This is a genomic window from Streptosporangium sp. NPDC049248 (genome assembly GCF_040678965.1).
Classification (GTDB): Bacteria; Actinomycetota; Actinomycetes; order Streptosporangiales; family Streptosporangiaceae; genus Streptosporangium; species Streptosporangium fukuiense.
In genome coordinates, this window is sequence record NZ_JBFAQY010000013.1 from 57,672 (window position 1) to 114,094 (window position 56,423).

At 70.4% G+C, this 56,423-nt stretch carries 51 protein-coding genes (2 of these 51 cut by a window edge); 24 read left to right on the top strand and 27 right to left on the bottom strand.

The window, feature by feature from the left end:
* Positions 1-591, top strand: partial view of a class I SAM-dependent RNA methyltransferase gene (locus tag AB0K21_RS23625; RefSeq protein WP_364153166.1) — the final stretch only. Its footprint begins 657 nt before the window's first position; only the last 591 of its 1,248 coding nucleotides appear in the window; the start codon falls outside the window, past its left edge; its stop codon occupies positions 589-591.
* 884 nt (positions 592-1,475) lie between these two features.
* Positions 1,476-1,769, top strand: a complete 294-nt coding sequence (locus tag AB0K21_RS23630) for a hypothetical protein (RefSeq protein ID WP_343967574.1) — start codon at positions 1,476-1,478, stop codon at positions 1,767-1,769.
* Positions 1,770-1,848: 79 nt separating this feature from the next.
* Here AB0K21_RS23630 and AB0K21_RS23635 read toward each other — a convergent pair whose 3' ends face one another.
* The 3 genes from AB0K21_RS23635 to AB0K21_RS23645 all read right to left on the bottom strand — a co-directional run bounded on the left by AB0K21_RS23635 (position 1,849) and on the right by AB0K21_RS23645 (position 3,885).
* A complete protein-coding gene (locus tag AB0K21_RS23635; RefSeq protein WP_364153170.1) occupies positions 1,849-1,983 on the bottom strand; it encodes a hypothetical protein in 135 nt (44 codons plus the stop codon).
* Between the two features lie 3 nt (positions 1,984-1,986).
* The gene (locus tag AB0K21_RS23640) at positions 1,987-2,754 is read right to left on the bottom strand and encodes a Clp protease N-terminal domain-containing protein (RefSeq protein ID WP_343967570.1); all 768 of its coding nucleotides are present in this window, start codon (positions 2,752-2,754) and stop codon (positions 1,987-1,989) included.
* Positions 2,755-2,820: 66 nt separating this feature from the next.
* On the bottom strand, positions 2,821-3,885 hold the full coding sequence (locus AB0K21_RS23645; RefSeq protein ID WP_343967568.1) for a hypothetical protein: 1,065 nt from the start codon (positions 3,883-3,885) through the stop codon (positions 2,821-2,823).
* A gap of 148 nt (positions 3,886-4,033) precedes the next feature.
* On the opposite strand from AB0K21_RS23645, the gene AB0K21_RS23650 reads away from it, so the two are divergent.
* From AB0K21_RS23650 to AB0K21_RS23660, 3 genes are all read left to right on the top strand, one after another.
* A complete protein-coding gene (locus tag AB0K21_RS23650; protein WP_364153175.1) occupies positions 4,034-4,957 on the top strand; it encodes an LLM class F420-dependent oxidoreductase in 924 nt (307 codons plus the stop codon).
* Between the two features lie 250 nt (positions 4,958-5,207).
* On the top strand, positions 5,208-6,617 hold the full coding sequence (locus AB0K21_RS23655) for a sugar porter family MFS transporter (RefSeq protein WP_343967564.1): 1,410 nt from the start codon (positions 5,208-5,210) through the stop codon (positions 6,615-6,617).
* Positions 6,618-6,773: 156 nt separating this feature from the next.
* Positions 6,774-7,187 (top strand): SRPBCC family protein, encoded by a 414-nt coding sequence (locus tag AB0K21_RS23660; RefSeq protein ID WP_364153178.1) that lies wholly within the window; start codon positions 6,774-6,776, stop codon positions 7,185-7,187.
* Here the strand turns inward: AB0K21_RS23660 and AB0K21_RS23665 are convergent.
* Positions 7,165-7,695: a DUF1707 domain-containing protein gene (locus tag AB0K21_RS23665; protein WP_364153181.1), complete on the bottom strand. Its 531-nt coding sequence runs from the start codon at positions 7,693-7,695 to the stop codon at positions 7,165-7,167. The genes AB0K21_RS23660 and AB0K21_RS23665 overlap by 23 nt on opposite strands.
* Before the next feature lie 7 nt (positions 7,696-7,702).
* The gene (locus AB0K21_RS23670) at positions 7,703-8,464 is read right to left on the bottom strand and encodes a PadR family transcriptional regulator (RefSeq protein WP_343967557.1); all 762 of its coding nucleotides are present in this window, start codon (positions 8,462-8,464) and stop codon (positions 7,703-7,705) included.
* Between the two features lie 698 nt (positions 8,465-9,162).
* Between AB0K21_RS23670 and AB0K21_RS23675 the strand changes: the two genes are divergently transcribed.
* The 6 genes from AB0K21_RS23675 (at position 9,163) to AB0K21_RS23700 (ending at position 17,792) form a co-directional block, all read left to right on the top strand.
* On the top strand, positions 9,163-9,891 hold the full coding sequence (locus AB0K21_RS23675; protein WP_343967555.1) for a metal-dependent hydrolase: 729 nt from the start codon (positions 9,163-9,165) through the stop codon (positions 9,889-9,891).
* A 190-nt stretch (positions 9,892-10,081) separates the two neighbouring features.
* Positions 10,082-12,853 (top strand): aconitate hydratase AcnA, encoded by a 2,772-nt coding sequence (gene acnA, locus AB0K21_RS23680; RefSeq protein WP_343967553.1) that lies wholly within the window; start codon positions 10,082-10,084, stop codon positions 12,851-12,853.
* A 378-nt stretch (positions 12,854-13,231) separates the two neighbouring features.
* Entirely contained in the window at positions 13,232-14,350 is a 1,119-nt protein-coding gene (locus AB0K21_RS23685; protein WP_343967551.1) for a substrate-binding domain-containing protein, read from the top strand.
* Positions 14,351-14,539: 189 nt separating this feature from the next.
* Positions 14,540-15,304 (top strand): ATP-binding cassette domain-containing protein, encoded by a 765-nt coding sequence (locus AB0K21_RS23690; protein ID WP_030914731.1) that lies wholly within the window; start codon positions 14,540-14,542, stop codon positions 15,302-15,304.
* Positions 15,301-16,548, top strand: coding sequence for an ABC transporter permease (locus AB0K21_RS23695; protein ID WP_343967547.1), 1,248 nt, complete (start codon positions 15,301-15,303; stop codon positions 16,546-16,548). Before AB0K21_RS23690 ends, AB0K21_RS23695 begins: the two co-directional genes overlap by 4 nt.
* Positions 16,549-16,583: 35 nt before the next feature.
* The gene (locus AB0K21_RS23700; protein WP_343967545.1) at positions 16,584-17,792 is read left to right on the top strand and encodes an ROK family transcriptional regulator; all 1,209 of its coding nucleotides are present in this window, start codon (positions 16,584-16,586) and stop codon (positions 17,790-17,792) included.
* Positions 17,793-17,978: 186 nt separating this feature from the next.
* Here the strand turns inward: AB0K21_RS23700 and AB0K21_RS23705 are convergent, their stop codons facing one another.
* The 3 genes from AB0K21_RS23705 to AB0K21_RS23715 all read right to left on the bottom strand — a co-directional run bounded on the left by AB0K21_RS23705 (position 17,979) and on the right by AB0K21_RS23715 (position 20,425).
* The gene (locus AB0K21_RS23705) at positions 17,979-18,431 is read right to left on the bottom strand and encodes a hypothetical protein (protein WP_343967543.1); all 453 of its coding nucleotides are present in this window, start codon (positions 18,429-18,431) and stop codon (positions 17,979-17,981) included.
* A gap of 270 nt (positions 18,432-18,701) precedes the next feature.
* Positions 18,702-19,481, bottom strand: a complete 780-nt coding sequence (locus tag AB0K21_RS23710) for a neutral zinc metallopeptidase (protein WP_343967541.1) — start codon at positions 19,479-19,481, stop codon at positions 18,702-18,704.
* A 125-nt stretch (positions 19,482-19,606) separates the two neighbouring features.
* A complete protein-coding gene (locus AB0K21_RS23715) occupies positions 19,607-20,425 on the bottom strand; it encodes a neutral zinc metallopeptidase (protein ID WP_364153190.1) in 819 nt (272 codons plus the stop codon).
* 191 nt (positions 20,426-20,616) lie between these two features.
* On the opposite strand from AB0K21_RS23715, the gene dxs reads away from it, so the two are divergent.
* Together dxs and AB0K21_RS23725 are read left to right on the top strand one after the other, a co-directional pair.
* Positions 20,617-22,536 (top strand): 1-deoxy-D-xylulose-5-phosphate synthase, encoded by a 1,920-nt coding sequence (gene dxs, locus AB0K21_RS23720; RefSeq protein ID WP_364153193.1) that lies wholly within the window; start codon positions 20,617-20,619, stop codon positions 22,534-22,536.
* A gap of 105 nt (positions 22,537-22,641) precedes the next feature.
* Complete coding sequence (locus AB0K21_RS23725) at positions 22,642-24,114, top strand: amino acid permease (protein ID WP_364153196.1); 1,473 nt, start codon at positions 22,642-22,644, stop codon at positions 24,112-24,114.
* A 59-nt stretch (positions 24,115-24,173) separates the two neighbouring features.
* Here AB0K21_RS23725 and AB0K21_RS23730 read toward each other — a convergent pair whose 3' ends face one another.
* Both AB0K21_RS23730 and AB0K21_RS23735 read right to left on the bottom strand, forming a co-directional pair.
* Complete coding sequence (locus tag AB0K21_RS23730) at positions 24,174-26,246, bottom strand: 3-hydroxyacyl-CoA dehydrogenase NAD-binding domain-containing protein (protein ID WP_364153198.1); 2,073 nt, start codon at positions 26,244-26,246, stop codon at positions 24,174-24,176.
* Complete coding sequence (locus AB0K21_RS23735; RefSeq protein WP_343967528.1) at positions 26,243-27,442, bottom strand: thiolase family protein; 1,200 nt, start codon at positions 27,440-27,442, stop codon at positions 26,243-26,245. Before AB0K21_RS23735 ends, AB0K21_RS23730 begins: the two co-directional genes overlap by 4 nt.
* A gap of 189 nt (positions 27,443-27,631) precedes the next feature.
* Between AB0K21_RS23735 and AB0K21_RS23740 the strand changes: the two genes are divergently transcribed.
* The gene (locus AB0K21_RS23740) at positions 27,632-28,624 is read left to right on the top strand and encodes a LacI family DNA-binding transcriptional regulator (RefSeq protein ID WP_343967526.1); all 993 of its coding nucleotides are present in this window, start codon (positions 27,632-27,634) and stop codon (positions 28,622-28,624) included.
* Positions 28,625-28,752: 128 nt separating this feature from the next.
* On the opposite strand, the gene AB0K21_RS23745 is transcribed toward AB0K21_RS23740, so the two are convergent.
* The 4 genes from AB0K21_RS23745 to AB0K21_RS23760 all read right to left on the bottom strand — a co-directional run bounded on the left by AB0K21_RS23745 (position 28,753) and on the right by AB0K21_RS23760 (position 32,751).
* Positions 28,753-29,499 (bottom strand): hypothetical protein, encoded by a 747-nt coding sequence (locus AB0K21_RS23745; RefSeq protein ID WP_364153203.1) that lies wholly within the window; start codon positions 29,497-29,499, stop codon positions 28,753-28,755.
* Positions 29,500-29,624: 125 nt separating this feature from the next.
* Positions 29,625-30,473, bottom strand: a complete 849-nt coding sequence (locus tag AB0K21_RS23750; protein ID WP_364153206.1) for a sugar phosphate isomerase/epimerase — start codon at positions 30,471-30,473, stop codon at positions 29,625-29,627.
* Positions 30,474-30,478: 5 nt separating this feature from the next.
* Entirely contained in the window at positions 30,479-31,609 is a 1,131-nt protein-coding gene (locus tag AB0K21_RS23755) for a dihydrodipicolinate synthase family protein (protein WP_364153209.1), read from the bottom strand.
* On the bottom strand, positions 31,609-32,751 hold the full coding sequence (locus AB0K21_RS23760) for a Gfo/Idh/MocA family oxidoreductase (protein WP_343967518.1): 1,143 nt from the start codon (positions 32,749-32,751) through the stop codon (positions 31,609-31,611). Before AB0K21_RS23760 ends, AB0K21_RS23755 begins: the two co-directional genes overlap by 1 nt.
* A gap of 395 nt (positions 32,752-33,146) precedes the next feature.
* Here AB0K21_RS23760 and AB0K21_RS23765 point away from each other — a divergent pair, with 395 nt between their 5' ends.
* Positions 33,147-33,779: an HNH endonuclease family protein gene (locus AB0K21_RS23765; protein WP_343967516.1), complete on the top strand. Its 633-nt coding sequence runs from the start codon at positions 33,147-33,149 to the stop codon at positions 33,777-33,779.
* Positions 33,780-33,868: 89 nt separating this feature from the next.
* On the opposite strand, the gene AB0K21_RS23770 is transcribed toward AB0K21_RS23765, so the two are convergent.
* Positions 33,869-35,095 carry a ribonuclease D gene (locus tag AB0K21_RS23770; protein ID WP_364153212.1) on the bottom strand — a complete coding sequence of 409 codons (1,227 nt, stop codon included), beginning with the start codon at positions 35,093-35,095 and terminating at the stop codon, positions 33,869-33,871.
* Positions 35,092-35,688: a DUF3000 domain-containing protein gene (locus AB0K21_RS23775; protein ID WP_343967512.1), complete on the bottom strand. Its 597-nt coding sequence runs from the start codon at positions 35,686-35,688 to the stop codon at positions 35,092-35,094. Before AB0K21_RS23775 ends, AB0K21_RS23770 begins: the two co-directional genes overlap by 4 nt.
* A 138-nt stretch (positions 35,689-35,826) precedes the next feature.
* Between AB0K21_RS23775 and AB0K21_RS23780 the strand changes: the two genes are divergently transcribed.
* Both AB0K21_RS23780 and hemE read left to right on the top strand, forming a co-directional pair.
* Complete coding sequence (locus tag AB0K21_RS23780) at positions 35,827-35,952, top strand: hypothetical protein (protein WP_343967510.1); 126 nt, start codon at positions 35,827-35,829, stop codon at positions 35,950-35,952.
* A gap of 420 nt (positions 35,953-36,372) precedes the next feature.
* Positions 36,373-37,410: a uroporphyrinogen decarboxylase gene (hemE, locus tag AB0K21_RS23785; protein ID WP_343967508.1), complete on the top strand. Its 1,038-nt coding sequence runs from the start codon at positions 36,373-36,375 to the stop codon at positions 37,408-37,410.
* Positions 37,411-37,450: 40 nt separating this feature from the next.
* Here the strand turns inward: hemE and AB0K21_RS23790 are convergent, their stop codons facing one another.
* Positions 37,451-38,461, bottom strand: a complete 1,011-nt coding sequence (locus AB0K21_RS23790) for a DUF4349 domain-containing protein (protein WP_343967506.1) — start codon at positions 38,459-38,461, stop codon at positions 37,451-37,453.
* A gap of 147 nt (positions 38,462-38,608) precedes the next feature.
* On the opposite strand from AB0K21_RS23790, the gene hemG reads away from it, so the two are divergent.
* From hemG to AB0K21_RS23805, 3 genes are all read left to right on the top strand, one after another.
* Entirely contained in the window at positions 38,609-40,051 is a 1,443-nt protein-coding gene (gene hemG, locus AB0K21_RS23795; protein ID WP_364153218.1) for a protoporphyrinogen oxidase, read from the top strand.
* 62 nt (positions 40,052-40,113) lie between these two features.
* Positions 40,114-40,755 (top strand): hydrogen peroxide-dependent heme synthase, encoded by a 642-nt coding sequence (gene hemQ, locus AB0K21_RS23800; protein WP_245651655.1) that lies wholly within the window; start codon positions 40,114-40,116, stop codon positions 40,753-40,755.
* A 265-nt stretch (positions 40,756-41,020) separates the two neighbouring features.
* Positions 41,021-41,581, top strand: coding sequence for a hypothetical protein (locus tag AB0K21_RS23805; RefSeq protein WP_364153221.1), 561 nt, complete (start codon positions 41,021-41,023; stop codon positions 41,579-41,581).
* On the opposite strand, the gene AB0K21_RS23810 is transcribed toward AB0K21_RS23805, so the two are convergent.
* The 6 genes from AB0K21_RS23810 to AB0K21_RS23835 form a co-directional block, all read right to left on the bottom strand.
* Positions 41,560-41,697, bottom strand: a complete 138-nt coding sequence (locus AB0K21_RS23810; RefSeq protein ID WP_343967500.1) for a hypothetical protein — start codon at positions 41,695-41,697, stop codon at positions 41,560-41,562. The genes AB0K21_RS23805 and AB0K21_RS23810 overlap by 22 nt on opposite strands.
* Positions 41,698-41,845: 148 nt before the next feature.
* The gene (msrB, locus tag AB0K21_RS23815; protein WP_343967498.1) at positions 41,846-42,247 is read right to left on the bottom strand and encodes a peptide-methionine (R)-S-oxide reductase MsrB; all 402 of its coding nucleotides are present in this window, start codon (positions 42,245-42,247) and stop codon (positions 41,846-41,848) included.
* A 344-nt stretch (positions 42,248-42,591) separates the two neighbouring features.
* Complete coding sequence (locus AB0K21_RS23820) at positions 42,592-44,739, bottom strand: acyl-CoA dehydrogenase (protein ID WP_364153226.1); 2,148 nt, start codon at positions 44,737-44,739, stop codon at positions 42,592-42,594.
* 53 nt (positions 44,740-44,792) lie between these two features.
* Positions 44,793-46,232 (bottom strand): aldehyde dehydrogenase family protein, encoded by a 1,440-nt coding sequence (locus AB0K21_RS23825; RefSeq protein ID WP_364153229.1) that lies wholly within the window; start codon positions 46,230-46,232, stop codon positions 44,793-44,795.
* A gap of 83 nt (positions 46,233-46,315) precedes the next feature.
* A complete protein-coding gene (locus AB0K21_RS23830) occupies positions 46,316-46,681 on the bottom strand; it encodes a hypothetical protein (RefSeq protein ID WP_343967492.1) in 366 nt (121 codons plus the stop codon).
* A 66-nt stretch (positions 46,682-46,747) separates the two neighbouring features.
* Positions 46,748-47,485 carry a pyrimidine reductase family protein gene (locus tag AB0K21_RS23835; protein WP_343967489.1) on the bottom strand — a complete coding sequence of 246 codons (738 nt, stop codon included), beginning with the start codon at positions 47,483-47,485 and terminating at the stop codon, positions 46,748-46,750.
* 126 nt (positions 47,486-47,611) lie between these two features.
* Here AB0K21_RS23835 and AB0K21_RS23840 point away from each other — a divergent pair, with 126 nt between their 5' ends.
* On the top strand, positions 47,612-48,016 hold the full coding sequence (locus AB0K21_RS23840) for a hypothetical protein (protein ID WP_364153234.1): 405 nt from the start codon (positions 47,612-47,614) through the stop codon (positions 48,014-48,016).
* A 19-nt stretch (positions 48,017-48,035) separates the two neighbouring features.
* Here AB0K21_RS23840 and glgX read toward each other — a convergent pair whose 3' ends face one another.
* The 4 genes from glgX to AB0K21_RS23860 form a co-directional block, all read right to left on the bottom strand.
* On the bottom strand, positions 48,036-50,156 hold the full coding sequence (glgX, locus tag AB0K21_RS23845) for a glycogen debranching protein GlgX (protein WP_364153237.1): 2,121 nt from the start codon (positions 50,154-50,156) through the stop codon (positions 48,036-48,038).
* Between the two features lie 278 nt (positions 50,157-50,434).
* Positions 50,435-50,863 carry an OsmC family protein gene (locus AB0K21_RS23850; protein WP_364153240.1) on the bottom strand — a complete coding sequence of 143 codons (429 nt, stop codon included), beginning with the start codon at positions 50,861-50,863 and terminating at the stop codon, positions 50,435-50,437.
* 101 nt (positions 50,864-50,964) lie between these two features.
* Positions 50,965-52,584 carry an isovaleryl-CoA dehydrogenase gene (locus AB0K21_RS23855; RefSeq protein WP_364153243.1) on the bottom strand — a complete coding sequence of 540 codons (1,620 nt, stop codon included), beginning with the start codon at positions 52,582-52,584 and terminating at the stop codon, positions 50,965-50,967.
* Between the two features lie 205 nt (positions 52,585-52,789).
* Positions 52,790-54,238, bottom strand: a complete 1,449-nt coding sequence (locus tag AB0K21_RS23860) for an ankyrin repeat domain-containing protein (protein ID WP_343967479.1) — start codon at positions 54,236-54,238, stop codon at positions 52,790-52,792.
* A 187-nt stretch (positions 54,239-54,425) separates the two neighbouring features.
* On the opposite strand from AB0K21_RS23860, the gene AB0K21_RS23865 reads away from it, so the two are divergent.
* The 3 genes from AB0K21_RS23865 to AB0K21_RS23875 form a co-directional block, all read left to right on the top strand.
* Positions 54,426-55,160, top strand: coding sequence for a DUF1707 domain-containing protein (locus AB0K21_RS23865; protein WP_343967477.1), 735 nt, complete (start codon positions 54,426-54,428; stop codon positions 55,158-55,160).
* A gap of 329 nt (positions 55,161-55,489) precedes the next feature.
* Positions 55,490-55,987: a SigE family RNA polymerase sigma factor gene (locus AB0K21_RS23870; protein ID WP_343967475.1), complete on the top strand. Its 498-nt coding sequence runs from the start codon at positions 55,490-55,492 to the stop codon at positions 55,985-55,987.
* Position 55,988: 1 nt separating this feature from the next.
* Positions 55,989-56,423: the 5' portion of a hypothetical protein gene (locus AB0K21_RS23875; protein ID WP_364153248.1), read on the top strand. The gene runs 375 nt beyond the window's last position; only the first 435 of its 810 coding nucleotides appear in the window; the start codon lies at positions 55,989-55,991; the stop codon falls past the right edge of the window.

Here is a 56,423-nt window from a genome sequence, read left to right on the forward strand (position 1 = left end):
CGGGTCGTCCACGGCCGCAACCATCTCGTCGAGCGCGTCGGTGAGCGCGACTTCCAGGTCACCGGCAGCGGTTTCTGGCAGGTCCACCCCGGCGCCGCCGCCACCCTGCTCGACGCGGTCCTGAAGTTCGCCGCACCGCGGCCCGGCGAGTGGGCCCTCGACCTCTACTGCGGCGTCGGCCTGTTCGCCGCCGGACTCGCCGAGGCGGTCGGCCCCGAGGGGGCCGTGTTCGGCGTCGAGTCCGAGTCCGTCGCCGTCCGCGACGCGGAGCGTAACCTCCGTGACCTCCCCCAGGCGCGCTTCGCCAGGGGACGGGTGGAGAACGCCCTCGACCGCTTCGGCATCGAGCGCGCGGACCTGGTCGTCGTCGACCCGCCCCGGGCGGGTCTGGGCCGCGACGTCGTCGACCGGGTGACCACGCTTGAGGCCACTCGGATCGTGTACGTCTCCTGTGACCCGGCCACCCTGGCCCGCGACCTCGCCTGGTTCGCCGAGAGCGGCTACCGCCTCGCCGACCTGCGCGCCTTCGACGCCTTCCCGATGACCCACCACGTGGAGTGTGTGGCGCTGCTGGTCAGCGGGTCGATCTAGGCTCTGACCCGCTGTTATGCAACACGTCATGGTTCAGTGGGGGTCAGCGTTTTCCAAGATCATGACGCATGTGTGACGCATGATCTTGGAACGTCTCGCCGCTACGGCAAGTAGACAAGAGACCCGGACCGATACAGGCCAGGGGGTGGACCGCAACGGCGACACCCGGTAGGTCCCCGTACGGCCGTGCAGGGGGTCGCCCTAGCCTCGCGGCCGGGCAGAGGCCCCCGCTCCACCGCGGGGGCCTCTCGTCGTTCCAGCTGGATCTCCGCCGCGTCCCCAGGAAGCACCTCAACGCCTCCGTCGGCCCGCTCGGCCACTAGGGAACCCCACACCCGCACCGAGGTCCGGCTCCGCCCTCTCGGCGGCCGTGGGGGCCGCGTGAAGATGCCTGTCCTCCGCTCCATCGCCACCACCGTCGGTCCCGCACGTGCGAGAGCCCCGGTCCGCCTTGGGTTCACGTGGCTGCGGACAGGCACGGTCAGGGCAACGTACGGCCGGTCCGTGGCCTACTCCTCGGAGTCGACCCATCGCTCCGAATGCGAACGCACGCTCGTTACCAAGCACAGACACGGAGGAGGACGTATACGTGCACGTCTCATGATCCTAGGTGTGATCACCTTGGGGTCGATGGTCGGGCGGGCCGGAACCGCGCTTGCCTGGGCCGGCCCAACGTGATCATCTCAGCCTGGCTGAGGACACATGAAAGAGCGCCCCGCCTGCCCTCCGCGAGGAGGAGCGAGGCGCTCGCGTGTTCAGGCCGGGCGAAATAGCCTCGACGAACGCACCATCCGGCCGAAATATGGAGAACCGGTATCTCCTCAGGCCCGGTAGCCGGTGCTCATCTGAAGGTGTTCTCCTTCCCGGATGTGAGGGGTCCCACGATGAAGATCCGCCGGTTACATTCCGTTGTACTCGCCGTGGCGCTGGGCGCCGGTGTCCTGGCCGGTACCGCACCCGCCTTCGCCGCCACCCAGACCGGTGCGGCCGTGACCGCCGGGGGCTGGCCGACACCGGACTGGTACCGGCAGGGCCCCTACCAGACCCTGGCCGCCTGCGAGCTCGCCTTCGATGACGCCGCGCAGAGCGGTCTGTACACCGGGCTCGTCGGCTGTTACTGGGTCAGCAGGAGTGGCCCTTATCTGGCGGGCTTCTACTACGAGGTGTACATCCCCTGAGCTTCGACAGGTGTGACGGGCGAGCCCCAGGCCGCACACTCAGGCCTTGGCGGCTTTCCACAGGCGCATCCACGCCGCGTCACAACCTGCCGGCGACCACACCTGTGACCACACCCGTGACCGCATCCGAGCCCATGCCCACGAGTACGCCGACGAGGACGCCCACGGCCAGGCGTGTGATCACAGCTGCGACCACGTGCACGGCCGCGCTCACCGGCTACGCCTCGTCCGGGAGGCCGAGGTGCTCCTCCAGCCGTTCGAGCCTGCGCAGGACGGGACGGAGCTCCTCGCGTACGGCCGCCGACAGTGCGCTCGCCGCGTCGGCGGGCGGGGCCGGGACGGCGGAGGCGGCCTGGGTCTGCGCGCGCAGGTGGACATAGCCGGCGAGGGCCGCCGAGACCGCGCGGCGGGTCAGCCGGTGCTCGGCGCCCAGCTCCCGCAGGACATGCCCGGCAGCTCCCTCCGGTTCGGCGATCAGCCCGAGAAGCAGGTGTTCGCAGCCGATGTAGTTGTGGCCGAGCGAGGTGGCCTCGGTGACGGTCATCTCCAGGGCCGCCGCCGCGGGTGCCCCGAAGGCGAGTTCGGCCTCGCCGCCGGTCGCGGCCGGGGCATCGACGCCCGGCCGGTCCAGCCGGCGCCGCACCTCCTCGGGGTCGATCTCCAGGGCGCCCAGGACCTGGAGCGCTAGGTTGCCCCCCTCGGCGAGCATGCCGCCGAGCAGGTGCTCGGTGCCGACCTCGGCCGCGCCCAGGGCCCGGGCCTGCTCCACCGACAGCTTGATCACGGACCGGGCCCGCGGGGTGAAGTGGGGGAAGCGCGCCGCCAGGTCGTCGAGGTCGGGGGCGCTGAGCGCCGTCTCGCGGATGGAGGTGACCCGCCGTACGGCCTGTTCCAGTGCCCGTTGGCACACGGCGGAGACCGGCACACCGGCTTTCCTGACCGCCTCGGCCAGTTCGTCCGGCAGGTAGACGTTGATCTTCGGCATCGCATCTTCCTCTGGGGGTTATGGAAGGGTTATAACCCATAGATAACCCCAGAGGGGGGTGATTGTCTAGCGTGCCGCGCCGGTGAGGAACCGGGTGATGCCGGGAGCGAGGGCCGCACCCCTGGCGGAGAGCCAGGCCAGGTTGTTGCGGCTGGTGAAGGCGGCGAGCCTGCGGGCGTCGAGCCGGGTGAGGTCGCCGGACCTGGCCAGCACGGGGGTCAGGGCGATCCGGTTCCAGGCGGCGCTCTCCCCCAGGGAGCGGGCTATCTGCGGGTGCGCGGCGCGGACGGCGGAGGCGATCGGGTGCAGGCGGCTCCCGGAACCGGGGGAGGTGCCAACGGGGGCGAGCAGGTTGACGGTGGCGATCTCGACACCTTCCGCCCGGGTGGCCCGGAGCAACTCCTGGTCGCCGAGGGTCAGGCCGGTCCCGGTGACCGGGAGGGTGAAGCTGACCGTGAGGGGGCGGCCCTCGTGGGCGGCCTGCCGCTGCAGGGTCGCGATCGCCCTGGCGCGCCGCCGCACGGCGGCGTCACCGGCCGGGGCGTGGACCTCGAAGTCGATGTACCTGGCGTCGAAGGCGTCGATCGCCCGGCGGTAGGCGGCGGTGAGCCGGCCGAGGTCCGCGCAGGCGGTGGCGAGTTCGCGTCCGGCGGGGCCACCGAAGGCGAGGCCCGCGTCCCCGCCGGCGGCGCGCAGGGGGCCGAGCCGGTTGGCGACCGGATTGCGTCTCTGCCCCTGGAGTCCGCCCCACCTGGGGACGCAGCCGCTGCGCCCGGCCGTGAGGTGGCCGAGCGTGAACCAGCGCACGCGGCTCTTCCTGGCCGCCTTGGAGAGGTTGAAGCGCGGTTCGTGGACCGCGTCCACGAACGCCACGAAGCCCGACGGGCGGACGACGGCCGGTGTGGGCGCCGGCTCGGCCGCGGGCCGGGGGGCGGTCCCCGAGGGCGGCGCGCCCGCCCCGGCACGCCTGCCGACGACGGCCCACTCGCCCTGTGCCCTGGGGGGCAGCAACCAGATCGCGCCACCGGTTCCCGCGGCGAGCGCGATGGAGGCGAGCACCACGAGAGGCCGGGGCGGGGTGCCGGGCTCGCGGGCCCGGCGAGTGTCCGGACGGTCGGTCGCCACGGGCATGTGATCCCCCTTCCTCAACGACAGGGGTGATCACTTTGAGTGTCGGACCCGCTACCCGTTGCGTCGAAGGGCAGAACGTTAGCAAGCGTTCCGGCTGCGGCGTGGGCTTTCTGCGGATGCCGTCCGGAGTGCCCGGATAATGGTCGTCATGAAGTTGAGGATCTTCACAGAACCGCAGCAGGGTGCCACCTACGACGAGCTGCTGATGGTCACGCTGGCCGCGGAGCGGCTGGGGTTCGACGCCTTCTTCCGTTCCGACCACTACATGCGGATCGGGGCGGGCGACCCCGGCGTCGGCTCCACCGATGCCTGGACGACCCTGGCGGGCCTGGCCAGGGACACCTCCACGATTCGCCTGGGCACCCTGGTCACCCCGGCCACCTTTCGGCTGCCGGGGCCGCTGGCGATCAGCGTGGCCCAGGTCGACCAGATGAGCGGCGGCCGGGTCGAGCTGGGCCTGGGCACCGGCTGGTTCGACGCCGAGCACGTCGCGTACGGCATCCCCTTCCCGCCGGTCGGCGAGCGGTTCGGCCGCTTCGAGGAGCAGCTGGAGATCCTGATCGGGCTCTGGACCACACCGGCGGGCGAGACGTTCTCCTTTGAAGGCGCCCACTACCGGTTGGCGGACTCGCCCGCGCTGCCCAAGCCCGCGCAGAGCCCCCGGCCGCCGATCATCATCGGCGGCGTCGGCGCCACGCGCACCCCGCGCCTGGTCGCCAGGTTCGCCGACGAGTACAACGTGCCGTTTCGTACCCTGGACGACACCGCGAAGGCCTTTGACCGGGTCGGCAGGGCATGCGAGGCGGAGGGCAGGGAGCCGGTCGTGCTCTCGGTCGCGCAGACCGTCTGTGTCGGCTCCGACGACGCGGAGATCGCGCGGCGGGCCGGGGTCGTCGAGCAGGACCTCGGCGTGCTGCGCGCGACGGGTCTGGCGGGCACCCCCGCCGAGGTGACCGAGAAGATCGGCCGCTTCGCCGAACTGGGCGTCGAGCGGATCTACCTGCAGGTGCTTGACCTGGCCGACCTGGACCATCTGAACCTCATCGCCGAGGAGGTCCTGCCTCACGTGTAGGCCGGGCACCGCGCCCCTCCTCGGGGCGCGGGCGTCGGCGCGCCGCGAGTGCCCCGCGCGAGCGCGAGACGGTTCTCGCCGCTCCGGCACGTCGATTTCCATCTGTGATTTTTCGACAAAGCCCGATGAAGAAGGAGGACATTCTCCGGGTCGCGGCGACCGGTGTCTCCCTCCCGGTCCCTAGTCTTCGAAGACCTGGCGACCGGGCACTGTGGGACGCCGTGCTGCCCGGTTGGGTGAAGGGACCCTCATGACCGGCACCACCCCTTCGGGGGGCCCCGGTGAGAACATCGGGCACGTCGTCTTCATCGCGGCGGCGGCGGCGGTGGGCGGTTTCCTCTTCGGGTACGACAGCGCCGTCGTCAACGGGGCCGTGACCGGAATCCAGCGGTACTTCGAGGTCGGCCCGGTCCAGATCGGTCTCGTCGTGGCGGTCGCGCTGCTGGGTTCGGCGGTGGGGGCGTGGCTCGCCGGAGGGCTGGCCGACCGCTGGGGGCGGACCAGGACGATGCAGGTGGCCGCGAGCCTGTTCGCGGCAAGTTCCGTCGGGCAGGCCCTGCCGCTGGCGATCTGGGACCTGGGCTTCTGGCGGGTGCTCGCCGGAGTCGGCATCGGCATGGCCTCGGTGATCGGCCCCGCCTACATCGCGGAGGTCGCGCCGCCCGCCTACCGGGGACGCCTGGGCTCCTTCCAGCAGCTCGCCATCGTGCTGGGCATCGCCGTCTCCCAGCTGGTCAACTACGTGATCGCGGAGCGGGCCGGGGGCAACGTCAACAACAGGCTGCTCGGGTTGGAGGCATGGCAGTGGATGCTCGGCGCCTGCGTGCTCCCCGCCCTGCTCTACCTGCTCTTCGCGACGATCATTCCCGAGTCGCCGCGTTTCCTCATCGCGGTCGGAAAGTCGGCCGCGGCGCGCGAGGTGCTCGCGGAGGTCGAGGGCGAGGAGGGCGACCTGGACGCCCGGATCGCGGAGATCCGGGTCCTGTTGCGCGGCGAGCACCGGCCCCGCCTGCGTGACCTGCGCGGTCCCCGGCTCGGGTTGCTGCCGATCGTCTGGGTCGGCATCCTGCTCTCCGTCTTCCAGCAGTTCGTCGGTATCAACGTCATCTTCTACTACTCGGCGTCGCTGTGGCAGTCGGTCGGCATCAACCAGAGCGACTCGCTGCTGATCAGTTTCTCCACCTCGATCATCAACATCGTCGGCACGTTCGTCGCCATCGCGCTGGTCGACAGGATCGGCCGCAGGCCGCTGTTGCTGATCGGCTCGGCGGGCATGGCGATGGCGCTCGCGACCGCCGCGTGGGCGTTCGGCGCGGGGCTCCAGAGCGGTGGCGCCGTCAGGCTGCCCGCGGCACAGGGGGCGATCGCGCTGGTCGCCGCGAACGTCTTCGTGCTGTTCTACGCGCTGTCGTGGGGTGTGGTGGTCTGGGTGCTGCTGGGGGAGATCTTCCCCAACCGGATCAGGGCGATCGCGCTCTCGGTGGCCGCCGCCGCCCAGTGGCTGGCCAACTGGCTGATCACCGTCTCCTTCCCCGCGCTGTCCGCGTGGAACCTGTCGGGGGCCTACATGGGGTATGCCTGCTTCGCCGCGCTCTCCTTCGTCTTCGTGCTGTTCAAGGTGAGGGAGAGCAAGGGGCGCAGGCTCGAGGAGATGGGTTAGCCCCGCGCCGCCCCGGGAGGGCGGGCGGTGCGGTGGCTTCGGAACCCCCGCCCGGCGAACTGATTTTAGCCTAGCGCTTGCTCAAGCCACCTGGTGCGTGCACGCTGATGGCGAGCGACGGGAGGGGCGGAGATGCCACAGGTGACGATCAGTACGGTGATCAACGCATCGGCCGACGACGTGTGGGCGCTGATCAGGGACTTCGAGCACATGGACGGCTGGTTCGACGGGATACCCCCGGCCGTCATCGAGGACGGCCGGGCCTCCACCGAGGTGGGCTGCGTCCGGCGGATCGAGGTCGACGGCCAGGTCATGGTCCGTGAGCGGCTCGTCGCCCTGGACGATGCCGCGCGCAGGCAGGTCTACGCCATCCTCGAGTCCGTCTTCGGCCTGAAGGACTACATCGGGACGATCACCGTGACGCCCGTCACCGACGGGAACCGGGCCTTCGTCGAGTGGACGGGCGTCTTCGAGGCGGACGCGGCCGAGGCTGAGGCGAGCATCGCGATGCTCCGCGACTCCGTCTACCTGCCCGGCCTCCAGGGGCTCAGAAAGCGCCTGGAGGGCTGAACCGGCGGGCCCGTGCCCGGGAGTGCCACCGCCTGTGGCGGAGCAGGCCCGACACGGCCACCGCCAGCCAGGCGAGAAGGAGGAACTTCAGCACCCCGGCCCCGGCCATCGCCACTCCCGCCACCAGCAGCAGGATCACCGCGGGAGCGAACAGAGGCCCGCCCCGGCGTCCCGGGTGGTGGTGACTCCAGGCCGCGCGGTGACGGAACCGGGGTCCGGGCCGGAACCCGGGACGATGGACGCCCCAGGCGTGCGCGTGCCACCCGCGGTCTCCCGGGTTCCCGGTGTCCTCGAACCTCTCCGGCCCGGGGTCGCGCGGGCCGGGCAGACCGGGCAGGTCCGCGCACACCACGGCGAGGTCGCCGCCCGTCCGAGCGGACAGGGTCAGCTCGAGGCGCTCGTCGAGCTCCTCGCGGGTCAGGCGGCCCTCGGCGTAGTGCTCGCGCAGGGCCTCCATCGCCACGTCACGTTCGGCGTCTCCGATGCGGAGGTCGTCTCGGGGCGTCATCGTCGGGTCACTCCTCGCCGGTGTCGCCGTCGGCCAGGATCTGGTAGAGCTTGCGGCGCGTCTCGGCCAGCGTCTGCTTCGCCTGCCGGATCTGCGACTCGCTGCCGGTCTGCAGGATCTGGAGCATGGCGAACCCCGACTGGCGGGCGGTGTCCATCAGCTCCCAGGTGCTGTCGTCGATGTCGGGCGTCATCTCCTCCCACGGCGCGCGCACCTCCTCGGAGTGCTCGGCCACGTAGGCGCGGCCTGCCTCGGTGAGCTCGAAGGTCTTGCGTCCCTCGTTCTCCTCGGCCAGGACCAGGCCCTCATCGGTGAGCTGCTGCAACGCCGGGTAGACCGCTCCCGGGCTGGGCTTCCAGCCACCCTCGCTGCGCCGCTCGATCTCCTGGATGATCTGGTAACCGTTCCGCGGGGACTCGGTGAGCAGGGCGAGGATCGCCGCGCGGACGTCGCCGCGCTTGGCCTTGCGCCCGCGCCCGAACGGCGGCCCTCCACCGAATGGGCCTCTGCCCCCCCGGCCGCCGCCTCGACCGCCTCTGCCGAAGTCCCAGGGGAACCCGCCGCCGGGGAAGGGGCCGCGGTGCCCGCGATGCCGGTGCTCGTGCGGTCCGCCCTCGTGGTGCTGGTGCGGCCCGTGCTGCGGCCCGCCCTCGTGCCATCCGGCGGCCAGCTGCCGCCGTGCCTCCCTGGCCACGCGCTTCATCTCGCGCCTGACCTCCTGGGGGCCGAAGCCGGCCCAGGGGCCACTCGCCGCGTTCGCTGCCGTCATGTCGTACCTCCATATCGCGATCGTCCTTTGATCGCTCTTGATGGCTCAAAGATATATCGAGAACATTCTGATAGCAACTCTTGTCATGAAATATGCCTCTGCTCTTGGATGGCGGCCCACGGTCACCACGCGAGTGCTCAGCGTGTAAGTGAGGCAGATCACGTAATTCTTGCCGGATTCTGGAACAAGTACTGAGACCTGCACGTTACAAAGGACGTAGACGGGATTCGTTCCGCGCCGGAAGGGCTGGGGGGTGCTTTCGGCGCGGAACGGTCCCGTCTGTCGTTTCCGCAGGCCGCCGTCTGCTCATCGATCTTTCCCCGCCCGTCTCCGGCCTCCGTGGAGGCGATCCGGAGGGTGCTCGGCGAAGATCCCGGGGTGAGGTCGTCAGGGTGAAGGCGATCTTCCCGGGTGGGTGCTCCGATAGGCCGTCCCCGGCACCGATCGGCGGTTCCATCCGTTCCTCATTCGTAGGAAGATGCCGATGGCAGGCACTTCTCGTGAAGGGACGGGGAGATCGAAGCGGACGAGCGTCGCCCTCGAATGATCCTGGAAGCGGGTGGAGGCGACCGGTGCTCACGTGCCGGGATCCTCTCGCCCACGCGACACGCCGATCGCGCAAAATGGCACGGTCCTCCACCTGGAGGGGTCTTTGCCGTACAGTCTCCCGGCGTGATCTTGATGGTGGTGTCTGAGCGATGATGGGGCATACGCACGCGTTGACGGGCGCGATCGCCTGGCTGGGGGTGGCGCCCGGACTGGCCGCGCTGCCCCTGCTGACCGAGACGTCGAAGTTCATGGAGACCGGCGTCATGGTCAACGCGCTCAACCCGGCCGAGTTCGTCGCCGGGGCCATCATCTGTGCCGGTGCCGCGATGCTGCCCGACCTCGACCACCCGAGTGCGACGATCGCGCAGACGTTCGGGCCGGTCACCTGGGGCCTGAGCAAGGCGGTGTCATGGCTCGCCGGCGGGCACCGCAACGCCACCCACTCGCTCGTGTTCGCGGCCGCCATGGGCTTCGGCGCGCACTACCTGGCCGGCGCCTATCCGATCGGCCGCGACATCCTGGTGGTCCTGCTCATCGGCCTGGCGCTGCGGGCGATCGGGATCGGCATCCCGGGCAAGAAGTTCGCCTCGGCGATGCTCAACGTCGGCATGACGGCGGGGCTGTTCGTGGTGTTCCGCAGCGACGGTGTGGGCTACGCCTGGCTGGGGCTGGCGGTCGCGATCGGATGCCTGACCCACGTCGTGGGTGACTGCTGCACCGAGAAGGGCTGTCCCGTGCTCTGGCCGATGCGGCAGAAATGGCTGCTGCCGTGGAAGATCGGCATCAAGACGGGCCGTGCTTTCGAGCAGAAGTTTCTCGCCCCGGTACTTTCCGTCATCGTTCTCGGACTGTTGTACCTCCGCCTCGTCCCGCAGTGATCATACTGGGGGGTAATTTGATGTCGAGATACCCGGAGGGATATCTTGATGTCGAGACACTCGTTGCAGTCCGCGGGCGGCTCAGAGGTTAGGTGTACCTAACAGTCCGGGGTGCTCCGGCGGTGCGGCAGGATTCAATCGCGCCTATGTGCCGGCGCGACAGACATCAGGGTGATGAGGGAGGCGAACCGTGTCCTCGAACAGCTTCGGCAGCCGTGACACGCTCCGCGTCGGTGACGCGGGATATGAGATCTACCGGCTTGACGCCGTGGAGGGGTCGGGGCGTCTCCCGTACAGCCTGAAGATCCTTCTTGAGAACCTGCTCCGCACGGAGGACGGCGCGAACATCACCGCCGACCACATCCGCGCGGTCGGCCAGTGGGACCCGTCCGCCGCGCCGAACGTGGAGATCCAGTTCACGCCGGCTCGCGTGATCATGCAGGACTTCACCGGCGTCCCGTGCGTCGTCGACCTGGCGACCATGCGCGAGGCCGTCCGCGACCTCGGCGGCGACCCCGCCAGGATCAACCCGCTCGCTCCGGCCGAGATGGTCATCGACCACTCGGTCATCGTCGACTTCTTCGGCGGGCCCGAATCCTTCCAGCGCAACGTCGAGCGGGAGTACGAGCGCAACCGCGAGCGCTACCAGTTCCTGCGCTGGGGGCAGACCGCCTTCGACGAGTTCAAGGTCGTCCCGCCGGGCACCGGCATCGTGCACCAGGTCAACATCGAGCACCTGGCCCGGGTGGTGATGGTCCGCGACGGCAAGGCATACCCTGACACCTGCGTCGGCACCGACTCCCACACCACGATGGAGAACGGCATCGGCGTCCTGGGCTGGGGCGTCGGCGGCATCGAGGCCGAGGCCGCGATGCTCGGCCAGCCGATCTCGATGCTGATCCCGCGGGTGGTCGGTTTCAAGCTGACCGGCAAGCTCCCGGCCGGTGCCACCGCCACCGACCTGGTGCTCACGATCACCGAGATGCTCCGCAAGCACGGCGTCGTCGGCAAGTTCGTGGAGTTCTACGGCGAGGGCGTTTCCAGTGTGCCGCTGGCCAACCGGGCCACGATCGGCAACATGAGCCCCGAGTTCGGCTCGACCTGCGCGATCTTCCCGATCGACGGCCAGACGATCGACTACCTCACGCTGACCGGCCGCCCCGCCGAGCAGGTCGCCCTGGTCGAGGCCTACGCCAAGGCCCAGGGGCTGTGGCTCGACCCGGAGGCCGAGGAGCCGATCTTCTCCGAGTACATCGAACTGGACCTGGCCACGGTCGTCCCGTCGATCGCGGGTCCCAAGCGTCCCCAGGACCGCATCGCGCTGTCCGACGCCAAGAGCGCCTGGCGCGCGTCCGTCAAGGACTACGTGTCGAGCATCCAGGGCCCGCTCGACGAGGCGTCCGACGAGTCGTTCCCCGCCTCGGACTCCCCGGCGATCTCCCACGACGGCAGCGGTGACAAGCCGCACGCCGCCGGTCACAACGGCAGGCGCCCGCACAGGGTCGTGCCGGTCACCCTGGCGGACGGCACCTCTTTCGAGATCGATCACGGCGTGGTGACCATCGCCGCGATCACCAGCTGTACCAACACCTCCAACCCGTACGTCATGATGGGCGCCGCGCTGCTCGCCAGGAACGCGGTGGAGAAGGGCCTGACCCGCAAGCCGTGGGTCAAGACCTCCCTGGCCCCCGGCTCGCAGGTCGTCACCGGCTACTTCGAGCGCTCGGGCCTGCAGCCCTACCTCGACAAGATCGGCTTCAACCTGGTCGGCTACGGCTGCACCACCTGCATCGGCAACTCGGGCCCGCTGCAGGAGGAGATCTCCGCCGCGATCCAGGAGAACGACCTCGCGGTCACCGCGGTGCTGTCCGGCAACCGTAACTTCGAGGGCCGGATCAACCCCGACGTCAAGATGAACTACCTGGCCTCGCCGCCGCTGGTGGTCGCCTACGCCCTCGCGGGCACCATGGACATCGACCTGAACACCGAGCCGCTGGGCACCGGCACGGACGGTGAGCCGGTCTTCCTCGCCGACATCTGGCCGGCGCCCGAGGAGATCGCGGCGGTCGTCGCCTCCTCGATCGACCAGGAGATGTTCCTGCACGACTACGCCGACGTGTTCAAGGGCGACGAGACCTGGCGCTCGCTGCCGATCCCGACCGGTAACACCTTCGAGTGGGACCCGGACTCGACCTACGTCCGCAAGGCCCCCTACTTCGAGGGCATGCCGCCCGAGCCGGAGCCGGTGACCGACATCTCCGGGGCCAGGGTGCTCGCGAAGCTGGGCGACTCGGTCACCACCGACCACATCTCCCCGGCGGGCGCGATCAAGGTCGGCACCCCGGCGGCCGACTACCTCAAGGGGCACGGTGTCGCGGTCAAGGACTTCAACTCCTACGGCTCGCGCCGGGGCAACCACGAGGTCATGATCCGCGGCACTTTCGCCAACATCCGGCTGAAGAACCTGCTGCTCGACGGCGTGGAGGGTGGGTACACCCGCGACTTCACCGTTCCGGGCGGGCCGCAGGCCTTCATCTACGACGCCTCCGCGAACTACCAGGCCGCGGGGATCCCGCTCGTCGTGCTGGCCGGTAAGGAGTACGGCTCGGGTTCCTCGCGTGACTGGGCGGCCAAGGGCACCGCGCTGCTCGGCGTCCGCGTCGTCATCGCCGAGTCCTACGAGCGCATCCACCGTTCCAACCTGATCGGCATGGGCGTGCTGCCGCTGCAGTTCCCCGAGGGGGAGACGGCGCAGTCGCTGGGCCTGACCGGTGAGGAGACCTTCGAGGTCGTCGGTGTCGAGGCCCTCAACGGGGGCGGCATCCCGCGGACCGTGACGGTCAGGGCCGACGACAAGGAATTCCAGGCCGTCGTACGCATCGACACTCCCGGAGAGGCCGACTACTACCGGCACGGGGGCATCATGCAGTACGTCTTGCGCTCCCTGCTCGCCAAGAGCTGAGCAGGAGGGGCGGGGCCGCACGCAGGCCCCGCTCACATCGGGGGACACCCCAGACAGGAACCGCCCGGCGGGACATCATCCCGCCGGGCGGTTTTTTCGTTCTCCCGGTCACCGCCCAGAAGCGGCAGGTGGGGGGCGTGATCCCAGGCGAGGTGGCCGGGCGGGGCCACGGGGGTTAATGACGCGTTTCTGGATTGTTACCGGCCACAACAAACTTTACCCATAGAAGGTCTGGCGCTCCTGGCCGGTGGCGGAATACGTTGCCGCAAACAACATTCAACGGAACGGCAAGCCGAGACCCGGTGGAGCCGTACCCGCGAATTCGGCATGCCGCACCTCCGTCGTACCCCCCACTTTCGAAGAAAGGACCCGTGCACCATGCGCAAGGGGATCCTCAGCCTTACCGCCGCCGCCGCGGCGATGACCCTTGGCCTCGCCGCTTGCGGGAGCGAAGACGCCGACACCAGCGCGTCGAGCGGCGCGTCCCCCGCGGAGAGTTCGGCTGCCGTGGCGGGCAAGGTCGGCGTCATCCTCCCCGACAGCAAGTCCTCCGCCCGCTGGGAGACCGCGGACCGCAAGTACCTGGAGGAGGCGTTCAAGGCCGCGGGCGTCGCCTACGACATCCAGAACGCCCAGGGTGACAAGACCCAGTTCCAGACCATCGCCGACCAGATGATCACCAACGGCGCCACGGTTCTGATGATCGTCAACCTTGACAGCGGCACCGGCAAGGCCGTACTCGACAAGGCCAAGGCGCAGGGTGTGGCCACCATCGACTACGACCGCCTCACTCTCAACGGCGGCGCGTCCTACTACGTCAGCTTCGACAACACCAAGGTCGGCACCCTGCAGGGCGAGGGCCTGGTGAAGTGCCTGTCAGATAAGCAGGCCAAGAAGCCCATCATCGCCGAGCTCAACGGCTCGCCCACCGACAACAACGCCACGCTGTTCAAGAACGGCTACGACGGCGTGCTCAAGGCCAAGTACGACTCGGGGGACTACGTCAAGGGCCCCGACCAGTCGGTTCCCGACTGGGACAACACCCAGGCGGGCACGATCTTCGAGCAGATGCTCACCGAGCAGCCGAAGATCGCCGGCGTCCTGGCCGCCAACGACGGCCTCGGCAACGCGGCCATCTCGGTCCTGAAGAAGAACAGCCTGAACGGCAAGGTCCCGGTCACCGGTCAGGACGCCACGGTGCAGGGCCTGCAGAACATTCTCGCCGGTGACCAGTGCATGACGGTCTACAAGGCGATCAAGAAGGAGGCAGACGCGGCGTCCGCGCTGGCCATCGGCCTGGCCAAGGGCGAGAAGCCCGCGGCGACCGGTACGGTCAAGGACACCGAGAGCGGCGCCGACGTGCCGGCCGTTCTCCTCGACCCGCAGCCGATCTTCTTCGACAGCGTCAAGGACGTCGTCGCCGACGGCTTCGTGACCAAGGACGAGCTGTGCACCGGCGAGTTCGCCGACAAGTGCACCGAGGCCGGAATCCAGTAGGGCGTGCGGGGGACGGACGGCCGCCCCGGCCGTCCGTCCCCCGCGCTCCATCGCGGCGTATTCGCACTGTGACGCCGGAGGGACGCGGCAGGTGAGTCGTCCATTCCGGCTATGGGGCAGGACACCGCCCGCAGGCGCCCGAGCCGCGCGAGCTTCACCGCGCGAAATGAACACAGGGAGCACAACCCCATGACCCCCGCACTGGAACTCCGCGGGATCGACAAGAGCTTCGGTCCCGTACAGGTCCTGCACGACGTCGCCTTCTCCGCCTACGCGGGAGAGGTGACCGCGCTGGTCGGCGACAACGGCGCAGGCAAGTCCACACTCGTCAAGTGCGTCGGCGGCATCCATCCGATCGACTCCGGCGAGTACTTCTTCGACGGCAGGCCCGTCCGGATCGGCAGCCCGCGCGACGCGGCCGAGCTGGGCATCGAGATCGTCTACCAGGACCTCGCGCTCTGCGACAACCTCGACATCGTCCAGAACATGTTCCTGGGCCGTGAACACCGGCGCGGCATCGTCCTCGACGAGGACACGATGGAGGCGATGGCCGCCAAGACCCTGGAGAGCCTGTCGGTCAGGACCGTCAAGTCCATCCGCCAGCTCGTCGCCAGCCTCTCCGGCGGCCAGCGCCAGACGGTGGCCATCGCCAAGGCCGTGCTGTGGAACAGCAAGGTGGTCATCCTCGACGAGCCGACCGCGGCGCTCGGCGTCGCCCAGACCGCGCAGGTGCTCGAACTGGTCCGGCGCCTGGCCGACCAGGGCCTGGCCGTCGTGCTGATCTCGCACAACATGAACGACGTGTTCGCCGTGTCGGACCGGATCGCCACCCTCTACCTGGGCCGGATGGCGGCCCAGGTCAAGACCTCGGACGTGACACACGCGCAGGTCGTCGAACTGATCACCTCCGGCCGCAGCGGGGACCTCGGCCTCACCAACGGAGCCACCGTATGACCGCCACGATTTCCCCGAAGCGCGTACCCGAGGCCCCTTCGATCAGGAGCAACGTTCGCGGCTACGCCGAGCGGGTCCGCGGCGGCGACATGGGTGCGCTGCCGGCGGTGTTCGGTCTCGTGGTGCTCTGCACCATCTTCGCCATCCTCCGGCCGTCCTTCCTGACCGCTGGGAACTTCGCCAACCTGTTCACCCAGGGCGCCGCGGTCACGGTGATCGCCATGGGCCTGGTCTTCGTGCTGCTCCTCGGCGAGATCGACCTGTCGGCGGGCTTCGCCAGCGGTGTCTGCGCCGCGGTGCTCGCGATCCTGCTCAGCAGCCAGGGACTGCCCTGGTACGTGGCGGTGGGCGCGGCCATCCTCACCGGCGTGGTGATCGGCACCGGAATCGGCTCCATCGTCGCGAAACTCGGCATCCCCTCGTTCGTGGTGACGCTCGCCGCCTTCCTGGCCTTCCAGGGGCTCGTGCTGCTGCTGGTCAAGGGCGGCACCATCATCGCCATCCGGGACGAGACCATCCTGGCGATCGCCAACAAGAACCTCCCGCCCGCGCTGGGCTGGATCCTGCTGGCCGTGGGGGTCGCCGGATACGCCGGCCTCCAGCTGCTGCGTGCCCGCAAGCGCGCCGCCCGGGAGCTGACCGCCGATCCGGTCTCGCTGATCGCGGTCCGGGTGGGCGCCCTCGCGCTGCTCGGCGGGCTCGCCGTCTACTTCCTCAACATCGAGCGGAGCCGCAACGCGGCGGTCGTCTCGCTGGCGGGCGTGCCGCTCGTGGTGCCCATCATCGTGGTGCTGCTGCTGGTCCTGACGTTCGTGCTGCGCCGCACGGCGTACGGACGTCACCTGTACGCGGTCGGCGGCAACGTCGAGGCCGCACGCCGGGCGGGCATCAACGTCGACCGGATGAAGATCAGCGCTTTCGTGATCTGTTCCTCCATGGCCGCGATCGGCGGCGTCATCGCCGCCTCCAGGGCCAGTTCCGTCGACCCCAACACCGGTGGCAGCAACGTGCTGCTGTACGCGGTCGGTGCCGCGGTCATCGGCGGCACCAGCCTGTTCGGCGGCAAGGGCCGGGTGCTCGACGCCATTCTCGGCGGTGCGGTGGTCGCGGTCATCGAGAACGGCATGGGTCTGATGGGCTACAGCTCCGGAGTCAAGTTCATCGTCACCGGATCGGTCCTGCTGCTGGCCGCCGTGGTGGACGCGCTCTCCCGCAAGCGGGCGGCCGCCACTGGTCTAAGGTGATCAGCGACTCCGATCCACCGAAGGAACCCCTAGTCATGCGGGCAGGCCCCTCCCAAGAGGAGATCAGGCGCCATAACCTTGGTGCCCTGCTCCGCCACGTCCATCTGAGCGGCCCCACCTCGCGGGCGGAGCTCACCAACCGGATGGGCCTGAACCGCAGCACCATCATGGCCCTCACCGCCGACCTGACCGCCGCCGGCCTGGTCAGGGAGGAACTTCCCAGGGAGACCGGCCGGGCCGGGCGCCCCTCCCTGGTGGTCCGTCCAGAGTCGGCGCGGGTCTACGTGTTCGCCTTCGACGTGGGCGTCGACCGGATGGTCGCCGCCCGCGTCGGCCTGGGCGGCACGATCCTCGACCGCCGCGAGACGGTACGGAGGCGCGGAGCCTTCTCGCTGGAGGAGATCGTCGGCCCGCTCGCCGCCTTCGCCCGGCAGATGCACCGCAGGACCCGGCCCGACACGGTGTGCGTCGGGGTGGCGGCGGCCTTCTCGGGCGGCGTGGGCCGCGATGACGGGGGCATCAGGTTCGGGCCCAACATGGCCACCGTGGAGGACGTGCCGTTCGCCGAGGAGATGACCCGCCGGCTGGCCTTCGGCCTGCCGATCACGGTCGGCAACGACGCCAACCTCGCCGCCCTCGCCGAGCAGACCCGGGGCGTCGGCGTTGGCTGCCGGGACCTCGTCTACCTCCACGGCGACGTCGGCATCGGCGGCGGCGTGATCGCCAACGGCCAGTTGCTCGGCGGCCACCTGGGCTTCGGCGGCGAGGTCGGGCACATGATCGTCAACCCCGACAAGGGCCGTCTCTGCGGGTGCGGCTCGCTCGGCTGCCTGGAGGCGGAGGTCGGCGAGCGCGCCCTCCTTGAGGCCGCGGGCCGCTTCGGCCCCCAGGTCGGCAGGGACGCGGTTCGCGCCGTGGTCGACGCCGCAGACCGGGGCGACGTCGTCGCGCAGGCCGCGCTGAGCCGCGTCGGTGACTGGCTCGGCCTGGGCGTCGCCAACCTCGTCAACATCTTCAACCCCGAGATGGTGGTGTTCGGGGGCATGCTCAGGGAGATCTACCTCGGCTCCGCCGCCCAGGTCCGCAGCCGTCTCGCCCTCGACGCCCTGCCTCCGTCCCGCGAGCACCTGCGCCTGCGCACCTCGGCCCTCGGCGATGACGCCACCTTGGTCGGCGCCGCCGAACTGGCCTTCTCCCAGGTCCTCGCCGACCCCCTGGAAGTCCTCGCCCGCGCCGGATCCTGACCGCTTCCGGCCTGTCCGGGCCGGGTTTCGACACGATCGTCTGTGAGCGGGCCGAGAGGTTCTTGCGAACCCCCGCTCGGCGATCTCGCGCGCCCGAAGGCGAGACGGGGAAACGGCAACGCGCCGGACCGCGAGATGTCGCCCCGTCGGCACCCGGGGTCGTGGGTGCCGACGGCGTCGCGGGTGTTACTTGACGAGACCGGCGACCAGGTGGCGCAGCTCGATATGGCCCGCCTTGAGTTCGGCGACGTCACCCTCGACACGCTTCATCGAGAGCTCCAGGTTGCCGACGGAGCGCTTGACCACGGAGATCTCCTCACGGAGCTCGGCGTGACCGGTTCGCATCTCGGCGCGGAGCTCGTCCTGCCCGACCCGGAGTTTGTCCAGCTCCGTGCGGAAGCCGTCCATGTCCGTACGGAAGCCGTCCATGTCCGTACGGAAGCCGTCCATGTCGGTGCGGAAGCCGTCCATGTCCGAGCGGAGCCCGGTCATTTCCGCCCGGAGCTCCGTCGTCACCGTTCGCAGGTCGTTCAGAACCTCGAAGATTCCTGCGTTGATCACCTTGCTCTCCTCGTTCTGCAGGCGGAGCTTGGCGACGTCGGTCTCCAGGACGCGCATGCGGATATCTGTTGTGTCCAATTTGTCTTCTCCTTGCCGTCATGCCAGCGGGGGGACCGGGCCTGCTTCCGTGGCGTGGAGGGCGCCCACGGGTAGGTGCTCAGGCGGCGTCGCCAGATTACTCAATGTCACGAGTGTGTCGCCACCCGTGGTCGCATTTCGGGGGGAGAGCGCTCGCGCCGGGCAGGGACGAGGTCCGCACTCCGTGGGGATGGCGCGCGACGGATGGAAAAGAACAACCACCCGTCGCGCGCCCGTGGGGCGGCGGCGGGTGGTTGTCAGGTGCGAAGGTCAGGAGACCCTGGATTTGGGGGCGGAGAAGGTGTTGCAGGCGCCGGGTGCCTCCTGGCGGAAGCCTCGGGTCAGCCAGTAGGCGATGTTGGCGGCCTTACCATGGCTGGCCGTGCTGTAGGCGGCGTTCATGACGTACCTGAAGTCCGACTCGCGACGGCCGAGGGAGCGCCAGACGCTGCCGATGAAGACTCCGCTCAGGCACTCGGCCTGGAGTTCGACCTTGCGGATCGCGGCCAGGGCCTCCTTGTTGCTCTTGTACTTCACGGAGGACATGGCGCGCCAGATCCCGGAGAGCTGCTGGACGTGGTGGCCGTACTCGTGGGCCAGCACCTGGAAAAGGAACAGTTCGCTCGCCTGGGAGAGGATCTCCTTGCTGAGGTAGAAGGTGATCTTCTTGTTCGCCGGGCAGTAGACCGCCTGAGCGCCTCGGGGGAACTTGCCACAGCCGGTCGGGACACCGAGGCGCGAGGTGGTCGAGAATCTGGGTTTGGAGAAGGGCAGCTCTGTCTTGGAGAACTGGTATCCCCAGCCCTCGTTGAGGCAGTCCAGGACGGCGTTGAGATAGGCCTCGGCGGATTCCAGATCGTTGTCGTAGGCCGGCTGCTCCGGGCAGGGGTCCGGTTCGAGCTTGCCCGACTTGTAGATCGGGTTGGCGACGAGGGCGGTCTTGCCCTTGGGTACCGGCCTGACCTGCTCGGTGGGGCCCGCATTCGCCGTACCGGCGAACAGCAGGCTCGCCAGAACGCCGGAGAGCAGTGCGATAAGGGGGGTACGCATGATCCTGAACCCTATGGGAGGCAAAACACCGGGTAAAGCTGTTATGCGGTCACACTCTGGGAATACGGTCAGGTGCGGCGAGCCCGGGTGAGTTTCGTGCCGCTTCCTTCGGGACCGACAGGCTGTCAGGCGACCCGGCCCGTGGGGGCGGTCCAGGTGTTGCAGCCGGAGGGGGAGCCGGAGTTGAAGCCGCGCTCCATCCAGTAGGCCTGGCTACGGCCCTTGCCGTGGTCGTTCTTGGGCCAGTTCTTGTGACCGTTGGAGTTGACCCAGCTGACCATCGCCTCCCACTGAGCCTGCTCGACCGGCAGGTCGCCGGCGATCTGGCGCAGGAAGGCGGAGCCCAGGCAGTCGGCCTGCAGTTCGAGGCGGCGGGAGAAGGCCAGCTTGGTCGCCGACTTGGCGCGCCAGACGCTGGTGGCGTAGTAGTCCATGATGCCCGCCAGCTGCTGCACGTGATGGCCGTACTCGTGGGCGATGAACTGGGCGTGGTTGGCCGGGTAGGGGTTCTTCAGGACCTCGCGGGTGACGCCGATGTAGATGGTGCGGTTGCTGGAGCAGTACAGCCCGCCGGCGCTGCTGGGCCACCGGCCGCAGGGAGTGTTCACCTTGGTGGTGGAGAAACGCAGCTTGGGGTGGGAGAACGCCAGTTTGGTCTTCCTGAACTGGGTCTTCCAGGCCCGGTTCAGGCAGTTGACGATCCTTTGCACGAAGATCCGGTAGGAGGCCGCGCTCCCCGCGCGGATCTGGCCGGCCTGGCAGTTCATGGTGGGCAGGGTGCCGGTGCGGTAGAGGGGACTGGATGTCGCCGCAGCGCGGTCCTGTGGGAGTGCCTGCCTGCCGGTGGCCGCGGTCGAACCCGGTGTCGTTCCGGTGAGCGGCGTGACCTGCTGCGAGACTGAGGTCACGATGTCCGGTGAGGTGGAGGCGTTGGCCGTTTCCACCCCTGTTACCAGGGCAAACGTCAACGAGGCGGCAACAAGAGGCGAAAGTTGCTTAAAGGGAAGAGTTTTCATGGTGGGGCAAAGATTATTGCAAGTGTGGATAAAACGTGCAGAATCGCCGCTCCTGAGGGTTGCGCCCCTCAGTCGAACTAGACTCGTCGTGACGGTGACTGGACAGAGGGGATGATTCCGTGAGCGAGCGGACCGGGCAGCCTGGAAGTCTTCTGGAGTCGGTCAAGGGGCCAGGGGACCTCAAGCTGCTGGCGGTGGACGAGCTGCCACTGCTCGCAGGCGAGATCAGAGACCTTCTGATCGCCTCCACGGCTCGCAGCGGCGGCCACCTCGGCCCCAACCTGGGTGTCGTCGAGCTGACGATCGCGATGCACCGGGTCTTCGAGTCGCCGCGTGACCGGATCCTGTGGGACACCGGTCACCAGGCCTATGTCCACAAGATGCTCACCGGCAGGGCCGGGCAGTTCGACACGCTCCGCCAGGAGGGCGGCCTGTCGGGCTACCCCAGCCAGGCCGAGTCCGAGCACGACGTCATCGAGAACTCCCACGCCTCGACCGCGCTGTCGTACGCCGACGGCCTGGCCAAGGCGTACCGGCTGCGGGGCGAGGAGGAGCGCACGGTCGTCGCGGTGATCGGAGACGGGGCGCTCACCGGGGGCATGGCCTGGGAGGCGCTCAACAACATCGCGGCGCGCAAGGACCTGCCACTGATCATCGTGGTCAACGACAACGGCCGCTCCTACTCGCCGACCATTGGCGGGCTCGCCTCCCACCTGGCCTCGCTGCGCACCACCCAGCGCTACGAGGACATGCTCGACTTCGTCAAGGACAGCCTGAACAGGGTGCCGGTGGTCGGGGCACCCGTCTACGACGCTCTGCACGGCGTCAAGAAGGGCCTCAAGGACGTCCTGGCCCCGCAGGTCATGTTCGAGGACCTCGGCCTGAAGTACATCGGGCTGGTCGACGGCCACGACGAGCAGGCGGTGGAGTCCGCGCTGCGCAGGGCCAGGGACTTCCGCCGCCCGGTCATCGTGCACGTGCTCACCAAGAAGGGCTTCGGCTACTCCCCGGCGGAGAACCACGACGAGGACTGCTTCCACTCGCCGGGCGTCTTCGACCCGCTGACCGGCGAGGAGAAGCCGAAACCGCACGGCTGGACCAACGTCTTCGGCCAGGAGATGGTGCGCCTGGGCGCCGAGCGTCAGGACATCGTGGCGATCACCGCCGCGATGCTCGGCCCGACCGGCCTGATTCCGTTCTCCGAGGCATATCCCGACCGCCTCTACGACGTCGGCATCGCCGAGCAGCACGCCCTGACCAGCGCCGCGGGCCTGGCGCTCGGCGGCCTGCACCCGGTGGTGGCCGTCTACGCGACCTTCCTGAACCGGGCCTTCGACCAGCTCCTGATGGACGTCGCCCTGCACCGCCTCCCTGTCACGGTCGTGCTCGACCGGGCGGGCGTCACCGGCGACGACGGCGCCAGCCACAACGGCATGTGGGACCTGTCGATCCTGCAGGTCGTCCCCGGCCTGTCGATCGCGGTTCCCCGCGACGAGCCCCGGCTGCGCGAACTGCTGGCCGAGGCCGTGAAAGTCGACGACGGCCCGACGGTGCTGCGCTACCCCAAGGGCCCGGTGGCCGTCGAGATCGAGGCGGTCGGCCGCCTCGGCGAGATGGACGTGCTGCGCGGGGGCGACGCCGACGTGCTGTTCGTCTCCGTGGGGCCGATGGCCGAGATGTGCCTGGAGGCCGCCGACCTGCTCGACGCCCAGGGGATCTCCGCCACGGTGGTCGACCCGCGCTGGGTCAAGCCGCTGGACGAGGCCCTGGTGGCGGCCGCCCGCGACCACAAGCTGGTCGTGGTCGTCGAGGACAGCAGCAGGGTGGGCGGTGTGGGTGACGCGGTCGCCCGCCTGCTGCGCGACGCCGACGTCGACGTCCCGGTCCGTACCTACGGCATCCCGCGGCGCTTCCTCGACCACGCCAAGCGTGCGAAGATCCTCAGCGAGATCGGTCTGACCTCGCAGGACATCGCCCGGCAGGTCACCGAGGCGATCGCGAAGCGCTCTCCGGCCCTGGAGAACGAGCCGGCCGGCTGACCGCCTCCGCTTCCGAACATCCTCGGCTCCGCCGTTCAGGCGGTGATCCGCTGGGCATGACCTGATGCGTCGGCAAGGGTGACCACCGGCGCATCAGGAGGGGTCGTGGGTGTTCTTCGCGTCAAGTCGGTGGAGCAGTCGATCTCGGACACCGAGGCACCGGAATACCGGTTGCGCAAGGATCTCAGCGCGCTGGACCTCACGGTCTTCGGTATCGGCGTCATCGTGGGCACTGGCATCTTCGTGCTCACCGGCCGGGTCGCCAGGGAGACGGCGGGGCCCGCGGTGGCGCTGTCCTTCGTGGCCGCCGGGATCGTCTGCGCGCTGGCGGCGCTCTGCTACGCCGAGTTCGCCTCCACGGTCCCGGTGGCCGGGTCCGCCTACACCTTCGCCTTCGCCACCCTGGGCGAACTGCCCGCCTGGATCATCGGCTGGGACCTGACGCTGGAGATGATGCTCGGCGCCGCGGTCGTCGCGGTCGGCTGGTCGGGGTACCTGACCTCACTGCTGGCGGCCCTGGGGGTCCCGCTGCCCGGCGTGATCGCAGGGGAGGGGGCGGTGTTCAACCTGCCCGCCGCGCTGGTCGTGCTGCTGCTCACCGGGATCCTGGTCCTCGGGATCAAACTGTCGTCCCGGTTCAATCTGATCATCGTCACGATCAAGCTCGCAGTGATCCTGCTGGTCGTGGTGGCGGGACTGTTCTTCGTCAGGGGCGCCAACTACTCGCCGTTCGTCCCGCCGTCCAAGGCGACCCCCGCGGTGGAGGGGCTGGCCGCGCCGCTGATCCAGGTACTGTTCGGGATCACCCCGGTCGCGTACGGGGTGCTGGGCATCTTCAGCGCCGCGGCGATCGTGTTCTTCGCCTACATCGGCTTCGACGTGGTCGCCACCGCCGCCGAGGAGACCCGCGACCCGCAGCGGGACCTGCCCATCGGCATCCTGTCCTCACTCGGTGTCTGCACCGTGCTCTACGTCGCGGTCTCGCTGGTCGTGGTCGGCATGCAGCCCTACCGTCAGCTCAGCGAGGCGGCGCCGCTGGCCGACGCGTTCAAGGCCGTCGGCCAGACCTGGGCCGCGGCGCTGATCAGCGTCGGCGCGCTGGTCGGCCTGACGGCCGTCGTGATGATCCTCATGCTGGGCATGTCACGGGTGATGTTCGCCATGTGCCGCGACGAACTGCTGCCAAGCGGGCTGGCCAAGGTTCACCCGAAATACCGCACGCCGTACGTCATCACCATCATCATGGGGGTCGTCGTCGCGGCCCTGGCCGGGCTGGTGCCGCTGTCCACGATCGCCGAACTGGTCAACATCGGCACGCTCTTCGCGTTCGCGGTGGTCTCGATCGCGGTGGTCGTCCTCCGCCGCACCCGTCCCGACCTGCCCCGCTCCTTCCGCACCCCGCTGGTGCCGCTGGTGCCCCTCCTGTCGGTGCTCGCCTGCCTCTACCTGATGCTCAACCTGCCGGTGGAGACCTGGATCAGGTTCGGGGCGTGGATGTTGCTCGGACTCCTGATCTACGCCGGCTACGGCTACCGGCACAGCAGGCTGTCGGAGCGGCGGCGGGCAGCCACCCGGTAACGCGGTCCCCCGTCCCGCGACGGTCGCGAGACGGGGAGCCACACCGGGAAAGGGGTGCGTCAGGCGGGCACCGAGGCCACGCCCGGCGGCAGGAAGCGCACCTCGGAGATCCCCTCGCGGTCGAGGTAGGGGGTGATGCCGCCCAGGTGGAACGGCCACCCCGCACCGAGGATCATGCACAGGTCGATGTCCTGGGGAGCGGAGACCACACCCTCGTCGAGCATGAGACGGATCTCCTCGGCCAGGGCCCGCAGCGCCCGCAGCCGGACCTGTTCGGCCGTGGACGGTGAGGTGCCCCCGGCGAAGAGGGCCACAGCCTCGGGGTCCAGGGAGAAGTCCGGCGCGTAGACACCCGGCTTGCCCGCCGCGACCAGCCGGGCGAGGTTCTCCGACACCCCGTAGCGGGACGGGAACGCCTCGTGCATCGTCTCGGCGACGTGCAGGGCCACGGCCGGGCCGACGAGCTGCAGCAGCGCGAACGGGGTCATCGGCAGGCCGAGCCCGTCCAGCGCGTGGTCGGCGAGCTCCAGCGGGGTGCCCTCGTCGACGGCGCCGATGACCTCGCCCATGAAGCGGGTCAGCAGGCGGTTGACCACGAACGCGGGCGCGTCCTTGACCAGCACCGACGACTTCTTCAGCGACCGGCCGACGGCGAAGGCCGTGGCGAGCGTCGCGTCGTCCGTCCGCTCCCCTCGGACGATCTCCAGCAGCGGCATCACCGCGACCGGGTTGAAGAAGTGGAAGCCCACGACGCGCTCGGGGTGCCGGAGCCCCGAGGCCATCTCGGTCAGCGAGAGCGAGGAGGTGTTCGTGGCCAGCACGCACTCGGCGGAGACGACCGCCTCCACCTCGGCGAACACCTTCTGCTTGACCTTCATGTCCTCGAACACGGCCTCGATGACGAAGTCGGCGTCGGCGAACGCGTCCTTGGTCAGCGAGCCGGTCACCAGGGCCCTGAGCCGGTTGGCCTGGTCGCCGGAGACGCGGCCCTTGGCCAGCAGCTTGTCGATCTCGGTGTGCACGTAGCCCACGCCCTTGTCCAGCCGGGCCTGGTCCAGGTCGGTCAGCACGACCGGGACCTCCAGACGGCGGGCGAACAGCAGTGCCATCTGCGAGGCCATCAGGCCCGCGCCGACGACGCCGACCTTGGTGACCTTACGGGCCAGGGCCGCCTCCGGGGCCCCGGCGGGCTTTTTGGCCCGGCGCTGCACCAGGTCGAAGGCGTACAGGCCGGCGCGGAGCTCGTCGCCCATGAGGAGGTCGGCCAGTGCCTGGTCCTCGGCGGCGAAGCCCTCGTCGCGGGTGGCGGTGCGGGCCAGCTCGAGGAGCTCCAGCGCCCGGTACGGGGCGGGGGAGGCGCCGTGCAGCTTCATGTCGAGCAGGAAGCGGGCGTCGGAGACGGTCTTGGACCAGTCCTCGGCGGTGTGGTCGGCGCGGGAGACGGTGACGTCGCCGCGCAGCACCGCCGAGGCCCAGCGCAGCGACTCCTCAAGGAAGTCGGCGGGTTCGAACATCGCGTCGGCGACGCCCAGCCCGAACGCCTCCCTGCCCTTGATCATGCGGTTCTGCGAGAGCGGGTTGTCGATGATGAGCTTGACGGCCGCGGCCGGCCCGATCAGGCGGGGCAGCAGCTGGGTGCCGCCCCAGCCGGGGACCAGGCCGAGGAAGCACTCCGGCAGCGCCACGGCGGGCACACCGGCGGAGATGGTCCGGTAGGTGCAGTGCAGTGCGATCTCCAGACCGCCGCCCATGGCCGCGCCGTTGACGAACGCGAACGACGGCACGTCCAGCTCGCCGAGGCGGCGGAACACCTCGTGGCCCAGCCTGCCGATCTGTAGCGCCTGGTCCCGTTCCGAGACCAGCGCGGCGCCCTTGAGGTCGGCGCCGACGGCGAAGACGAACGGTTTGCCGACGACACCCACGGCCGCCAGGTCGCCGCGCCCGGCGATCGCGTCCAGGGCCTCGCCCAGCGAGGCCAGCCCCCCGGGGCCGAACGTCGACGGCTTGGTGTGGTCGAAGCCGTTGTCCAGCGTGATCAGGGCCATGGTGCCCGCACCCTGGGGCAGCTGCACGTCGTGAACCGTCGCCCGGGTGACGATCTCGTCGGCGAAGAGTTCCTTGATGTCCGTCACTTGTTACCTTCCCAGCTGAGGTTCTCCCAGATGACCGTTCCACCCATGCCCAGGCCGACGCACATCGTGGTCATGCCGTAGCGGACGTCGGGGCGCTCACCGAACTCGCGGGCGAGCTGTGTCATCAGGCGCACCCCGGAGGAGGCCAGCGGGTGGCCGAAGGCGATGGCGCCGCCGTAGGGGTTCACCCGGGCGTCGTCGTCGGCGATGCCGAAGTGCTCGAGGAACGCCAGCACCTGCACGGCGAAGGCCTCGTTGATCTCGAACAGTCCCATGTCGGAGATGGAGAGCCCGGCCAGGCGCAGCGCCCTTTCCGTGGACGGGATCGGCCCGACCCCCATGACCTCCGGGTCCACGCCGGCGAAGGCATAGGAGACCAGGCGCATCTTCGGGGCGAGGCCGAGCTCCTCGGCGACGTCGGCGGCGGCCACCACACAGCCGGTGGCGCCGTCGTTGATACCGGAGGCGTTGCCCGCGGTGACCCGGCCGTGCGGGCGGAACGGGGTCTTCAGCGCGGCCAGCCCCTCCAGCGTGGTGCCGGGGCGGGGAGCTTCGTCGGCGCCTGCCAGCCCCCAGCCCTTCTCGGCGGATCTGGTCGCCATCGGGACCAGGTCCGGCTGGATCCGGCCGTCGGCGTAGGCCTTGGCGACCTTCTCCTGGGAGGCGAGGGCGAAGGCGTCCGCGCGCTCCTTGGTGATGGAGGGGTAGCGGTCGTGCAGGTTCTCGGCGGTCATGCCCATGACGAGGGCGGAGCCGTCCACGAGTTGCTCGGCCAGGAAACGAGGGTTGGGATCGACGCCCTCGCCCATGGGGTGGCGGCCCATGTGCTCGACGCCGCCGGCGATGGCGACGTCGTAGGCACCGAAGGCGATGCCTCCGGCGACCGAGGTCACCGCGGTCATCGCGCCGGCGCACATGCGGTCGATCGAGTAGCCGGGCACGCTCTTGGGCAGCCCGGCCAGTATCGCGGCGGAGCGGCCGAGGGTCAGGCCCTGGTCGCCGATCTGCGTGGTGGCCGCGATGGCCACCTCGTCGACGCGCTCGGGAGGCAGATTCGGGTTACGCCGGATCAGCTCGCGGATGACGCGGATCACCAGGTCGTCGGCGCGTGTCTCGGCGTACAGGCCCTTGGGGCCCGACCTGCCGAAGGGTGTGCGCACACCGTCGACGAATACGACGTCACGAGACGAAGGCACGGGGTTCGCTCCTCGTTGCTGGATGGCTTCCCCCCTATGCTACTCGCGGGTAACAACGCTTGGTGCGGCCGGTCCCGTGCGAGGTGGGTAAGTTGTTCCCCAAGGTGCGCGGTCCGGTGCGGCATGGCCTGGATGCGGGACGGCGACAACTCTGACAGACTTTGGAAAACGCTTTCCGGGAGGTTGTCGGTGGTCACGCTTGAGGATGTCGCCCGGCACGCGGGCGTCTCGCTCGCCACGGCGTCACGGGTGCTCAACGGCAGCACCAGACAGGTGGGCGCATCCCTGCGGGTCAAGGTGGAGCTGGCCGCCGCCCAGCTGGGATACCGCACCAACGTGGCCGCGCAGACCCTCGCCAGGGGGGCCAGCAACGTGATCGGCCTGGTCGTTCACGATCTCACCGACCCCTACTTCGCCGCGATCGCCGACGGGGCCATGCGGGTCGCGGAGAACCAGGGGCTGATGGTCATGATCGGCACCACGCACCGCGACCCCCAGCGGGAGATCGCCTATGTCTCGACGCTGAACGCGCAGCGGGTCCGCGCGGTGCTGCTGGTCGGCTCCCGGGTCGCCGACGAGCAGCTGACCCGGCGGCTCCGCGAGGAGCTCGACCGCTACCGGGAGACCGGCGGCCGGGTGGCCTGCGTGGGCCAGGACCTGCTCGGGGTCGACACGGTGGTGCCGGACAACCGCCTGGGCGCCGCCGCGCTGGCCCGCGCCCTCGCCGGGCTGGGGCACCGGAGCTTCGCCGTCCTCGCCGGGCCCGACCGGCTGATCGCCCCCATGGACCGGGTGGCCGGGTTCGCCGGCGCGCTCGAAGAGCTCGGCCTGCCCGCACCGCTTGTCCTGCACAGCTCCTTCGACAGGGAGGGCGGCTACGCGGCGGCCACCCAGGTCTCCGGGGTCACCTGTGTCTTCGCCGTCACCGACGTGATGGCGGTGGGTGCCCTGGCCGCCTTCAGGGACCGGGGCATCCGCGTCCCCGAGGACGTCTCGGTGGCGGGTTTCGACGACATCTCCACCCTGCGCGACCTGGTTCCCTCGCTGTCCACGGTGCGGCTGCCACTCGCGGAGATGGGTGCCCGCGCGCTGGAGATGGCCCTCGCCCCGGACGAGGGGACCGGGGCCCAGGTGGTGACCGGCGAGGTGATCCTCCGCGAGAGCACCCGCGCCCTGGGGTGAGGTCGCCTCGGCCTGCCCGCCTACGCCACGACGTCATGGCGGCGGGCCCGGCCCCCGCGGGGTCCGGGCCCGCCGCGTCGTAGGGGAAGCTCGGAAGGGGGAGCCGGGGGGAGGATCGGGACAGGCGGTCAGCGGACGCCGGAGATCGGTCTTCCCTGCTCGTTGACCGGCGGGACGATGATCTGACCGCGCAGCCAGCGGATCGTCCGGATGACTCCGTCTCCGTAGCCGGGGGAGTGCTGGCGGCCCCGGCCGAGCTGTCGCGACACGTCCTCGGCCGCGCTCTCCTCCATGCCGAGGTTGAGTCCGGTCGGCCCGTGGATGGGGCGCGGCGTGTTACGGACCGGGGACTTCCTGCGGGTGCCGAGCACCCACTCGCACACGGCGATGGTCCCGGAGCACCATTCCTTCTCCCACTCGCCCGCCGCGTTCGGCCGGCCGGCATGGGCCAGCTCGGCGATCCGGCCTATCTCGGCCTCGGTGCGCAGGATCACGCCGCGGCCGCCGACCAGGTGTCCCCAGCCTTCCGAGGATCGGCGGCCGGGGATCGGCAACCCGTCCTTGACGCCGATCAGCCAGTTCAGGGTGCTGATGACCCCGTCGGCGGGGACGACCCGGCCCTCGCGCGGAACCCGCTCGGCGGCGTCGATCTCCGCACGGGCCTCGGCGAGGGTGGGCGGGGACCCCGATGCCGGGCGGCCGCTGATCGGCGCCTGCTCACGCCGGCCCAGGGCCCAGAGGATCGCCTCTCCCTGGCCGGAGGGGGCCGAGTCGGGGTTGGCGGCCTCCCACTCCCTGATCGCTTCCAGTACGGCAAGGACATGTTCCGGCGGCCGCTGTATGGCGGGGCTGGCTTCGCTTTCTGCGGTCGTCATACCCCTACCGTACGAGCAGCCGCCAGGTCACTTCACCGTGAAGCGGTAATCCGGGCCCCGCGAACGCGGTTTCCTTCGATTGGAACGCTCCTGTCGTCTCGGAACCCGTTCCGCGGGCCCGCGTGTCACTCTCCGATGAGCTCGGCGAACGAGGACCGCACCCTGGCCAGGATCTCGTCGGGGTCGGCGGCCCACACGTCGGCGTTGAAGATCTCCACCTCGATGTCCCCCGAGTAGCCCGCCGCGGCCACCGCCTCGGTCAGCGGTGCGAAGTCGATCACGCCATCGCCCATCACTCCCCGGCCGAGCAGCACGTCGGCGGGGAGCGGAGACAGGAAGTCGCACACCTGGTAGCTCGCGATCCGCCCCGAGGCCCTGGCGATCTGCTCCAGGACGTTCGGATCCCACCACACGTGGAAGGTGTCGACGACGACGCCCACCTGCTCGGGAGGGTGCGGCTCGGCCAGGTCGAGGGCCTGGCCCAGTGTGGACAGCACGGCCCGGTCGGCGCAGTACATCGGGTGCAGCGGTTCGAGGGCCAGTCTCACCCCGCGCTCGCCGGCGTACGGGGCCAGCACGGCCAGCGCCTCGGCGACCCGCTCCCGCGCGGCGGGCAGGTCGCGGGAGATCGCGCCCAGTGGCCTGCCGGGCACCACGCCCGGCAGGCCGCCGACCACCATGACCAGGCAGGCGGCGTCCAGCTCGGCGGCCTCGTCGATCGCCCTGCGGTTGTCGTCCAGGGCCTGCGGATCGCCGGAGGTGAGGAAGCCGCCCCGGCAGAGCGACGAGACCCGCAGCCCGGCGTCCGCGACGAGTCCGACGGTCTCCTTCAGGCCCTGCGCGGCGACGTCCTGACGCCACAGGCCGATGGCCTCGGCACCGTGCCGCACGCACCCGTCGACGGCCTCGGCCACCGACCAGCGCCTCGTGGTCCACTGGTTCAGCGAGAAACGGCTCTTCGCCCGTGCCCTCACCGCCCTCACCGGCCGTTCACCGCCAGCAGGGAGCGCATCCGGAAGACCGCCAGCTCGGGGTCGGCCAGCAGACCGGCCCTGTCGGCCAGGCGGAACACCTCGGCCAGGTGGGGCAGGGAGCGGGCCGCCTGGGCGCCGTTGACCATGCTGAAGGCGTCCTGGTGGCCGTTGAGCCAGGCCAGGAAGACGATGCCGGTCTTGTAGTTGTACGTCGGGGCCTCGAAGATCTTCCGGGAGAGCGGGACCGTGGGGCCCATGATCTCGTCGTACCGTCCGAGGTCGCCCGCGTCGAGCGCCTGCAGGGCCGAGGCGGCGGCGGGGGCGATCGCGTCGAAGATGCCCAGCAGCGCGTGGCTGCCCGACCTGATCAGCGAGGGGTAGTTGAAGTCGTCGCCGGTGTAGAGCCTGACGCCTTCGGGCAGCGCCTCACGCAGCCCGATCTCGTGCTCGGCGTCCAGCAGCGAGACCTTGACCCCGTCCACCCTCGCCGCGTGGTCGTGGATCAGCGACAGGAACGACGCGGTGGCCTCGGCGACGTCCCGCGAGCCCCAGTAGCCCGCCAGCAGCGGGTCGAACATCTCGCCCAGCCAGTGCAGGATCACCGGGCGATCGGCCTGGGAGAGCAGCTCGCCGTAGACCCGGTGGTAGTCCTCCGGGCCCCGCGCGATCGCGGCCAGTTGCCGGCTCGCCATCACGACGACCCCGGCGCCCGCGTCCCGCACGGTCTCGATCTGCTCGGCGTAGGCCGCCACGACCTCCCGCAGGGTCCGGGCGTCCGGCGCCTGGTCGGTGCCCGCGCCACAGGCCACCAGCTCCGCCGGGTCGCCGAAGGCCTTCGCCTCGGTGGCGCTGCGCCGGATCAGCTCGCGGGTGGCCGCCCAGTCAAGGCCCATGTTGCGCTGCGCGGTGTCCATGGCGTCGGCGACCCGCAGCCCGTGGGACCACAGGTGGTGGCGGAAGCGCAGGGTGGCGTCCCAGTCGACGGCGGCCCGGGAGCCCGGGGTGTTGTCGCCGAGCGGGTCGGCGACCACGTGGGCGGCGGCGTAGACGGTGCGGCTCCGGGCGGGGCCCCCGGGCCTGACCCAGGTGACCGGGTCGCGCAGGACGTGCTCCCCGCCCGGGAGCGCGATCCTCATCACGGCTCCACCGGCAGGCGGCGGCCCTCCGCGGAGGAGCGCAGGCCCAGCTCGGCGATGCGGACACCGCGCGCGCCGGAGGCGAAGTCGTAGGGGAACGGCGCGTCCTCGACCACGTGGCGGACGAACCGCTCCCACTGGACCTTGAACCCGTTGTCGAACTCCTCGTTGTCGGGCACCTCCTGCCAGCCGTCCCTGAAGCGGGCGCCCGCGGGCAGGTCGGGGTTCCAGACCGGTTTGGGAGTGGCGGCACGGTGCTGGACGCGGCAGTCGCGCAGGCCCGCGACGGCACTGCCGTGCGTGCCGTCCACCTGGAACTCCACCAGCTCGTCGCGGTTCACCCTGACGTTCCAGGAGGAGTTGATCTGCGCGATGACCCCGCCCTCCAGCTCGAACACCCCGTAGGCGGCGTCGTCGGCGGTGGCCCGGTAGGTCTCGCCCCGCTCGTCCACCCGCTCGGGGATGTGGGTGACGGCCTGGGCGTAGACGGAGGTGATCCGGCCGAACAGGTTCTCCAGCACATACGCCCAGTGCGGGAACATGTCGAGGACGATGCCGCCGCCGTCCTCGACGCGGTAGTTCCACGATGGGCGCTGGGCGGCCTGCCAGTCGCCCTCGAACACCCAGTAGCCGAACTCGCCGCGGACCGAAAGGACGCGGCCGAAGAAGCCGCCGTCGATCAGGCGCCTGAGCTTGAGCAGGCCCGGCAGGAAGAGCTTGTCCTGCACGACGCCGTTCTTCACGCCCCTGGCGGTCGCGGCCTCGGCCAGTGCCAGCGCGTCCTGGGACGTCTCGGCCGTCGGTTTCTCCGCGTAGACGTGCTTGCCCGCCTCGATCGCCTTGAGCACCGACTTCACCCGGGCCTGGGTGACCTGAGAGTCGAAGTAGATCAGATTGTCGTCGTCGGCGAGGGCGGAGTCGAGGTCCGTGGTCCAGTCGGCGATGCCGTGCTCCGCCGAGAGTCTCTGGAGCTTCTCGGCGGACCGGCCGACCAGAACCGGCCTGAGCAGGACCTGGCCGCCGTCCGACAGTGTCACACCGCCCTGCTCGTTGATCGCCAGGACCGATCGGACCAGGTGCTGGCGGTAGCCCATGCGACCGGTGACACCGTTCATCACGATGCCGATGCTTTGCGGGGACATCTTCTCCGACCTCCTATGGAAAGCGCTTTCCGTGCCACGGTACGACAGTCGCCGCACCCGCTGCAAGCGCCCGTCAGGGGCGGAGGGGAGGCGAGGTGTGCATCCGGGGAAGCCGGCGGCCCGGGTCCTGCCCCAAAAGGAAATCCACCGGTCACCGGAACTTCGCCGGGTGTTCGCGCGAAAAGGCCAGGTGTCCAAATCGCCATAATTTATGTCATTGCAGATCAAGTGCACCTGACCATGGATTGACGCAGTATCCGACCAAGCGCATCCTGACTCGTCGTCAAACCATGACATTTGCGTATTTGTCATGACTTGAGACGTTCCCTCTGTCCTCCTCTCGCGGCGCCCAGACCCCCCGGCTGGCCGAGGTGGAGCGACAGAAGGGGCCACTCGTGAAACGAGTCGTCACCGCGGCTTTCGCTGCCCTAACGGCAATTCTCATCACTTTTTCCCTGACAGCCGGAACGGCTTCGGCGACCCCGCCGAACATTCCCTCGGCGGCCACCGCCGCCAGCAGGCTCGCGACGCTCACCGTCGCCGCGGAAACCAACCAGTCCTCCTATGACCGGTCGTTGTTCAACCACTGGATAACGATCAGTGGCACCTGCAACACCCGGGAGACGGTGCTCAAGAGGGACGGCGTCGGAGTGGTCGTCAACTCCAGCTGCGCACCGACCTCCGGCAGCTGGTACTCCCCGTTCGACGGTGCGACCTGGACCGCCGCCGGCGACGTCGACATCGACCACATGGTGCCGCTCGCCGAGGCCTGGCGCTCCGGCGCCTACGCCTGGACCAGCGCGCAGCGGCAGTCCTACGCCAACGACCTCGGCGGGCCCGAGCTGTGGGCGGTGACCGACAACGTCAACCAGGCCAAGGGTGACCAGGACCCGTCGACATGGCAGCCGCCGCTGAGCTCGTTCAGGTGCACCTACGCCAGAGCGTGGATCCAGGTGAAGTACTACTGGAAGCTGACGCTGCAGAGCTCGGAGAAGAGCGCCCTGCAGAGCATGCTCGCGACCTGCTGAGCCTTCCGTCTCCCTGTGCGGGACCTGTTCCCGCACAGGGACTGACGTCGCTCCAATGATCTACTTTGTAAAGGGCATCGGCCGGTTCGTCAGACCTGGCCCTTGAGCTCCAGGCGGAGCAGGGCCTTGGCGATCGGATGGGCGGTCAACCCGATCTGCCACTCGCGGGCGCCCAGCTCGCGCAGCCGGGCGGCGACGGTCCCGTCGTCGATGACGGCCGGCGGTTCCCAGGTCAGGCGGCGTACGGCGTCGGGCTGGATCAGGTTCTCCGCGGGCATGTGGTGCTCGTCGGCGAGCGCGGCGACCACGGTCCTGGCCGCGGCCAACCGCCGGGCGGCCACCGGATCGCGGTCCATCCACCGGTTGGCCGGCGGGGGCCCGTCGCCGGGGGTGCTGGGCTGCGGCAGCTCCGAGTCGGGCAGCGAGCGGGCGGTGCCGATCGCGGCCAGCCAGTCGCGCAGGTGCCGCCGGGCACTGCGGCCGGTGAAGGGAGGGATCTCGGTGAGCGCCTTGGTGGTGCGGGGCAACTCCAGGGCGGCGGTGACGATCGCCGAGTCGGGCAGCACACGGCCGGGGGCGACGTCGGACTCGCGGGCGAGCCCGTCGCGGAGCGTCCACAGTTCCCGTACCACCGCCAGCCCGCGCAGCGAGCGGACCTTGTGGATTCCGGAGGTGCGCCGCCACGGGTCGGAACGCGGGGCGGGCGCCTTGTGCGCGAGCACGGAGGCGAACTCCTCCTGCGCCCACGCCAGCTTGCCGCTGGACCTCAGCTCCTCGTGCAGGACGTCGCGGAGCTCGATCAGGACCTCGACGTCGAGCGCGGCGTAGCGCAGCCAGTCCTCAGGGAGCGGGCGGGTCGACCAGTCGGCGGCCGAGTGCCCCTTCTCCAGCCTGAAACCCAGGACGTTCTCCACCATCAGCCCGAGACCGACCCGCTCGTAGCCGAGCAGCCGGCCGGCCAGCTCGGTGTCGAACAGTTCCCGCGGGTGGAAGCCCACCTCCGCGAGACACGGCAGGTCCTGGGAGGCGGCGTGGAGCACCACCTCCGCGCCGTCCAGTGCCGCGTCGAGCTCGGACAGGTCGGGGCAGCGGATGGGGTCGATCAGGGCGCTGCCCGCGCCGACGCGGCGCAGCTGTACCAGGTAGGCGCGGCCGCTGTAGCGGTAGCCCGAGGCGCGTTCGGCGTCGACGGCGACGGGGCCGGTGCCCTCGGCGAAGGCGCGCACCACGCGCGCGAGGGAGGCGGAGTCCTCGATGACGGGTGGGATTCCCTCACGAGGCTCCAGCAGTGGAATTACGGTCGTCTCATCGGTCACGTTCTGAAGGGCTCCGGATCCTCGCGACGGCGCGGCGGCAGCGCCGCCACATCGGGTGGCAGGGGTGGTATGCCCGCGGCAAGGCACATCAGATCGCACCAGGCGGCGACATGGCCGGAGAGGTCTTCCTGCAGCGGTGACCAGGACGCACGCAGTTCCAGCTCGGTGGTCACCGGGTCTTCGGCCTTGTTGCCGAAGCCCTCGGAGACCGCTCTGGTGACGGTGCCTCCGGCGGCGGCGTAGCCGGCGCCGTGCGCGTCGAGCGACTCGGTGAGCCAGCTCCACGCGACGGGGCCGAGCAGCGGGTCTTCGGTGATCTCCGGCTCCATGTCGGCCCGCACGTAGGCGACGAGCCGGAACTGGCCGTCCCAGCCGCGCTGGCCGTCCGGGTCGAAGAGCACGATGAGGCGGCCGATCGCGAGCTCGTCGTCGTCGCGGTACACCGACGCGCCGATCGCGGCCGAGTAGGGGGCCAGGCGCTGCGGCGCCGGAATGTCCTCCAGCTCGATCTCGGGTCTGACCTCCGCGGGGCGCATGCTCGCCACCGCACGCCTGAAGGCGGCGGGAGCGGGCGGCGCGTCACCGACGGTCATATCGGAAGCGTAGGTCGAAACTGATCGCATGGGGACCACTGGGGTATGTGTAGGAGCCATTGGAACCGATCAAGACGCTGCCGGCGGCCTGTGCAGGGCGGGGATGACCTCGCCGTGGGAGACTTGGGGGAGGAACGCGTGACCGCGTTCGGCGCCGGCCCGTTCCGGGTGTTCGGGCCGGCGGTGATCGGCGGGGCGGGATTGTCGTTCGGGAACCCGCACGCGGGCGCAGGAGGCACGGTGCTCACCGCGACGTTCGGGTGAACTCCACATGGTGGACATCGCACGGGCCTTTCGTCGGGTCGTGGTCCGACGTTGGCACGTCGCGCCGACATTTCCGCGCAGCGTGCTCGGCGTGTCCCCAAAGTGGTGCAGGAATCGATGCCGCGCGGTGACTTGGCGAACATTTGGACCAGCCGGGGGCCGATCCAGGATCACCGATGGGAGGAACTGTACCCGGAAACATGATCGCTTCGTGCCGTGCGGCGCCATCCGGCTGGCGACAACATCGGATTTCAGTGGACGAAGCTCTCGAAACCGGTAAGACATTATCGTTGTCATCACTTGACGGTGCCAGGGTGGTGTGAGGTGCAATCTCATTGAATAACTGGTGATTTCGGGCTGATTTCGCCGGTCAGCGACCGTGGTGAGCCGACCGGTCACCGGGCATGGCACCCTGGTGGGGTGACTTCCGAGCCCGCCGACTCCGCTTTCCTGCGCGCCTGCCGCCGCCGGCCCGTATCCCACACACCGGTGTGGTTCATGCGCCAGGCAGGCCGCTCGCTGCCCGAGTACCGGGCGCTCCGCGAGGGGGTGCCGATGCTCACGGCCTGCGCCACCCCCGACCTGGTCGTGGAGATCACGATGCAGCCGGTCCGCCGCTACGGCGTGGACGCGGCCATCCTCTTCAGTGACATCGTCGTCCCGCTCAAGGCGATCGGCGTCGACCTCGACATCAAGCCCGGCATCGGCCCGGTGGTGGCCGAGCCGATCAGGGACGCCAAGGCGGCCGAGGCGCTGCGCCCGATCGAGCCGGGCGACGTCTCCTACATCACCGAGGCCGTCCAGGCGCTGACCAAGGAGCTGGGCGCGACCCCGCTCATCGGTTTCGCGGGTGCTCCCTTCACCCTGGCCTCCTACCTCATCGAGGGCGGTCCTTCCAAGAACCACGACCACACCAAGGCCATGATGTACGGCGAGCCGGGCCTCTGGCACGCCCTCATGGATCGGCTGACCGAGATCACCCTGGGGTTCCTGCGCGTGCAGCTCGCCGCGGGAGCCTCCGCCGTCCAGCTCTTCGACTCCTGGGTCGGCGCGGTGTCGCCCGACGACTACCGGGAGTTCGTCCTCCCCTACACCAGCAGGATCTTCGACGGCCTGGCCGGTCTGGACGTGCCGCGTATCCACTTCGGCGTCGGCACCGGAGAGCTGCTCGGCCTGCTCGGCGAGGCGGGGGCCGACGTGGTGGGCGTCGACTGGCGGGTACCGCTCGACGAGGCCGCCCGGAGGGTCGGCCCGGGCAAGGCGCTGCAGGGCAATCTGGACCCGGCGATCCTGCTCGCCCCGTGGGAGGTCGTGGAGCGCCGCGCGGGCGACATCCTCACCCGCGCGGCCAAGGCCGAGGGACACGTGTTCAACCTGGGGCACGGCGTGCTGCCGGGCACCGACCCCGACCAGCTGGCCCGCCTCACCGACTTCGTCCACGAGGCCTCCGCCCGCTGACCGCCCCCGGCGCCGGTGCACCCTCGCCACTCGCCCGGGACTAGGGTCGCCTGTCCGCTCCCTCGGGTTCGTCGTCTCCCCGCGGATCACTCGCGGGGAGAGGCTCCTCGTCGGGGTCGGGCTCCGGGTCCTCGGAGCCCACGGCGAGCGGCCGCTCCCCGTTCCGCCTGAGGCGGAGCAGGAAGGCGGTCAGCAGCCAGGCCGGGACGATCACGATCAGCCAGGGGAGCAGCACGCCCAGAAGCGTCAGGCCGTGCTTGACGGCGACGACGAAAGCCTGCCAGCCCGTCCGCAGACCGCCGAGGAAGCCGGCGGGCTCGTCGTCCTCCTTCTTCTGCACCACGGCCGCCGGGCCGACCAGGTTCAGCGTCAGCGTCGCCGCGCTGGTCTGCGAGGCCAGGGTCTTCTGCCTGGCCTGCAGGGACTCCAGCTCGCTCTCGCGGTTGGAGACCTCACGCTCCACCTTGAGCACCTCACCGATGGTGTTGGCCCGCTTCAGCAGCGTGCGCAGGGAGTCGAGCGCGGCCTTGGCCGACTTCAAACGGCTCTCCACGTCGGCCACCTGCTCGGTGACGTCCTCGGTGTTCTGCCGGAGCGACTCGCGGGTGCCCAGCTCCTTGCCCAGGCGGTCGAGCGTGCCCGGGTAGTTCCCCGGCGGGATCTTGAAGACCAGCGTCGCGGAGCCCTCGCCGTCGGAGCGGGCGTCGGAGTTCTCCATGGCCAGGTAGCCGCCCACGGAGGTGACGATCTGCCGGGCCCGGTCGGCCGCCGCGGTGACCTCCTTCGCCCGGACCGTCATCTCCGCCGTGTAGACGATCGCCCGGTCCTGCGGGACGATCCTCACCTGGCCGGTCTGCGGGGAGCCGCCCTCGGCCTTGCTCGCGCCCTGGGGAACCGCCACGCGGTCCTGGCCGCCCGCCTGCGTGTCGGCCGCGGGTGCCGCTCCCTCGTAGGACGTGGACTGGAGGGAACTCCCGCCGCAGGCGGACACCAAAAGCGTCAGGCCCGTCAAGAGGACCGCCAGGCGCGGACCGTACCGGAATCTGCTCATGAATCTCATGACGGCGGGTGCGGTGGCGGAGTTCGGTGAGCGGCAGTCACGATGGCGTCACGTTCTGCGCGCCGTCGGGTCACGGGGAGGGCGGGGCGTCGAGGTGGGCGACGGGACCGGGGAGGCGGACCGGTACGGTCAGGAGTCATGGAAGGCAACCGGAGACATGTGGTGGTCGTCGGCGGTGGGATCGCCGGCCTGGCCGCCGCGTGGCACCTGCGTCAGGGCGGCGAGAACCTGCGGGTGACCGTCCTCGAAGGCGCCTCGCGGGTCGGGGGCAAGCTGCACGCCACCGAGGTGGCGGGCGTCGCGGTGGACGTGGGGGCCGAGGCGATGCTCGCCCGGCGGCCCGAGGGCAAGGAACTGGCCAGGATGGTCGGGCTGGGCGAGGAGTTGCGGCTTCCCGGCACCACCCAGGCGGCCATCCTGACCCGGGGCGCGCTGCGGCCCATGCCCAAGGGGCAGGTCATGGGCGTGCCGTCCGACCTGCTCGCGCTGGCGAGGTCGGGCATCCTCTCCCCCGGAGGGCTGGCCAGGGCGGCGCTGGACCGGATCCTTCCGGCGACGCGGGTCAGCACCGACGTGTCGGTGGCGGCCTACATCCGGGCCAGGATGGGCGACGAGGTGGTCGACCGGCTCGTCGAGCCGCTGCTCGGCGGTGTCTACGCGGGCAGGACCGAGCGGCTCTCGCTGGACGCGACCATGCCGAGGGTCGCCATCGCGGCCAGGACCGAGCGGTCGCTGCTCGCCGCCGCCGGGGAGATCGCCGCGGACGCCCCGAAGGACGCGGGGCCGGTCTTCACCACTCTGAGCCGGGGGATGGGCAGCCTTCCCGAGGCCGTCGCCGCCGCCTCCGGGGCCGAGATCAGGACCGGCGTCATGGTCAGGGAGCTGCGGCGGACCGAGGGCGGCTGGAAGCTGGTGGCCGGACCCGCCAGGGAGCCGGAGACGATCGAGGCCGACGCGGTGATCATCGCCGTTCCCGCCCCGGCGGCGAGCCGGCTGCTCGCGGAGGAGGTGCCCCGGGCGGCCGCGGAGCTGGCCAGGATCGAGTACGCCAGCATGGCCGTCGTCACCCTCGCCTATCCGCGGGAGGCGTTTCCCCGGCCGCCGTCCGGCAGCGGCTACCTGGTTCCGGCCGTCGACGGGCGTCCGATCAAGGCCGCCACGTTCAGCTCGGTCAAGTGGCCGCACCTGGCGGAGACGGACCCCAACCTGGTCCTGCTGCGCTGCTCGATCGGCAGGCTCGGCGAGGAGGCGGTGCTTCAGCGCGACGACGCGGAGCTGGTCGCGCTGGCGATGGCCGAGATGGTCGAGGTCATGGGCGTGCGCGCGCTGCCTCGCGACTCGCGGGTGACCCGCTGGGGCGGTGGCCTGCCACAGTACGAGGTGGGTCACCTCGACCGGGTGGCGCGCATCCGGGCGGCCGCCGCCGTTTCGCCGGGGCTGGCGCTGTGCGGCGCAGCCTACGACGGCCTTGGCATCCCCGCCTGCGTCTCCACGGCCCGCACTGCGGCAGCCCGGATTATCGACCACCTGGACCCCACGGGAGAATGGCAGGACAGAACCGATTCGCTGACGAAGGGGTGAGGACGACGGACGGGAACCCGCGGCCCAAGGCACGAGACCTGAACCAGGTGATCCGCTACACGATGTGGTCGGTCTTCAAACTGAGCGAGCGCTGCCCGGGGCACCGTGAGGGCATGGCCGACGAGGTCGAGGAGCTCCTGGCCCAGATGGAACGCAAGGACGTGGTCACCCGCGGCCTGTACGACGTGGCGGGTTTCCGCGCCGACGCCGACTTCATGTTCTGGTGGCACGCTCCGACCTCTGAGGACCTGCAGGAGACCTACTCCCGCTTCCGCCGTACCGGCCTGGGGCGGCTGTCCGAGCCGGTCTGGTCGGCCATGGCGCTGCACCGTCCGGCCGAGTTCAACAAGTCGCACATCCCGGCCTTCCTGGCCGAGGAGGAGCCCCGCGCGTACGTGAGCGTCTATCCGTTCGTGCGCTCCCTGGAGTGGTACCTGCTGGACGACGCGGACCGCCGCCGGATGCTCGCCGAGCACGGCAGGATGGCTCGCGACTATCCGGACGTGCGCGCCAACACGGTGGCCTGTTTCTCGCTGAACGACTACGAGTGGATGCTGGCGTTCGAGGCCGACGAACTGCACCGCATCGTCGACCTGATGCGCACCCTGCGCGGCGCGGAGGCGCGGCGGCACACCCGGGTGGAGATCCCCTTCTACACCGGTGTCCGCAAGCCGCCCAGCGAGCTGATCGCCGCGCTGCCGTAGCCTCCGAGGACCCGTCGCCGCGGAGTCCGGTCTCCGGCGGCGGGACCCCTGTTCCGTGAGATGAGGGATGTGGCCGCTGTGACGGCCCGCCGAAAATAATCCCGCGCAGGGTCTCTTTGCCATCCCTTGCCTTTGTCATACTCGTGGGAGATCACCGGTCTATGTGAGGCCGAGGGTGAAAAGGGGTGAAGGTCTGGCACGGTCCAGGCGGCGTACTCGGGGACGCCGGAGAAAGAAGTCCCGCTCGTGGCTTCCTGAGATCTCTGTGGGCGCCGCCGCGCTGGTGGTGGCGTTCGCGGTGAGCGGGGTGTGGTCTTCCGGGGAGACGGCTCCGGGGAGCGGGGTGGCTCAGGCGCCGGTCTCCAGCGGCCCGCCCGTCGCGGTGCCGCAGGGGGACCCCGTGGCGGGCGCGGTGGTGGCCGCCGAGCTGGACGGGAAGGGCAAGGAGGACGCGAAGTCCTCCAAGGCGGAAAAGAAGCGTCAGAAGGCCGGTGAGGCCGAGGCGTCGGGGCCTTCCAAGCACACCGACAAGAAGGCGTTGGCCTACTTCGAGATCCGCAAGGTGACCAAGCGGGTCAGGGATATCCGGATGGTCGGTGGCTATCTACGGATATATACAGACCTGCCGGAATCGGCGGACAACTCGAAGCAGGCGATCAAGCTGTGCGAGGCGGGTGTCGACTATCTCGTCGGAGAGCTCGGCATGCCCAGCCCCGTGGTCTTCGTCCAGGCCGAGTTCGGCGAGAACGGCAACCCGGTTCTGGCCAACGTGCTGGGCCCTGACGACCCCGACTGCCGCGTCACCTACCCCAAGCCGAAGCGGTAGTCCGCACGGTGCTCGGGCCGGGTCACCCGGACCCTGGTCCTGCCGCAGATCGAACAGCGCTGGGTGATCACCCGGCCGATGGTCTCAACGATCTCCCACTTGTGGCGGAGATGCACGGGGGCTCCTTGGGCAGACACGCTACGGAGATAGGTGAATACACTGCGTGAGGTCGCTCTGCCCCTTCCCGCGCCTCGCTAACCTCCGGGATGGACCGATGTGGCTGTCCCCGCGCGTCGCGGACCGGCCGGATCGCGACGCGCAGGTCTATTCGGCGGGCTCCAGCCTCAGCGAGACGGAGTTGATGCAGTAGCGGTCGTCGGTGGGCGTGCCGTAGCCCTCGCCGTGGAACACGTGGCCGAGATGCGAGTCGCAGGTCGCACACCGGACCTCGACGCGGACCATGCCCATCGAGCGGTCCTCGATCAGCGTCACCGCGTCGGACTTCGACGGCTCGTAGAAGCTCGGCCAGCCGCAGTGGCTGTCGAACTTGGTGTCGGACCGGAACAGCTCGGTGCCGCAGGCCCGGCAGCTGTAGACGCCCACGGTCTTGGTGTCGACGTACTCCCCGGTGAAGGGCCGCTCGGTCCCGGCCTGGCGAAGCACGCGGAACTCCTCGGGAGAGAGCTGGACGCGCCATTCGGCGTCGCTCTTTACCACCTTGTCCATCACATCAGCCTATGCGGTCGCCGTGGTGTGTGGCGGGGCAAGGCCCGGGACGGTCCCGTTCGGAAAAATCTTGACGGGCGAAGCATCCTTTGATGACCGTTTTGGCGTCTTTAAAAGAGTGGAGGGTGATTCACCTTCCCGTTGAGGGGTGAGATCACCTGCCCGGTCGCCCACGTTCCGCGGGCCGGCCGGAATGCCGCCGTCCGGGTGGCGCGCCAGCGCCTGGGCCCGGTGGGCATGAGGCAGGTGGTCACAAGGTCCGCCCCGTCGAGTGCCCGGTCCCGCCGCCGTGGCGGCTCCGGGGCGGACCTGCCCTCGGCTTCCGGTGAACGGCGGCCCCGGACTCAGGGGTCACGGGGGAGGCCGAGCGCGCGCTCGGCGATGATGTTGAGCTGGACCTCCGTGGTGCCGCCACCGATGGTGAAGGCGCGGGTGGCGAGGATCATGCGGTTCCAGTACGGCGAGTCCGGCGCGATGGACCAGCAGAACTCCGACACGGCCTGGGAGTGGCGCATCCCCAGCAGCTTGCGGACGCTGGAGGCGGTACCGGAGTCGCTCCCGGCCAGCTGGGAGAGCGTCACGCGCAGGCCCAGGGCGGAGATGGCCTGCCCCGACGCCCACAGGCGGCCCGCCTCCTCCAGGGCGGAGGGGCGGAGTGCCCCGGGCCCGCCCAGGGTGTCGATCAGGGCGACCATGTCGGTGTGCCGGGAGCCGGGCCCCCAGGAGTCACCCAGGGCGACGCGCTCGTGGGAAAGGGTGTCGCGGGCGACCCGCCAGCCCGCGTGGACCTGGCCGACGACCAGGTCGTCGGGGACGAAGACGTCGTCCAGGAAGACCTCGTTGAAGATCTCGTCGCCGTTGATCTCCTTCAGCGGGCGGACGGTGACGCCGGGGGAGGACATGTCGACCAGGAAGTAGGTGATGCCCTCGTGCTTGGGGGCGTCCGGGTCGGTTCTGGCCAGGCAGATCCCCCACTGCGCCCACTGCGCGAGGGAGGTCCAGATCTTCTGGCCGTTCAGCGACCAGCCGCCCTCCACCCGCACGGCCCTGGTGGACAGCGAGGCGAGGTCGGAGCCCGCACCGGGTTCGCTGAAGAGCTGGCACCAGGTGATCTCGCGGGTGAACGTGCCGGGCAGGAAGCGTTCCTGCTGTTCAGGGGTGCCGTGGCGGACGATGGAGGGGACCGCCCAGGCGGCGATGCCGAGATTGGGGCGCTTGACATCCCTGAACTCCTGGTGGATGACCACCTGCTCCAGCGGGGAGGCTCCGCGCCCCCACGGCCTGGGCAGGTACGGCATGATCCACCCCTCGGAGGCGATGCGACCGTGCCTGACCTCCCGCTCCTCGGCGGCCAGTGACGCGGCCTCCGCCCTGATCCGGTGCCGCAGTTCCTCGGCCTCCTCGGGCAGGTCCGGTTCCATCGGCCGCCGCGCTCCGGCCACCGCCATCCTGGCCACCCGCTCGGCCCACTCCCCGGCGTCGCCGCTCAGCGCCCGCAGGCAGAGCGCGCGGCGGTAGTAGAGGTGGGCGTCGTGCTCGAAGGTGTAACCGATGCCGCCCAGCACCTGGATCGTGTCCGCCGCGCACCGCACGGCGGCGTCCGCGGCGAGCACCCCGGCCACCCCCGCCGCCAGCGCGACCTCGCCCTCCGGATCGACACCGGCCCCCAGAGCGGCCCCGTCGAGGGCACGCGCGGCGTCCCAGACGGCGGCGCGGGCCTGTTCGAGGGCGACGAGCATGGCCGCGCACCTGTGCTTCACCCCCTGGAACTGGCCGATCGGGCGTCCGAACTGCTCCCGTACCCGGGCGTACTCGGCGGCGGTGGACACCGCCCACGCCGCCACGCCGCAGGCCTCCGCCCCGAGCAGGACGGCGGCCAGGTCCGAGACGAGGCGGGAGGTCACACCGCCCAGCACACGCTCCTGGGGTACGGCCGTCACCATCACCGTCACCGCCGCCAGCGGCCGCGTCAGGTCGATGCCGTCGGCCGCCTTGGCCGAGCAGTCGCCGGGGTCGAGCGCGGCCCACCGGCCGTCGGGAAGCGGGACCACGAACACCCCGGCATCCGCGGAGCCGAGCACGGTCACGGCGGCCGGTCCGGTCGCGTCCGCCGCGCTCGCCGTGGCCGTACGGGCACCGCCGGGCAGGGCGATCGCGGCGGTCAGCGTGCCGTCCGCCAGTGCGCGCAGCAGGTCGTGGTGGGGGGACGGCGCGGGGGCGGCGCGGGCGATGACGGCCGAGGCCAGGACCGTGGGCAGGTGGGAGCCCGGCGTGCAGTGCTCGCCGAGCGCCTCCAGGGCGACCACCAGCTCCCGCAGGCCGCCGCCCTGCCCTCCGCACGTCTCGGGCAGATGAAGCCCGAGCAGGCCCTGCGCGGCCAGCGCGGCGCGGAACGGCTCGTGGTCCATGCCGCGCGCCGTGATGTTCCGTCCGGCGAAGCCGTGCACGGAGACGGCCAGCGCCAGGTGCTCCTCGGTGATCGCGATTCCCATGCCCCAGACTCTAGAACCATATTCGGTTTCTGGTAAAGGGCGGGGCTCGCCCGTCAGATGTGGATGATCGCGGCCTTCTCCCTGGTGTACTCCAGTACGGCGTCGTGCCCGTACCCGGAGTCCTTGACGCCGCCGAAGGGCAGTCCCGGGGGCATCTGGCGGAAGGTGTTGACCCAGACGGTGCCGCTCTGCAGGTCGCGGACGAACCTGTGGGCGCGGCCGAGGTCGCGGGTCCACACGCCGGCGGCGAGTCCGTAGGGGGAGTCGTTGGAGATCGTCAGAGCCTCCTCTTCGGTGTCGAAGGGGATGGCCACGGCCACCGGGCCGAAGATCTCTTCCTGGCAGACGCGCAGCGCGTTGTCGGAGGTGGTGAAGAGGGTGGGGGCCACCCAGTAGCCACCGGGCATGGACGGGACCACGTCGGCCCCCGTCTGGCCGCCGAACACCAGCTCGGCGCCCTCCTTCTCGGCGATCTCCAGGTAGGAGGCGACCCGCTCGTACTGCCCGGCCGAGACGATCGGGCCCATCGTGGTGGCCATGTCGAGCGGGTCGCCCAGCCGGACGTGCGAGGCGATCGCGGTGATCCGCCCGATCATCTCGTCCCAGACCGGCCGGTGGATCAGGATGCGGGACCCGGCCACGCAGACCTGTCCGGCGTTGCCGGTGTAGACCGAGTTGACGGTCACCCCCTGGGCGGCGGCGTCCAGGTCGGCGTCGGAGAACACGATGTTCGGTGACTTGCCGCCCAGCTCGAAGGTCAGCGGCTTGAGGTGGTCGGCCGAGGCCCGGGTGATCGCCTGCCCGGTCTGGGTGGAGCCGGTGAGGCTGATCTTGTTGACCCCGCGGTGCCTGACCAGCGGGTCGCCGACGTCCTCGCCGAGGCCGCTGACGATGTTGAGCACGCCGGGCGGGAGCACCTCGGCCAGCAGCTCGCCCAGGCGCAGCACCGAGGCGCAGGCCTGCTCGGCGGGCTTGACGATCACGGTGTTCCCCGCGGCCAGCGCGTAGGCCGCCTTGGCGGAGAACGTCGAGACGGGGGAGTTCCACGGGATGACGCAGAGCGCCACCCCGTACGGCTCGCGCCGGGTGAGACCCAGGCTGTCCGGGCCGAGGATCACCGTCTCGCCCTTGACCGCGTCGAGCACCTGCCCGGCGGCGATCTGCCACAGGTGGGTCATGCCGGGCAGGTCCTTCTTCAGGGTGTCCCGCAGGATGCGCCCGTTGTCCGTGGTCTCGATCCTGGCCAGTTCCTCGGCGTGCCGGGCGAAGACCTCCGACACCCCGCGCAGGAAGTGCGCCCGGCCGAGTGCGGGCATGGCGGACCAGGAGGGGAAGGCCGCGCGCGCCGCCGCGACGGCGGCCTCCGCGTCGGCCCTGCCGCTCGCCGGGACGCGGGCCCAGACCTCGCCGGTGGCGGGGTTGACGGAGTCCAGCGTGCGGCCGTCGGCCGCGGCCACCAGGCGGCCGCCGATCAGATTGCGGTACTCGTCCACTCGTCACTCCCGCGTCAGCCGTACCGGAAACTTGCCCAAGCGTACGCTTGCTTGACATGGAAGTGGAAGCGGGAGGCGGACGGTCAGCCCTGGCGCCGCCGTGCGAGGGCGAAAGACATGTTCACGCTGATGATGCCGACCCACACGAGCACCAGGATGAACGCGAGGATCGAGTCGCCCAGGCCGGAGAAGGCCAGCCCGATCGTCGCGGGTATCCCGGTCGCCAGGGAGACGATCGCCAATGCCAGCCGCTGCCCGGCGTCCACGGAGGGACGGACCGCGGGGCTCTCCTTGCGGGCGGCGAGCCGGTCGTCCACCCGCTTGTCGATCTCCCGGTCCATCTTCTCCAGGAAACCCTCGACGAGGGAGTCTTCGTATTCCGGTCCGAGGTCCCGGCGGGCCTCGAGTGAGGCGCGCAATTCGTCACCGGAGGAGGATGATCGTTCCATGGTCGAGATATATCGTTTCTCTAGCGGTATGTCCACACGAATCATGGAACGCCGGGACCTCCGGCGCTAGAGGGCTCCGGCCTTCTCGTCTCGCCGGACATACCGGGTGAAGAGAAACCCCTCGTCCTCCAGCACGTGGGCCAGGCGCAGGTGGGTGAGGGAGGGAGGGCCGTCGAGGGCACGGGCGGCGTCCCCGCCGATCAGCAGCGGGCTCACCGTGAGACAGAGCTCGTCGACCAGGTCCGCGGCGGCCAGCTGGGCGTTGGTCTTCGGGCCGCCCTCGCAGAGCACCCGGCTCAGGCCGCGCTCGCGGAGCGCCTCCAGCGCCAGCACCGGATCCACCCGCTCGCCCCCGGCCACGATCACCTCGGCGCGCCCGGCGGCCTCCTCGCGGCGCTCCTTGGGGGCGGCCTCGCAGGTGATGACGATGGTCCGGGCGTACGGTTCCGCCTCGGTGAACAGGGGGCCCGACAGGTCGAGGTCGAGCCCGCGAGTGATCACCGCCACCGGCGGGGCGGCCGGGCGGCCCTCGCGCAGCCCCTGCCACGACGGCCTGGGCCGTGCCGGGCCGTACCCTTCGGCCCGCACGGTCGCCGCACCGGCCAGGACGACGTCGGCCAGCCCGCGCAACGTCCAGAAGACCTGGCGGTCGCCCCTGCCGGACAGCCCGCCCGACAGCCCCTGCAGCCAGGTGCCGCCGTCGGCGCTGGCGACCATGTTGACCCGCAGGCAGGGACCGGCCGGGTAGGCATAGGCGCGGACGAGGTCGACCTCGGCCGAGGTCTCGGGGTGAATGAGGCGCATTCTCCTACCTTCGCATGGAAACGACCTGTGAGTTCTCCCGGAGCGTTCGATACTGGATCCGAGGGCTGGGGTGACTCGGGACGGCTCCCGGTACATGATTCGTTCCGGGAGACACGGGAGGGCTGTGTGGGGCTGGTCACGATCGTGACATGGTTGATCACCGCGATGGTCGGGATCTACCTGCTGTACCTGTGGCTCTCCGGGGGAGGGCTCCGCCAGCAGGCGACCAAGGTCACCCGCTTTCCCGCGCTGCTCATCTTCGCCCATCCGGCCCTGGCGGTGTCCGCCCTGGCCAGCTGGATCGTTTACGTACGCACCCTGGAGCCGACCTTCGCCTGGCTGTCGTTCGGAGTCCTCGCGCTCTCCGCGCTGCTGGGCTTCACCATGTTCACCCGCTGGCTGGGCGGCGGACGCCACGCCCGCGGCGCCGAGCAGCGCTTCCCCATGGTGGCGGTCGTGCTGCACGGCGCCGCCGGTGTGGCGACGTTCGTGCTCGTCCTGCTCACCGCCGCGATCGCGTCAGGGGCCTGAAGGCCGCGAGCGGCCGGTCCTACGCCCGCTCGCAGTGCAGGATCTGCACCGAGCGGGCGGTCACCTCCACCACGCTCTCGGCCGGCCAGGACTCCTGCGAAGGCGAGAGGAGCTCCGTCCCCTCCTCGGCGGTGTCCAGCACCCGCCGCCACCGCTTGCCGTACTTCGCCCCGGGGAGGGTGAAGATCATCTCCTCGTGGTGGGCGTTGATCAGGAGCAGGAACGAGTCGTCCGTGATCCGCTCGCCGCGGGTGCCCGGCTCGGTGATGGCGTCGCCGTTCAGGAAGACGGCCAGTGACTTGGCGTAGCCGGTGTGCCAGTCGCTCGCCGACATCTCCTCTCCCGCCGGGGTGAGCCAGACGATGTCGCGGGTGCCGTCGTCGGCCTTGTGGCCGTGGAAGAAACGGCGCCGCTGGAACACGGGATGCTCGCGCCGCAGCCTGGAGAGGCTCCTGACGAAGTCGAGGAGGCCCGCCTCCTCGGAGGCCAGTGACCAGTCGACCCAGGAGATCTCGTTGTCCTGGCAGTAGGCGTTGTTGTTGCCGCCCTGGGTCCGGCCGAACTCGTCACCGGCCAGCAGCATCGGCACGCCCTGGGAGATGAACAGGGTGACCAGGAAGTTGCGGCGCTGGCGCCTGCGCAGGCCCACGATCTCCGGGTCCTCCGCGGGGCCCTCGACCCCGCAGTTCCACGACCGGTTGTCGTCGGTGCCGTCGCGGTTGTTCTCCTTGTTGGCCTCGTTGTGCTTGTGGTCGTAGGAGACCAGATCGGTCAGGGTGAACCCGTCGTGGCAGGTGACGAAGTTGATGGAGGCCACGGGGCGGCGTCCCGAGGTGGCGTAGAGGTCGGCGGAGCCGGTCAGCCGGGAGGCGAACTCGGGCAGCGCGGACCCGCTGCCGCGCCAGAAGTCGCGGACGCTGTCGCGGTACTTGCCGTTCCACTCCATCCAGAGCGGCGGGAAGTTGCCGACCTGGTAGCCGCCGGGCCCCACGTCCCACGGTTCGGCGATCAGTTTCACCTGGGAGATCACCGGGTCCTGCTGGATCAGGTCGAAGAAGGCGCTCAGCCGGTCGACGTCGTGCAGCTCGCGGGCGAGGGCGGAGGCCAGGTCGAACCTGAAGCCGTCCACGTGCATCTCCAGGACCCAGTAGCGCAGCGAGTCCATGATCAGCTGGAGGGCGTGCGGCGAGCGGACGTTGAGGGAGTTCCCGCAGCCGGTGTAGTCGAGGTAGTAGCGCCGGTCGCCGTCGTGCAGGCGGTAGTACGCCCTGTTGTCGATGCCGCGGAAGCTCAGCGTGGGCCCCATGTGGTCACCCTCGGCGGTGTGGTTGTAGACCACGTCGAGGATGACCTCGATCCCCGCCTCGTGCAGCGCCCGTACCATCGCCTTGAACTCCTGCACCTGCTCGCCGCGCTGGCCCGAGGCGGAGTAGGCGGCGTGCGGGGCCAGGTAGGCGATCGTGTTGTAACCCCAGTAGTTGGTCAGGCCCCTGGCGACCATCGCGTGCTCGGGCACGTACTGGTGCACCGGCATCAGCTCCACCGCGGTGACGCCCAGGCCCAGCAGGTGGTCGATGACCGCGGGGTGGCCCAGTCCCGCGTAGGTGCCGCGCTTTTCTGCGGGCACCGCGGGGTGGCGCATGGTGAGCCCGCGGACATGCGCCTCGTAGATCACGGTCTGGTGGTACGGGGTCCGGGGCGGCCTGTCGTTTCCCCACTCGAAGAACGGGTTGACCACCACGTTCTTCGGCATGAAGGGGGCGGTGTCGGTGTCGTTGCGGCTGCCGGGGTCGGTGAATCGGTAGGAGAAGAGCGCCTCGTTCCATCTCAGGTCGCCCTCGACGGCCTTGGCGTAGGGATCGAGGAGCAGCTTGGAGGGGTTGCACCGGTCCCCCTGGGAGGGGTTGTAGGGACCGTGGACGCGGTAGCCGTACCGCTGTCCCGGCATGATCCCCGGGAGGTAGCCGTGCCAGACGAACCCGTCGACCTCGGTCAGCTCGACGCGCTCCTCGTGCCCGTCGTCTTCGAAAAGACAGAGCTCGACTCGTTCGGCGGCTTCGGAGAACAGGGAGAAGTTGGCGCCCACACCATCCCAGGTGCCGCCAAGCGGATAGGACTCTCCTGGCCAGACTTCGCGCATGTGACCCTATTCTCCTCTGGTCGGGCCCCCTTGTGCAGGGTGTTCTCGCCCTTGTCACCTTATGGCGGTGTTGAGGAGCTTTGTCCTAGTCTCTCTGCGCGTCGTCCGTACGCGGTCCGTGGCCGTTTCGTGACCACGCGTGCCCTGTGGGGCACGCGTGGTCACGCGGACGCGGTGATCAACCAGGCGGTGACCACCCGGTGAGCGGGCCGGCCGCGATCAGCCCGATCATGCCCGGTGGGTCGTGACCGGACACGACCGTGGGCGGTCGGCCGCGATCAGCTCAGCAGCTCGGCGTTGAGGCTGATCGTGGTGCCCGTGAGGGCCTTGCTCACCGGGCAGTTCGCCTTGGCCTTCTCGGCCGCCTCCTGGAACTGCTCGGCGGTCAGGCCGTCGACCTGGGCGCGGACCGAGATGACGATCCCGGTGATGCCCTCACCCGGCTGGAAGGTCACGTCGGCCTTGGTCTCCACGGTCTGCGGCGGGGTGCCCGCCTGGGCCAGCCCGTGGGACAGGGCCATCGAGAAGCACGAGGAGTGCGCGGCCGCGATGAGCTCCTCCGGAGAGGTCTTGCCGTTTGCCTGCTCGGCGCGCGAGGGCCAGGACACGTCGAACGTGCCCACCCCGGAGGAGTCGAGGGAGACGCTGCCCGCGCCCTCCATCAGCGAGCCCTTCCACTGGGTCGTCGCGGTACGTGTCGTCGCCATGGCGATCATCCTTTCGATCATGAAGAGTCAACCAGGACCGACCCTACTCGCCTCCCCGGAGGCAATGCCCGAACGGCCCCGCGACGCACGCCGGAGGCGGGTCAGTAGGAGGCGCGCTCGACGAGGACGTCCAGGTCCAGGCCGGGGGGAAGCGTGCCGAAGGCGCGGCCCGCGTCGCCGGACAGCCGGGAGACGCAGAAGGCGTCGGCGACGGCCGTCGGCGCCAGCCGGACGAGCAGCGACCCCTGCAGTACCAGGGCCATGTCCTCGGCGACGCGCCGGGCGCGGGCCTCGATGTCCGTCGTGTCGTCCAGGGACTTGCGCAGCCGGTCGACGGCCGCGTCCAGGTGGCGGTCGGCGCCGGAGGCGAGCGAGACCTCGGCGAAGAACGCCTCCTGCGCCTCGGGCTCGCGCCCCAGGGCGCGCAGCACGTCCAGTGCCGCGACGTTCCCCGAGCCCTCCCAGATGCCGTTGAGCGGCGACTCGCGGAACAGCCGGGGCATCTGCGACTCCTCGACGTAGCCGTTGCCGCCCAGGCACTCCAGCGCCTCGGCCGCGTGCATTGGAGCGCGCTTGCAGATCCAGTACTTGCTCACGGCCAGCGCGGTGCGGCGCAGCGCGGCCTCGGCCCGGTCCCCGGCGATGGCCCGGTCGGTGGCGCCGGCCAGCCGCGTCATCAGGACGGTCGCCGCCTCCGACTCCAGGGACAGGTCGGCCAGCACGTTGCGCATCAGCGGCTGGTCGGCGAGCTTCCTGCCGAACGCGGCGCGCTGCCCGGCGTGGTGGACCGCCTGCGTGACGCCGTACCGCAGGCCGGCCGCGGAGCCGATCACGCAGTCCAGCCGGGTCATGTTGACCATCTCCAGGATGGTCCGCACGCCCCGGCCCTCCTCGCCCACCAGATGGGCCGTCGCGCCGTGGTACTCCACCTCGGCGCTGGCGTTGGACCGGTTGCCCAGCTTGTCCTTCAGCCGCATCAGCCGGACGGCGTTGCGGGTGCCGTCCGGCAGGATCCGGGGGAGCAGGAAGCACGACAGCCCGCCGGGGGCCTGGGCGAGAACCAGGAACACGTCGCACATCGGGGCGGAGTTGAACCACTTGTGCCCGGTCAGCAGGTAGCTTCCGTCGCTCAGCGGCTCGGCGCGGGTGGTGCCGGCCCGCACGTCCGAGCCGCCCTGCTTCTCGGTCATCGCCATCCCGGCGAGCACGCCGCGCTTGCCCAGCGGCGGGCGCAGCCCGAAGTCGTAGCTCCGCGAGGCCAGCAGCGGCTCCCACTCGGCGGCGAGCACCGGGCTGTGGCGCAGCGCGGCGATCGACGCGTAGGTCATCGAGATCGGGCAGCCGTGCCCCGCCTCGACCTGGCTCCAGAGATAGAACTTGGCGGCGCGGGCCACATGCGCGCCCGGCCTGGCGCTCGTCCACGGGGTGGCGTGCATGCCGTTGCCGACGGCGACGGTCATCAGCTCGTGCCAGGCGGGGTGGAACTCCACCTCGTCGATCCGCCGCCCGTACCTGTCATGGGTGCGCAGCACGGGCGGATGCTCGTTCGCCAGCCGTCCCCACTCCTGGGCCTGCTCGGAACCGGCGAGGAGACCGAGCCTGCGCAGTTCCCCCGTGGCCCATCCCGCGCCCTCCCGGTCCACGCCGTCCATGAGGGCGGCGTCGGCGGACACGTCGTGCCCGGTGAGCGGATCTGCCTGGTTGAAGACGTCATGGGTCACGTGGGGCCTCCGGTGAACTCATCCGGCCCGTCGCCGGCTCCTGTGCCTATCTCAACATCCCTCCGGAGTATTGGCGCACTTGATTGTGGCGCTATGTCCGACTTTCGCGTGGAGTTGGCGGGGATGGTCTCCCGGAACGGTCTCCCGCCGTACGCGTCCTCCGCCCCGGCACCGGCCGTGCGGAGTCGCGCGCACGGCTCGTGGCTCAGAGGTTCTTGACCAGGTCGCGGACGTAGTCGTCGTCCTCGTCGCTCTCGGCGAGCACGCGGTCGGCGCCCCGCTGGGCGCGGGCGTCCCCCCGGGTGGCAAGACCGCGGGTGGCCTCGGCGACAGTGTTCAGATCCTCGTCGTCGAGCCTGGCGGCCAGCGCGTCGCGGATCGGCTCACTGTCCTGCGCCAGACCCGCCAGGCCCATGGTCGCCCAGTCGCGTACCTCCGCGTCGGGGTCCTCGGTCATCGAGATGAGCAGCGCGAGCCCCTCGGCGTGGCCGGACGGCAGGACGGCGGCCAGCGCGGCGGGGTCGGCCTGGGTGCGGGTCCAGCCGTCGGAGGTGATGATCTCCAGCACCTCGGGCAGGGCGCGCGGGTCGGCGTGGTGACCGAGCGCGCCGAGCACCGAGCGCAGCACCCGCTCGTCGCCCTCGGTGGCCGCCATCCGCCGCAGGATCGGCAGCGTCTCCTCCAGGAAGGGCTTCTCGTCCTCGGTGAAGCCGAACTCGGCGAGCACGTCGACGGCGAACTCCCGCTTGCGCGGATCCTCAGCTGCGCACAGCCGCGCCGCCGCGTCGAAGGTCTCGCCGTCGCCGCGCCGGCTCAGCGAGCTCGCCACGGTCCACCAGGTCTCGGCCTCCTCGTCGATGTCGCGGTAGGGCATCGCCCGCTCGACCATCTCCTCGAAGGGCAACCGCTCGCCCGTCGCGTCCTCCAGCAGGGTCGCGACGGCCGCGTGCCCGCGCTGGCAGGTGAGCTCGGCCACCCGGGTCCCGTCCGGGCCGGCCGCCGCGACGGTCACCAGGTCGGTGCCGTCCGTGGCCCGGCTGCGGCCCACGACGAACTGCGAGCCCTCGGGGGCCTGCTCGGTGAGCTGCTCGAGAAGCGCGCTCTCCAACTGGGTGCCGAGCCAGTCGTAGGCGATGGACAGCGGCGTGTCGCCGTCGCCGTCGGGCCGGTCGGCCTCGGCGCCGGCCTCCAGCAGCGTGCGCACGACGCCCAGGGCGCCGCGCCGGGTGGCCAGGGTGAGCGCGGTGTCGCCACCCTCGTTGGCGTCCTCGGCGTCCGCCCCGGCCGCGAGCAGCGTACGGACGGCGTCGGCCCGCCCGTTGGCGGCGGCCCAGAGCACGGCTGTCCACCCGTCGGCCTCCCGCCCGGACACGTCGGCCCCGGCGGCCAGCAGCGCCTCCACGGTCTCGACGCGGTCCCAGGCCGAGGCGGCGCACAGGGGCAGCCCCGCGTCCTGTCCGCCGCTGATCCGGTTGGGGTCGGCTCCGTGGGACAGCAGTGCGCGCACGATGGCCACGCGCCCCGTGCCCGATGCCAGGTACAGGGCGGTGGGCTCTTCCGCGCCGCCGGGGTCGGCGCTCGTCCCGTTCTGCAGCAGCCGCTCGACCCGCTCGGCGTCGTTACCCGTCACCGCGTCCAGGAGTTCTCGGTACATGCCTACGGATCCTATTGCCTGCCTCGGGGAGGAGGCCGTGCAGCGGCCGTGACGCCCGGCACGGTGCCCCGCGTCGCCGTATGGTGGACGGGGTGCCCGGTGAGGGGGCGTCGGCAGGTGCGGACGCACCATGCTTCCTACCTTCTGGGGATCCTCTATCCAGACAACTCGCGATATGTTGTGAGTCATGAATGATCCTGGGGAAATGCGGGTCTCGGACGCCGAGCGGGAGGCCGCCGTCGAATGGCTGCGGGTCGCCTCCGTCGAGGGACGGCTGACCCTCGGTGAGCTGACCGAGCGCACCGAGGCGGCCTACACCGCCCTCACCCAGGCCGAACTGGCCGTGCTCACCGCGGACCTGCCAGGTGGTCACCCGGCGCCCGCCCCCGCCTACCCTCCGGCCGAGGCCGAGCGGGGCGGCGCGGCGCGCCGCTGGTTCGTGGCGGTGATGGGCAGCTCCAAGCGGCGTGGTACCTGGCGGATCGACAAGCCGCTCGGCGCCGTCGCCGTGATGGGCGACGTCGTGCTGGACCTGCGCCAGGCCGAGGTCCGCACCGGGGTGGTCGACATCATGGCCACCGCGATCATGGGCGATGTGAAGATCATCGTCCCGGACGGCGTGGACGTCGAGCTCGACGGCATCGCCATCATGGGGGACAAGAAGGTCCAGGTGATCGAGGCGCCCCCGGGCACGAACGTGCCGATCGTCCGGGTCAAGGCCTACGTCCTCATGGGGGACATCAAGGTGGTCGGAGACTCGCGGGCCAAGCCCCTCAAGAAGAAGTGGGCCGCCTGGCGGGAGCAGTGGGACCAGATGCGCGGCGAACTGCCCGGTGAGGCACACCGCCACCAGATCCACCCGCCCCCCCAGCCCTGGAGCTCAGCGCACCCTCCCCGGCCGCCCAGGCTGCCCGGCCACTGACGGACGTCCCCCCACCCGCGCGGCCTCTCATCTGCCCCGCGCCGCTCGGCGCCGGGTCACTCCCGGCCCGCGGCACGACCGAGCGCGCCTCGGGCCGCTCCGTACCCGGACCGCGCCACTCAGCCGCCACTCAGCGCCACTCAGCGCCACTCAGCGCCACTCTGGGGCCCGCCCGCCGCACCGCGCCGCGTGGCCGTGCGCCCGGCCGCCTCTGTCCCCGTCCGGGACCCCTTCCCGCGCCCCGGCGGGTGAGTTTCCGGACGCGTGCAACGTCTCGGGGCGTCCGGAGCGTAGTGATCGGTGACAACACCGAGCAGGGAGGACCCCCGATGCGAGACCGGGCCGACTTCGAGCGCTACGTGGAGCAGTGCTCGGCCCGCCTGCTGCGGACCGCCTACCTGCTGTGCCGCGACTGGGGCACGGCGGAGGACCTGCTGCAGACGGCCCTGGCCAAGGCGTGGCTCGCCTGGCGGAGAGTGGGCGACGATCCGGACCCCTACGTCTACCGCATCCTGGCCAACACCCATGCCAGCTGGTGGCGGCGCAGGTGGCGGGGGGAGGTGCCGAGCGCGGACCTCCCCGAGACGCCGGACGAGGCCGCGGAGGACGCGGTGGCCGGCCGGGAGGCGGTCAGGCAGATGCTGGCCGGGCTTCCCGGCAGGCAGCGGGCCGTGATCGTGCTGCGTTACTTCGCCGACCTGCCCGACCAGCAGATCGCCGAGATCCTCGGCTGCTCGGTGCCGACGGTGCGCAGCCAGGCCAGCCGCGCACTGTGCAAACTGCGGGTCGATCCCGCGACCGCCGCCGCGATCACCACGGGGAGCTGAGATGACGATCACCGAGTCCGAACTGCGCGAGATCCTGGCCGGAGACAGGGGTGAGGATCACAACAGGGGCGTGGCCGTCGCCGACGTCCACCGGCGCGTCCGCGCGATCAGGCGCCGCCGCTGGGGCGCGGCCGGTGCGGCCGCGGCCGCCCTCACCGTGGCGGTGGCACTCAACGTCCTCCCCGGCGGTGGCACCGCGAACGGCACCGATGTCTGGACCGGAGTCATGGCCCGGCCGTCCGCCGACATGCCGACCACGTCACAGCCGTTTGGCGAGCCCTACCCCGGGCGCGAGGTCGTGACCCGCGGCTACCACACAGGTGGAACCCGTGAGGAATTCCGGATCGGAGCCGGGATCAGCCCGATGACGGTGAAGGTCCACTGCTCGGGGCCGCTGCGGCGGGCGATCGTCTGGGTCGACGACGGCCCTCCCAGA

What these genes read in the sequence shown, in the direction of transcription:
- AB0K21_RS23630 (WP_343967574.1), top strand. Translation starts at nt 1,476, where the DNA reads ATGAAGATCCGCCGGTTACATTCCGTTGTACTCGCCGTGGCGCTGGGC.
- AB0K21_RS23640 (WP_343967570.1), bottom strand. Translation starts at nt 2,754, where the DNA reads ATGCCGAAGATCAACGTCTACCTGCCGGACGAACTGGCCGAGGCGGTC.
- AB0K21_RS23645 (WP_343967568.1), bottom strand. Translation starts at nt 3,885, where the DNA reads ATGCCCGTGGCGACCGACCGTCCGGACACTCGCCGGGCCCGCGAGCCC.
- AB0K21_RS23650 (WP_364153175.1), top strand. Translation starts at nt 4,034, where the DNA reads ATGAAGTTGAGGATCTTCACAGAACCGCAGCAGGGTGCCACCTACGAC.
- AB0K21_RS23655 (WP_343967564.1), top strand. Translation starts at nt 5,208, where the DNA reads ATGACCGGCACCACCCCTTCGGGGGGCCCCGGTGAGAACATCGGGCAC.
- AB0K21_RS23665 (WP_364153181.1), bottom strand. Translation starts at nt 7,695, where the DNA reads ATGACGCCCCGAGACGACCTCCGCATCGGAGACGCCGAACGTGACGTG.
- AB0K21_RS23670 (WP_343967557.1), bottom strand. Translation starts at nt 8,464, where the DNA reads ATGACGGCAGCGAACGCGGCGAGTGGCCCCTGGGCCGGCTTCGGCCCC.
- AB0K21_RS23675 (WP_343967555.1), top strand. Translation starts at nt 9,163, where the DNA reads ATGATGGGGCATACGCACGCGTTGACGGGCGCGATCGCCTGGCTGGGG.
- AB0K21_RS23685 (WP_343967551.1), top strand. Translation starts at nt 13,232, where the DNA reads ATGCGCAAGGGGATCCTCAGCCTTACCGCCGCCGCCGCGGCGATGACC.
- AB0K21_RS23690 (WP_030914731.1), top strand. Translation starts at nt 14,540, where the DNA reads ATGACCCCCGCACTGGAACTCCGCGGGATCGACAAGAGCTTCGGTCCC.
- AB0K21_RS23695 (WP_343967547.1), top strand. Translation starts at nt 15,301, where the DNA reads ATGACCGCCACGATTTCCCCGAAGCGCGTACCCGAGGCCCCTTCGATC.
- AB0K21_RS23700 (WP_343967545.1), top strand. Translation starts at nt 16,584, where the DNA reads ATGCGGGCAGGCCCCTCCCAAGAGGAGATCAGGCGCCATAACCTTGGT.
- AB0K21_RS23710 (WP_343967541.1), bottom strand. Translation starts at nt 19,481, where the DNA reads ATGCGTACCCCCCTTATCGCACTGCTCTCCGGCGTTCTGGCGAGCCTG.
- AB0K21_RS23745 (WP_364153203.1), bottom strand. Translation starts at nt 29,499, where the DNA reads ATGACGACCGCAGAAAGCGAAGCCAGCCCCGCCATACAGCGGCCGCCG.
- AB0K21_RS23755 (WP_364153209.1), bottom strand. Translation starts at nt 31,609, where the DNA reads ATGAGGATCGCGCTCCCGGGCGGGGAGCACGTCCTGCGCGACCCGGTC.
- AB0K21_RS23760 (WP_343967518.1), bottom strand. Translation starts at nt 32,751, where the DNA reads ATGTCCCCGCAAAGCATCGGCATCGTGATGAACGGTGTCACCGGTCGC.
- AB0K21_RS23775 (WP_343967512.1), bottom strand. Translation starts at nt 35,688, where the DNA reads ATGACCGTCGGTGACGCGCCGCCCGCTCCCGCCGCCTTCAGGCGTGCG.
- AB0K21_RS23790 (WP_343967506.1), bottom strand. Translation starts at nt 38,461, where the DNA reads ATGAGCAGATTCCGGTACGGTCCGCGCCTGGCGGTCCTCTTGACGGGC.
- hemG (WP_364153218.1), top strand. Translation starts at nt 38,609, where the DNA reads ATGGAAGGCAACCGGAGACATGTGGTGGTCGTCGGCGGTGGGATCGCC.
- hemQ (WP_245651655.1), top strand. Translation starts at nt 40,114, where the DNA reads ATGTGGTCGGTCTTCAAACTGAGCGAGCGCTGCCCGGGGCACCGTGAG.
- msrB (WP_343967498.1), bottom strand. Translation starts at nt 42,247, where the DNA reads ATGGACAAGGTGGTAAAGAGCGACGCCGAATGGCGCGTCCAGCTCTCT.
- AB0K21_RS23820 (WP_364153226.1), bottom strand. Translation starts at nt 44,739, where the DNA reads ATGGGAATCGCGATCACCGAGGAGCACCTGGCGCTGGCCGTCTCCGTG.
- AB0K21_RS23830 (WP_343967492.1), bottom strand. Translation starts at nt 46,681, where the DNA reads ATGGAACGATCATCCTCCTCCGGTGACGAATTGCGCGCCTCACTCGAG.
- AB0K21_RS23835 (WP_343967489.1), bottom strand. Translation starts at nt 47,485, where the DNA reads ATGCGCCTCATTCACCCCGAGACCTCGGCCGAGGTCGACCTCGTCCGC.
- glgX (WP_364153237.1), bottom strand. Translation starts at nt 50,156, where the DNA reads ATGCGCGAAGTCTGGCCAGGAGAGTCCTATCCGCTTGGCGGCACCTGG.
- AB0K21_RS23850 (WP_364153240.1), bottom strand. Translation starts at nt 50,863, where the DNA reads ATGGCGACGACACGTACCGCGACGACCCAGTGGAAGGGCTCGCTGATG.
- AB0K21_RS23860 (WP_343967479.1), bottom strand. Translation starts at nt 54,238, where the DNA reads ATGTACCGAGAACTCCTGGACGCGGTGACGGGTAACGACGCCGAGCGG.
- AB0K21_RS23865 (WP_343967477.1), top strand. Translation starts at nt 54,426, where the DNA reads ATGAATGATCCTGGGGAAATGCGGGTCTCGGACGCCGAGCGGGAGGCC.
- AB0K21_RS23870 (WP_343967475.1), top strand. Translation starts at nt 55,490, where the DNA reads ATGCGAGACCGGGCCGACTTCGAGCGCTACGTGGAGCAGTGCTCGGCC.